The 57,671-nt window shown below is 48.9% G+C and carries 34 protein-coding genes (1 of these 34 running past the window's edge); 29 read left to right on the top strand and 5 right to left on the bottom strand.

Annotated features, from left to right (window positions below; all coding sequences use genetic code 11):
- The 9 genes from ACFORK_RS16195 to ACFORK_RS16155 all read left to right on the top strand — a co-directional run.
- On the top strand, window positions 1–780 hold the 3' portion of the coding sequence (locus tag ACFORK_RS16195) for an NAD-dependent epimerase/dehydratase family protein (protein ID WP_379200695.1). 75 nt of this gene lie to the left of the window's left edge; only the last 780 of its 855 coding nucleotides appear in the window; its start codon lies beyond the left edge, outside the window; the stop codon is at window positions 778–780.
- A gap of 192 nt (window positions 781–972) precedes the next feature.
- Window positions 973–3,264 (top strand): helix-turn-helix domain-containing protein, encoded by a 2,292-nt coding sequence (locus ACFORK_RS16190; RefSeq protein WP_379200692.1) that lies wholly within the window; start codon window positions 973–975, stop codon window positions 3,262–3,264.
- A gap of 326 nt (window positions 3,265–3,590) precedes the next feature.
- Window positions 3,591–4,472: an ABC transporter permease gene (locus tag ACFORK_RS16185; protein WP_379201223.1), complete on the top strand. Its 882-nt coding sequence runs from the start codon at window positions 3,591–3,593 to the stop codon at window positions 4,470–4,472.
- Between the two features lie 15 nt (window positions 4,473–4,487).
- On the top strand, window positions 4,488–5,390 hold the full coding sequence (locus ACFORK_RS16180) for a carbohydrate ABC transporter permease (protein WP_379200690.1): 903 nt from the start codon (window positions 4,488–4,490) through the stop codon (window positions 5,388–5,390).
- A 137-nt stretch (window positions 5,391–5,527) separates the two neighbouring features.
- Window positions 5,528–7,144, top strand: coding sequence for an extracellular solute-binding protein (locus ACFORK_RS16175; RefSeq protein ID WP_379201221.1), 1,617 nt, complete (start codon window positions 5,528–5,530; stop codon window positions 7,142–7,144).
- A gap of 93 nt (window positions 7,145–7,237) precedes the next feature.
- Entirely contained in the window at window positions 7,238–8,371 is a 1,134-nt protein-coding gene (locus tag ACFORK_RS16170) for an SGNH/GDSL hydrolase family protein (protein ID WP_379200688.1), read from the top strand.
- 117 nt (window positions 8,372–8,488) lie between these two features.
- On the top strand, window positions 8,489–10,147 hold the full coding sequence (locus ACFORK_RS16165) for a right-handed parallel beta-helix repeat-containing protein (protein ID WP_379200686.1): 1,659 nt from the start codon (window positions 8,489–8,491) through the stop codon (window positions 10,145–10,147).
- A 48-nt stretch (window positions 10,148–10,195) separates the two neighbouring features.
- On the top strand, window positions 10,196–12,574 hold the full coding sequence (locus tag ACFORK_RS16160) for a glycoside hydrolase family 95 protein (RefSeq protein ID WP_379200683.1): 2,379 nt from the start codon (window positions 10,196–10,198) through the stop codon (window positions 12,572–12,574).
- Between the two features lie 216 nt (window positions 12,575–12,790).
- The gene (locus tag ACFORK_RS16155; RefSeq protein WP_379200681.1) at window positions 12,791–13,591 is read left to right on the top strand and encodes a phosphotransferase; all 801 of its coding nucleotides are present in this window, start codon (window positions 12,791–12,793) and stop codon (window positions 13,589–13,591) included.
- 11 nt (window positions 13,592–13,602) lie between these two features.
- On the opposite strand, the gene ACFORK_RS16150 is transcribed toward ACFORK_RS16155, so the two are convergent.
- Entirely contained in the window at window positions 13,603–13,995 is a 393-nt protein-coding gene (locus tag ACFORK_RS16150; protein WP_379200679.1) for a hypothetical protein, read from the bottom strand.
- Between the two features lie 269 nt (window positions 13,996–14,264).
- Here ACFORK_RS16150 and ACFORK_RS16145 point away from each other — a divergent pair, with 269 nt between their 5' ends.
- Window positions 14,265–16,325, top strand: coding sequence for an alpha-galactosidase (locus tag ACFORK_RS16145; protein WP_379200677.1), 2,061 nt, complete (start codon window positions 14,265–14,267; stop codon window positions 16,323–16,325).
- Window positions 16,326–16,489: 164 nt separating this feature from the next.
- Here the strand turns inward: ACFORK_RS16145 and ACFORK_RS16140 are convergent, their stop codons facing one another.
- Window positions 16,490–17,359: a helix-turn-helix domain-containing protein gene (locus tag ACFORK_RS16140; protein WP_379200675.1), complete on the bottom strand. Its 870-nt coding sequence runs from the start codon at window positions 17,357–17,359 to the stop codon at window positions 16,490–16,492.
- 329 nt (window positions 17,360–17,688) lie between these two features.
- Between ACFORK_RS16140 and ACFORK_RS16135 the strand changes: the two genes are divergently transcribed.
- The 4 genes from ACFORK_RS16135 to ACFORK_RS16120 all read left to right on the top strand — a co-directional run bounded on the left by ACFORK_RS16135 (window position 17,689) and on the right by ACFORK_RS16120 (window position 29,477).
- Window positions 17,689–19,896, top strand: a complete 2,208-nt coding sequence (locus ACFORK_RS16135) for a beta-galactosidase trimerization domain-containing protein (RefSeq protein ID WP_379200673.1) — start codon at window positions 17,689–17,691, stop codon at window positions 19,894–19,896.
- A gap of 15 nt (window positions 19,897–19,911) precedes the next feature.
- On the top strand, window positions 19,912–22,236 hold the full coding sequence (locus tag ACFORK_RS16130; RefSeq protein WP_379200671.1) for a glycoside hydrolase family 95 protein: 2,325 nt from the start codon (window positions 19,912–19,914) through the stop codon (window positions 22,234–22,236).
- Between the two features lie 273 nt (window positions 22,237–22,509).
- Window positions 22,510–24,048, top strand: a complete 1,539-nt coding sequence (locus ACFORK_RS16125) for a response regulator (RefSeq protein WP_379200669.1) — start codon at window positions 22,510–22,512, stop codon at window positions 24,046–24,048.
- Between the two features lie 551 nt (window positions 24,049–24,599).
- On the top strand, window positions 24,600–29,477 hold the full coding sequence (locus tag ACFORK_RS16120) for an S-layer homology domain-containing protein (RefSeq protein WP_379200667.1): 4,878 nt from the start codon (window positions 24,600–24,602) through the stop codon (window positions 29,475–29,477).
- A gap of 845 nt (window positions 29,478–30,322) precedes the next feature.
- Here the strand turns inward: ACFORK_RS16120 and ACFORK_RS16115 are convergent.
- Window positions 30,323–32,086: a cache domain-containing sensor histidine kinase gene (locus tag ACFORK_RS16115; protein WP_379200665.1), complete on the bottom strand. Its 1,764-nt coding sequence runs from the start codon at window positions 32,084–32,086 to the stop codon at window positions 30,323–30,325.
- 226 nt (window positions 32,087–32,312) lie between these two features.
- Between ACFORK_RS16115 and ACFORK_RS16110 the strand changes: the two genes are divergently transcribed.
- The 3 genes from ACFORK_RS16110 (at window position 32,313) to ACFORK_RS16100 (ending at window position 35,938) form a co-directional block, all read left to right on the top strand.
- Window positions 32,313–33,269: an ABC transporter permease gene (locus ACFORK_RS16110; protein WP_379200663.1), complete on the top strand. Its 957-nt coding sequence runs from the start codon at window positions 32,313–32,315 to the stop codon at window positions 33,267–33,269.
- Between the two features lie 25 nt (window positions 33,270–33,294).
- Window positions 33,295–34,185: a carbohydrate ABC transporter permease gene (locus tag ACFORK_RS16105; protein WP_379200661.1), complete on the top strand. Its 891-nt coding sequence runs from the start codon at window positions 33,295–33,297 to the stop codon at window positions 34,183–34,185.
- Window positions 34,186–34,324: 139 nt separating this feature from the next.
- Window positions 34,325–35,938, top strand: coding sequence for an extracellular solute-binding protein (locus ACFORK_RS16100; protein ID WP_379201218.1), 1,614 nt, complete (start codon window positions 34,325–34,327; stop codon window positions 35,936–35,938).
- Between the two features lie 108 nt (window positions 35,939–36,046).
- Here ACFORK_RS16100 and ACFORK_RS16095 read toward each other — a convergent pair whose 3' ends face one another.
- Both ACFORK_RS16095 and ACFORK_RS16090 read right to left on the bottom strand, forming a co-directional pair.
- The gene (locus ACFORK_RS16095; RefSeq protein WP_379200659.1) at window positions 36,047–36,238 is read right to left on the bottom strand and encodes a P-loop NTPase family protein; all 192 of its coding nucleotides are present in this window, start codon (window positions 36,236–36,238) and stop codon (window positions 36,047–36,049) included.
- A 97-nt stretch (window positions 36,239–36,335) separates the two neighbouring features.
- A complete protein-coding gene (locus ACFORK_RS16090; RefSeq protein WP_379200657.1) occupies window positions 36,336–37,229 on the bottom strand; it encodes an AraC family transcriptional regulator in 894 nt (297 codons plus the stop codon).
- 161 nt (window positions 37,230–37,390) lie between these two features.
- On the opposite strand from ACFORK_RS16090, the gene ACFORK_RS16085 reads away from it, so the two are divergent.
- From ACFORK_RS16085 to ACFORK_RS16030, 12 genes are all read left to right on the top strand, one after another.
- Complete coding sequence (locus ACFORK_RS16085; protein ID WP_379200655.1) at window positions 37,391–40,720, top strand: DUF5107 domain-containing protein; 3,330 nt, start codon at window positions 37,391–37,393, stop codon at window positions 40,718–40,720.
- Window positions 40,721–40,857: 137 nt separating this feature from the next.
- Window positions 40,858–41,796, top strand: a complete 939-nt coding sequence (locus ACFORK_RS16080; protein ID WP_379200653.1) for an aldose epimerase family protein — start codon at window positions 40,858–40,860, stop codon at window positions 41,794–41,796.
- A gap of 1,202 nt (window positions 41,797–42,998) precedes the next feature.
- A complete protein-coding gene (locus ACFORK_RS16075; protein ID WP_379200651.1) occupies window positions 42,999–44,789 on the top strand; it encodes a sensor histidine kinase in 1,791 nt (596 codons plus the stop codon).
- The gene (locus ACFORK_RS16070) at window positions 44,782–46,371 is read left to right on the top strand and encodes a response regulator transcription factor (RefSeq protein ID WP_379200649.1); all 1,590 of its coding nucleotides are present in this window, start codon (window positions 44,782–44,784) and stop codon (window positions 46,369–46,371) included. The genes ACFORK_RS16075 and ACFORK_RS16070 overlap by 8 nt, the downstream gene beginning before the upstream one ends.
- A 127-nt stretch (window positions 46,372–46,498) precedes the next feature.
- Entirely contained in the window at window positions 46,499–47,821 is a 1,323-nt protein-coding gene (locus ACFORK_RS16065) for an ABC transporter substrate-binding protein (RefSeq protein ID WP_379200647.1), read from the top strand.
- Between the two features lie 84 nt (window positions 47,822–47,905).
- Window positions 47,906–48,784 (top strand): carbohydrate ABC transporter permease, encoded by an 879-nt coding sequence (locus ACFORK_RS16060; RefSeq protein WP_379200645.1) that lies wholly within the window; start codon window positions 47,906–47,908, stop codon window positions 48,782–48,784.
- Entirely contained in the window at window positions 48,784–49,602 is an 819-nt protein-coding gene (locus tag ACFORK_RS16055) for a carbohydrate ABC transporter permease (protein WP_379200642.1), read from the top strand. Before ACFORK_RS16060 ends, ACFORK_RS16055 begins: the two co-directional genes overlap by 1 nt.
- A 12-nt stretch (window positions 49,603–49,614) precedes the next feature.
- Entirely contained in the window at window positions 49,615–51,744 is a 2,130-nt protein-coding gene (locus ACFORK_RS16050) for an alpha-galactosidase (RefSeq protein ID WP_379200640.1), read from the top strand.
- 623 nt (window positions 51,745–52,367) lie between these two features.
- Complete coding sequence (locus ACFORK_RS16045) at window positions 52,368–53,084, top strand: DsbA family protein (RefSeq protein WP_379200638.1); 717 nt, start codon at window positions 52,368–52,370, stop codon at window positions 53,082–53,084.
- Window positions 53,085–53,590: 506 nt separating this feature from the next.
- Complete coding sequence (locus ACFORK_RS16040) at window positions 53,591–55,225, top strand: type 2 periplasmic-binding domain-containing protein (protein WP_379200636.1); 1,635 nt, start codon at window positions 53,591–53,593, stop codon at window positions 55,223–55,225.
- 137 nt (window positions 55,226–55,362) lie between these two features.
- Entirely contained in the window at window positions 55,363–56,319 is a 957-nt protein-coding gene (locus ACFORK_RS16035; protein ID WP_379200634.1) for an ABC transporter permease, read from the top strand.
- Between the two features lie 10 nt (window positions 56,320–56,329).
- Window positions 56,330–57,211, top strand: coding sequence for a carbohydrate ABC transporter permease (locus tag ACFORK_RS16030; protein ID WP_379200632.1), 882 nt, complete (start codon window positions 56,330–56,332; stop codon window positions 57,209–57,211).
- Window positions 57,212–57,671 lie beyond the last annotated feature (460 nt).

The raw sequence follows: 57,671 nt of genomic DNA, 5'->3' as shown, positions 1-57,671 counted from the left end.
GTTATTTGTCTGTCACGGAAAGCTCCGGAGGGAGCTGCGGCTTATGTACAGGGTTCTTTTGACGTTATGGAGGACCTGAAGGGGCTTGATGCTTATGACATTGAAGCCGTTATTCATCTTGCCGCCGTGACCGGAGGCTGTAGCGAAGAGGAAGGGCTTGCTGTAAATGTATTGGGCACAAGGAGACTCTTCCGGTATCTACTGGATCGCGGCTGCCGGAAGTTTATTACTGCTAGTTCCATTGCCGTGGCAGGAGGGTTGGATGAAGAATTTGTCCCATTGGAGTTGCCTATTCCTGATGAACACCCATGTCTGGCCACCGATGCCTACGGACTTAGCAAGGCTCTGGTAGAGGAACTGACCCGCTATTTTCACCGTGTCCATACCGATGCTGACTTTATCAATTTGCGTCTCGGTGCCGTAGCTGCGGAAGACTGGACTCCGCCTACGCTGGAAGCGGGCTCCCGGCCATCACTTCCGTTCATCACAATGGCCCATGTTTATGCTGATGATGTGGTCGAAGGAATCACTGCGGCACTGCATGCCCCACCTAGGCCAGGAGTGAGGACTTTGAATCTGGTGGGGCCGGATGCGACCAGCAATCCCCCTGTGGCGGAGGTGTTAAGTAATATTTTAGGTAATTCCTATAATTTGGATTATTATCATTTCCCGGGTCATAATTATAAGCAATTATATGCTATGGATCGGTTCAAAGAAGAATTTGGATTTGTGCCTGTTAGGTCAACACGATGCGAGAAAGACGGTAATCAGGAGAATTGAAGCGACGAAAAAAGCAGAGCTCGGGATTGCCGATAAAAAGCAGTGATAGCAACGGGATATCGCTGCTTTTTATACATTTCCGAGTGTATATAGCGTGCCGAAAAGAGGTTGAACACTTGACTATACTGAAAAATGTTTTAATCTATAAACATGACAGCGCTATCAATGCCACATTTAGGAGAGGAGTCCATCATGCTTAAATATTCCAGTGTCTTCCGCAAATTTCTAATCTCCTATGTGGTTATTTTGATTATACCCAGCATTGGCGGCTACATGTCTTATCTAACATCGATTTCGGTGACACGCTCGATCTCTATTGAGAACAGCGTAACCCAGCTTCAGAAGAGCCAAGAGATATTGGAGCGCCGGATGGCGGAAGTCGAGGGCTTTACCAGACAGCTTGCGATAAATCAGGAATTGAATGTTCTGATGAACGAGCGGGATAATGAGACGAATGTCTATGGCATATGGAGAGCGATGCGGAATGTCCTGACCTTTGGGCAGACCAATGATTTTCTGCAGGATTATTTTATTTACCTGGCCAATTACAAGCTGATTTTGACTCCGGGTTCTTCTTACAGACCTGACCATTATTATGAAAATTTCCATTACAACGATTTGTCGCTGGAAGAATGGACAAAGGAAGTGCTGGAGAAAACGCATCGGAGCGAAATCAAGCCACTCAGTTCTTTTGTCAGCAGAAAGATGCAAACTTCAGTGATCACGTACATGCAGTCACTGCCTCTGGATAGTTTCAATGAAGCTTCACCGGCCGTTGCGGTTGTAGTCATTGACGAGAAAGTCATTTCCAGTCTGCTCTCCGGTCTGACTGAGCGTTATGGAGGCTGGGTTCATATCAGCGATGCTAAAGGGCAGACCATTGTCCTGCAGGGGAGCAGTAAACCGGAAATGGTTACAATGGTCTCTGATCCGTCGTTTGACAAGAACGAAGTCAGCCAGTTCTATGGTGATGACTTGGTGATCACGACCCGCTCAGATAAGAATGGCTGGGTATACAGGGCAGGCATTCCCCGGCAGGTTCTGATGGAGAATGCCAACAAAATCAAGGAAATGACGTGGCTGATTACGGGAGGCACGCTGCTGATCGGCCTGATTGTCGGCCTGGTGCTAGCTTATCGCACTAGCGCACCGATTAACCGTCTGCTCAGTGTTATGAAGGAGCAGTTCGGGAAGGACGAAGCAGGTCCGAAGAATGAATTTGACTTTTTGAGCGGAAATATCGCCGATATGATTACCCAGAACAAGTATCTGGAGTCAGAGCTGAACCGCCAGCTTCCGCTGGTCAGGGATGCATTCCTGAAGCGATTGATTGCCGGCGAATTTAAATCACGGGATGAGATTCTTTCCGCTGCCCAGCAGGCGGATATTAACCTGCAACAAGGCAAGGGGTATGCCGGAATTATCCAGATTAACGGATATGCTGGTATGGATAGTGTGGAGATTCTGAATGAGCTGAGTGCTTCTCGTCTGCTCGTGAAGCAGGGCTTGTCTGAGCTTGGCGTGGATGTTCTGATGACGAATATGGGCTCCGATAAAGTCGTCACCCTGTTCTTTTCTATGGATGAAGAATTGGGTGAAGAGAATGAGACTGCTGACATCACCCATACCATGAAGAATCTGGCGCAGTATGTGTTTAATGAATACCGCATTACGATCCAGGCGGGCTTCGGCGAACTGTTCACGTCGGTGACCGAGGTCAGCCTGTCGTTTGATCAGGCCAATCAGGCCTTGGAATACGCTGTCTACATGAATAAAAAAGGAATTATGTGGTACAATGAGGCCCAGACGGAGAACACGACTTATTATTATCCGCTGGATTCGGAGCAGCGGCTGATCAGCACGATCCGGGCCGGAGAGCTTGAGGAAGCCAAGCGGATCGTCCATGCTATTATCGTACAGAATATGGAGCAGCGGGAGCTGTCCATCGAAATGAAGCACCAACTCGTTGGGGAAATGAAGGGCACCTTCCTTAAACTGCTGGATCAAAAAGCTTTTACAGAATACACTTCCATCGAGAATGTCAAACGGCGGGTCATTGATATCGGGTCTTCGGAGCCGCTCGAGACCATCCAGTCTGAATTCAACGAAATTATGGAAGAGCTCTGCGGGCTTATTGCCAACAAGAAGAAAGATACACATATCCAGATCATTAAGCAGATCAAGGAGTATACGGCAGAGATGTACTCTGATTCGGAGCTGACCTTGTACCGGGTTGCTGAGCAAGTGGAGAGACCGGAAAAATATATCTCCCAATTGTTCAAAGAGGTCACAGGTGTTAATTTCTCCGACCACCTTGTTAAAGTCAGAATGGATCAGGCTGTAATTTTGCTAAAAGAGAGTGGATATACCGTTGACGAGATCGCCACACGGGTTGGATATAATAGCTCACATTCCTTCAGACGAGCTTTCAAGCGGTTGATTGGCATATCACCAAGCGCATACAGACAGTGTGCTGATGAATGAATATCTTCAAGATCTAAGGCTGCGTTGTCCGGTTCCGGACAGTGCAGCCTTTTTTCTCCCACTTCAGGCAGGGTACCGGAAAAATGGCCGTTCCTGTGCTATTTTGTGCCCCCGAAAACGGGTTAACTGTACGCTGAAACGCCCAATTGTACCTATTCAGGGGACAGTAAAATCCACTATGATCAGTCGTAGAAAGCGCTCACAAAATACAAAACAGAGGCTGTTGGATAGGGGGAATTGTTCTGGAGAAACAAATCGCTTTAAACCGTAAGTCATTGCCGCAGAGCAAGGGACCGGGCTTTTGGTACAATGCCCGCAAGAGTATTATGAAGCACTGGCAGTTGCATCTGCTGGTCATTCCGCCCTTGCTGTTTTTCCTCATCTTCAAGTATTACCCGATGGTTAACGCTGTTCTTGCCTTTAAGGACTACAACGTTATCAAGGGAATATGGGGAAGTCCTTGGGTTGGACTTAAAAATTTTCGGCTATTCTTTGAGAATCCACAGTTTTGGATCCTGCTGAAGAATACTATTATGCTTAGTGGTTATCAGTTGCTGGCGGGATTCCCGATCCCGATTATTCTTGCCCTCATGATTAATGAGATACGTGGAGGCAAGTTCAAAAAATTCGTTCAGCTAGTGTCGTTTGCACCTTATTTCATCTCAACGGTTGTCATGGTGTCGATCGTTATGCTATTCCTGGCACCACGGCTCGGCTTTGTCAACGTTGCCCTTAACTTCTTCGGACTGGATTCTGTTAACTTCTTGGGTGAACCCGGGATGTTCCGTTCGATCTATGTCTGGTCTGATATTTGGCAGACAGCAGGTTACAGCGCGGTCGTATATTTGGCAGCGCTTGCGGGGATAGACCCTACACTGTATGAAGCGGCGAAAGTTGACGGTGCTTCACGTTTTCAAAAAATTCGTCACGTCGATTTGCCAGGGATTATACCAACCATCGTCATCATCCTGATTCTGAATGTAGGGAATGTAATGGCGATCGGCTTCGAAAAAGTCTACCTGCTGCAGAATCCACTCAACTTGGCCAATTCTGAGATCATTGCAACCTATGTCTATCGGGTTGGTTTGTTGAATGCCAACTACAGCTTCGCTACTGCCGTTGGTCTGTTTAACTCGATCATCAACCTGGTCCTCTTGTTTACAGTGAACGGTTTGGCGAAAAGAATTACCAAGAACAGCATCTGGTAGGAAAGGAGCCCACCTATGGCAGCAACAGTTCAGAAAAAGATTAAAGAATCCGCAGGAGACAGAGCATTTCTATTCACGATCTATCTTGTGCTCGGCCTCGTGGTTATCGCTGTACTTTATCCGTTGATCTTTATAGTCAGCAGTTCGATCAGCAGTCCGGCAGCCGTTACTTCCGGCCGTGTTTGGCTCTGGCCTGTAGATATATCCTTCAAAGGTTTCGAAGTATTATTCAAAACACCTGAAATTATCACCGGTTATGGCAACTCCATTTTCTACACCGCGGCGGGAACGTTGATCAGTGTGACTTTGACGGTTATGATTGCTTACCCACTGTCCCGCAAAGGCTTTTTCGGGCGCAACACGCTGATGATGTTCATCACCTTCACCATGATTTTCAGCGGCGGTCTGATTCCGACCTACTTGGTGGTAAGGGAGATGCATCTAATTGACACACGCTGGGCGCTGCTGATTCCCAATGCCATTTGGGTATGGCAGGTCATTATTGCTCGCTCGTTCTTTCAATCCTCCATTCCTGAGGAGCTTATGGAAGCTAGTGAGATCGACGGCTGCAGTGATATGCGATTCATCTGGAGCGTTGTACTCCCGTTGTCGAAGCCGATTCTCGCTGTACTGGTTCTCATGTATGCAGTGGGCCAGTGGAATGCGTATTTCGATGCGTTGATTTATCTGAAATCAGCAGACCTGTTCCCGCTGCAGCTAGTCCTGCGAAGCATCATTATTCAGAATAACAGCGCCGGCGGGGCCATGGACGTAGGGAAAATGGTGGAGAAACAGCAGCTGTCTGAGCTACTGAAATATTCATTGATTGTGGTCGCCACCTTGCCTGTACTGGTTATCTATCCGTTTGTACAACGTTATTTTGTACAGGGAATGCTGGTTGGTTCTGTTAAGGGCTGATCCTAAGGTTTTATTACATGGAGAGGAGGGATGCCCGCAGTTTTACATTCAAGGGATCTTCGTATCAACTGCTAAACTACAAAAGGGAGTGATGGGATTTGAAGAAGAAAAGCTTGATAACTTTACTAACTCTAGTAATGGCGTTTACGGTTGTAATTAGTGGATGTGCTAGTAAAAATACAGATAACGCATCCAGCAACTCACCATCTAGCAACTCGTCTGGCAAACCGGTTGAAATCAGTGTGTTCTCTGTTCAGGAGTCTGGAATCGACCTACCGACCAACAAATTCTCGAAATTTGTGGAAGACAAGTTCAACTTCAAATTTAAATGGCAGATTAACCCTTCGGACGGTGCCCAGGAAAAACGCCAGATCTCGCTGGCCAGCGGTGACTATCCTGATGCTTACCTGCTTACCCACTATATTGACCAGTTCTCGCAAGCCGATCTGCTGAAATATGGTAAGCAAGGCGTACTCATTCCGCTGAACGATCTGATTAATGAATATGCACCTAACATTAAAGCTGCCATGGAGCAGAATCCTGCTTTGAAAACGTTTAATACAGCGCCTGATGGCAATATCTACGGACTTGTAGCCTACACAGAATGTTTCCACTGTTCCTACCCGAACAAAATGTGGTTGAATACCGAGTGGTTGAAAAAGCTTAACTTGGAAATGCCAAAAACTACAGAAGAGTTCAAGAATGTTCTGAAAGCCTTTAAAACACAAGATCCAAATGGCAATGGTAAAGCGGATGAAGTGCCACTGAGTGGTTCCATTGAGGAGTTTGGTGTACGGGTTGTTCCTTACTTGATGAATGCCTTTGTCTATGATGATGATCGTAACTACCTGCAAATGGTAGATGGAAAAGTTCAATCCTCTGCAATCACACCAGAGTGGAAAGAAGGATTGACTTACATCAAATCTCTGTTTGATGAAGGTCTGATTGATCCGGGCGCATTTACACAAAACGCTGAGGCCTTTAAGAAGATTGGTGAAAATGCTGACGCAGAAATTTTGGGTGCTGGTGCGGGCATGCACCCAGCGATCTTCGTGAACATCGATCCGGGCAATACTCGTTCGGCACATTATAATCCACTGCCGCCGATTACCGGACCTCAAGGGGTTTCCTATGCTACGCATGATGGTGGCGGTGTAGCTCCAGGTGCGAAATTCGTGATCACTAACAAAGCAAGCAAAGAAGCACAAATTGCTCTGATCAAAATGGTGGATTACATGTTTACACCTGAAGGTCAAACGAACGCTGCAGCAGGTATGAAGGGGACTGGCTGGACAGATCCGGAAGAAGGCGATGTAGCGCTGGGTAAAGATGTTAAACCAATGGTCAAAACCATTCCACCGGTTGAAGGTGCTGCACCTTCCAATGCGGGCTGGAGCGGCATGGGTCACTTCTATGAGCCAAAAGAATACCGTGATACCTACGTTCAAGGTACTGACATCTACGATTCAAGCAGCTATGAACGCAGACTGTATGATGCGACTCTGCTATACCAGGGTCATGAGCCTAAAGAATTGTTCCCAATCTGGTCCATCTGGATTGATCCAAATGAGATTGATGAAGCCAGTATGCTACAGACCAACTTGAAGAACTACATCGAGCAAAACCAATTGCAATTCATCACTGGTAACAAGGATCTGAACAAGGACTGGGATGCTTATGTAAAAGGCCTTCAGAACCTGAAGCTTGACCGTTACCTCGAAATTTTACAAAAGGCTTACGATAGTTCTAAATAATAACTATTAAAATCAGAATCAGGTGCTGTACGATAGACCCAGCACCTGATTTCTTTATTTTCAGAGACAGATATTATTGCTGGAGGATGAGTCATGACAGACGAGAAACATTGCAATCATTCATTTGTAGTTTCACGCAGAGGACTACCGGGTACAAGTGCTAGTCTTGCGAAAAAAGCACCAGTGACTATTGCCTTTCTGGGCGGTTCCATTACAGAAGGAGCTGGCGCTTCGGATGCGGATGCCACTAGCTGGAGAGCGTTGACCGGGAAGTATTTGCAGGAACGTTTTGCCGATCAGGAGTTCCACTTCATCAATGCTGGAGTGGGCGGCACGACTTCCACACTGGGGGCGCACCGGTTGCAGGAGCACGTGCTACGGCACGGAAGAATTGATCTATTGTTTGTTGAGTTTAGCGTCAATGATGGCAGTGACCGGGAAGAATCGATCAGAGGTATGGAAGGTATTGTTCGCCAATGTGGGCGGCTGTCGCCGAATACCGATATCTGTTTCCTGTATACGGCAGCGGAGAAGAATCTGTCGGGCAGTCATCCGTTTAACATTGCTGTCCATGAAGAAGTGGCAGCACATTATCATCTTCCGTCTGTCAACTTTGCCGCCAGAGTCTATGAAGAGACACAGGCGGGTCGCATGGAATGGACAGACTTGGCCCCGGATGGGTACCATCCCAATGACGATGGCCATGCCCTTTATGCGGGCTTTTTGCGCGAATATTTAGATATCGCTCTTGCTCCTGACGGCACCGAATTGAAGCTTGAGGATGTAAGAGCGATCTCTCCTCTGGAAGAAAAGAATTACGAATACGGCAACCTGCTCGATTTTCGTGCCGGTGCTCACACGGACGGATTCGAACTCCGCGAGCTGTCGCCGGAAGATCCGCTGATGAACTGGCGTTTCGGAACGGAGCATTTATATACGGATAGTCTGGAAGCGGCGTACACCTTCACCGTCACCGGCCAAAGCGCAGGTCTGTTGCTACTGTATGGACCGGATAGCGGGATATTTGAGTATTCGGTAAACGGCAGCTCTTTTACATCTGTAAATCTGTTCGATGAGTGGTGTCCGCTGGCGCACAGGCCGATCCTGGCAACGTTCCCTCTTCAGGAGCAGCGGAAGGAAATGCAGGTCACGGTTCGGATCACTGGAACGAAGGATGAAGCCAGTAAGGGCACTAGTTTGCGCATTATGAAGATATTAAGTAATTGATTATCTAGGGAAGAGGTATTATACTGCCTCTTATTAAGCGGTTACAAGAATAGAGAGGCGGGAAGACTCATTCATTCTGCAGAACAAGACTTTATTGCAACCCCAACGATTATCCGTTTGACGGATTACGGGGCACAGCCGGATACAGAACTGGACACCCAAGGGGCCATGACCCGTGCGCTCCAGGCAGCAGCCGAGATTTCTGGACCTGTTGTGCTGGACTGCGCCAAAGGAAGCTATCATTTTTACGTAGATGAAGCTATTAGGGCGCCCTATTATATCTCCAATACGACGAGTGAGACTGAAAACCCGGATGTGACGAAGACCATTGGCATTCTGCTGAAAGGTCTGCATAATTTCACATTGGAGGGCAACGGTGCTCTGTTTATTTTCCATGGCAAACAGACCATGATCTTGCTGGACGGCTGCTCAGATGTGGAGATTCGTAACCTGCATACCGATTATTATCGGCCTACCGTAACGGAGATGACTATTGTCAGCAGTGGCCCTGATTACTTCGATACGGAGGTTCATCACGATTCTCGCTATGAGATCAGGGATGGACGGCTGGTCTGGATCGGTGAGGGCTGGAGCTTCACGGAAGGTCCGATGCAGACCTATGATCCGGTTCGTAATACAACTTGGCGGATGGATAACTGGCTGGAACAAGCAACGTCTGTCGAAGAACTGGAGCCAATGAAACTGCGCCTGCACTTTGATTTTCAGCCAGAGGTTGTTCTAGGACATGTCCTGCAGAACCGTGACGGTATTCGCGATCAGGTCGGGGTCTTCATTACGGGAAGCTCCAATGTCTCTTTCACAGATGTTGGATTGCATTTTCTGCATGGACTTGGGATTGTAGGCCAGTTCAGCGAAAATCTCACGTTCCGCCGGATGGACTTATCACCGCGACCGGAAACGAGACGGACCGTCACTGGTTTCGCAGATTTCATCCATATGTCGAGCTGTCGGGGCAAAGTCACCGTGGCGGACGGTTATTTTGCCGGTTCTCATGATGATCCCGTTAATGTTCACGGCACTTATCTGCGAATTGTAGAGCAGCCGGCGGCGAATGTAGTCAAGGTCCGGTTCATGCATCACCAGACCTACGGATTTCTGGCCTTTCATCCTGATGATGAGATTGAATTTGTCCGTTCCGGCTCGTTGACCACCTATGCGAAGGGCAAAGTGGTTGCAGTGGAGTCTCTCAATCCGCGCGAGCTTCTGCTAACCCTGGCCGACCCGGCTCCGGAAGGTATTGGCAGTCACGATGTTATCGAGAATGTAACCTGGACCGCAGAGGTTGAGGTTGTCAATAATCACTTTGCCCGTGTTCCAACCCGGGGCATACTCGTGACGAGCCGCCGCAAAGCGGTGATCGCGAACAATACGTTTGAGCGCATGCATATGAACGCGGTTCTAATCGCGGTGGATGCCGAGTCCTGGTATGAGTCCGGAAAGGTGGAGGATGTAACCATCACCGGCAATCGTTTTGTGGAGTGCGGCAGCGGCGAGCATCCAGTGATCTTCATTTCGCCAGAGAACGTAGACGTTGATGAGAACGCTCCTGTTCACCAGGGGATTATTATAACGGGGAATCGATTCGAGTTGAAGAACACGCTGGCCTTAAGCGCCAAGAGCACATCCGGTCTGATTTTCCAATCCAATGAAATCGTGACCGATAGCGGGAACAGTCTACCCAGCCTTGATGAGGCGATTGTCTTAACCGCCTGCAGCGGAGTGGATATTGCGGATAATACACTCACAGCTGAATAAGATCTGATCGAACATACTGTTAATGATTGATAGTGGAGGAGAGAGCACATGAAACTTCAATATGACAAGCCAGCAAATGTGTGGACCGAAGGACTGCCGATTGGTAACGGACGTCTGGGTGGTATGATTTTCGGTGGTGTGGAGCAAGAGAAAATCAGTCTGAACGAGGATACGCTATGGTCGGGATATCCGAAGGATGGAAATAATCCAGGCGCCAAGGAAGCTTTGCCTAAGGTACGGAAGCTGATAGAAGAAGGCCGCTATGAAGAGGCTGACACGGAGACCCGCAATATGCTGGGGCCATATACCCAATCCTATCTGCCTTTTGGTGATCTGCTGCTCCGATTTGAACACGGCAGTATCTCTCATTCCTATAAGCGGACGCTGGATGTAGAGAATGCAATCCATCGAGTGGAATACAAGATCGGCAATGTCACTTATACCCGTGAAATGTTCGCTTCACATCCAGATCAGGTTCTTGTACTGCGACTGACCACTAGCGCACCTGGTACGCTGAATGTACACGCGACCCTGGATAGTCCGCTGCGGCATAGCCTTCATGCACAGGGCGACAGCTTCGTATTGTCAGGAATAGCACCAGAGCATGTGGACCCTAGCTATTTTGGAAGTGACAATCCTATCCGATACGGTGAACCTGGCCATAGCAAGGGGATGGCCTTTGAGGGCCAACTAACTGTGAAGGCTGAGGATGGTAAGGTAACCGTTGATGGCAGCGGCGTTCATGTGCTGGATGCGACAGCGGCTACGTTCTATTTCAGTGCGGCTACAGGCTTTAATGGATATGACAAGATTCCGGGCCAAGAAGGGAAGGATGCTTCTGCTATTGCTGCATCCCATCTTGCGGGTGCGGTAGACAAACCATACCCGAGCCTGCGTGAAGCACATGTTGCAGATTATCGCTCCCTGTTCGACCGGGTGAAGCTGTCACTTGGCAAATCGCTTGCTGCGGAGGATATGTCTACCGAACAGCGGATTACAACTTATGCAGCCCAAGATCCGGGTCTTGTGGAATTGCTCTTTCACTATGGACGTTATTTGCTGATTGCCAGCTCTCGTCCTGGCACGCAAGCCGCGAATCTCCAGGGCATTTGGAATGCATTCACCCGTCCGCCATGGAGCAGCAACTACACACTGAATATCAACACGGAAATGAACTACTGGCCGGCTGAAATCTGCAACCTTGCAGAATGTCATGAGCCGCTGCTGGAGATGATCGGGAATTTGGCCAAGAACGGCGCCGAGACGGCCCGGGTCAATTACGGAACGCGGGGCTGGACTGCGCATCACAATGCTGATTTGTGGGCACAAACCGCTCCTGTTGGTGACTATGGCGACGGCGATCCAAGCTGGGCTTACTGGCCAATGGGCGGTATCTGGCTGACACAGCATTTGTGGGAGCATTATGCTTTTGGTGGAGATGAAGAGTACCTGCGTAGCACCGCCTATCCCGTGCTGAAGGAAGCAGCCCTCTTCGCGCTGGATTGGCTCATTGAGGATGGCAGCGGACATCTGGTGACTTCGCCCTCGACTTCCCCGGAACACAAATTCCGGACAGCGGAAGGCGTAGCCGCAGTCAGCCCTGGTTCCACAATGGACATCTCGCTGATCTGGGAACTGTTCACCAACTGCATCGAAGCTTCAACGCAGCTAGGCACGGATCAAGCCTTCAGAGAAGAACTGGAAACTGCCCGCGAGCGTCTGCAGCCACTCCAGGTTGGCAAGTACGGTCAATTGCAGGAATGGTCGAAGGACTTCGAGGATGAAGATACATACCACCGGCATACTTCGCATCTGGTCGGGGTGTATCCGGGACGTCAGTTATCGGAAGAGGAGACACCGGAGCTCTTCACTGCTGCGAAGACCTCACTGGAGCGGCGCGGCGATGAGAGCACAGGCTGGAGCCTCGGCTGGAGAGTCGCCTTATGGGGCCGATTCGGGGACGGCAACCGTTCCTTGCGCCTGCTCTCCAACATGCTGCGCCTGGTGAAGGACGGAGAATCGGAGCAGTACAACCACGGTGGTGTATACGCCAACCTGCTTGGCGCACATCCGCCGTTCCAGATTGACGGCAACTTCGCGGCATCTGCCGGAATTGCCGAGATGCTGCTGCAATCGCATCGTCCATACCTGGAGCTGCTTCCAGCGTTGCCGGACGAATGGCAGCAGGGTAGCGTGGAAGGCCTGCGTGCACGTGGCGGCTTTGAAGTGGATATCCACTGGGATAACGGACAACTGACGGAAGCTACGATCGTCTCCCAATTGGGCACGGATTGTGTGATTCGCAGCGCGGCTTCGCTGGTAGTCACCGAAGGCGATAACACAGTTAAAGTCGAGCATTCCACAGCGGGAACTCTTAGCTTCGCTACCGAAGCAGGAAAGACATACAAGCTGACCCTAGTCGGATAGCATTAGACTTATCAGCAAGGAAACGAGACAGCGGCAGGAACCGGAAAGACGGATTCCTGCTGCTGTTTTTTACATATTCTGCGGATAGTTTGGTTTTAATTGTTTTCTATAAACGATGATTTTGTACATTTTGTTATTATTAGGGGAGTAGTTTCCATAACGAACAGTCAAAAATCTGTAATAGATAATGCGCTGAAAAGAGAGGAATGAAACCTAGTGACTCAGGAAGAAGTGTTGCAGGGTGGTAACGTAAATCACATCGTCCGTATGGCGAATACTGTTCGCCGCCCTATAGGTGATTGGAGTCCGAATGTTCATGAACTTCTCCAACATCTGGAGAAACAAGGCTATGAGGGAGCACCAAGATTTCTCGGAATCGATGACTCTGGTCGTGAAGTATTGACATTTATTCCTGGAGAAGTTCCAGGGGACAATTATCCACAACTTGAACCGTACATGTGGTCGGACGAAACACTTGTGGGCTTGGCACGCCTTATGCGTCGTTTCCATGATGCGACTAAATTATTCAGTCCCAATACGGAGAACAGATGGCAGCTTAGTTATGCCGACGATGCTGACCATGAAGTGATCTGTCATAATGACGCGGCGTTGTACAATGTTGTCTTTCAAAAGGAGATTCCTGTGGCACTGATTGATTTTGACATGGCAGGCCCAGGTCCGCGTATGTGGGACATTGCGTACTCCCTTTACACATCGGTTCCGCTTGCGAGTTTCGCCCCTGACCATTCTTCTGGAAGGACAGTAGGGTACCAATATGAATTACATGCCGCAGAGCGTCGTCGGCGAATTCATTTATTTTTTGAATCTTATGGAATGAATGTCCCTAATAATCTGCAACAGTGGATTGTTAGGCGTTTGGTCGTATTGTGTGATACGCTACGAAATGGTGCCGCCGCCGGAAATCCTGCTTTTCAAAAAATGGTTGATGAGGGTCACTTGGCGCACTATGAGAGTGAGATTATTTTTGTAACAGATCATTTCGAAGATTGGATATAGAGGCCGAAATCTCAATGATCTTTATTTATTTTTGCTAAAACATAAGTATCTTTATCTATTTCAATTGCAATGGCCTCTTGAGAAGAAGAGCCTTGTATTGTATATAGCTTTGTTCCAACGGGATAATAATTTGAAAAATTCTCTTTACTTGCAATTGTTTCATCGTCAGAAGAGTTTTCGATCACCCCGAGCAGTTCTTGAACCTCAGTTATAGCTATCTTATCATCAGACCCCATATAAACATGTTTATTAAACCTAATTAGCTTGTCAAACGGCCAACTTTCGGAAGATTCTGTATGGGTATCTTTTGAATTGGTAACGTTAGATTGTTTGGCTGAATTATGAGTACATCCCGTAAGTAGAATTAATAAAAAGATTGATAACAGCACCAGTTTAATTTTCATAACACTTCCACCTTTAAGGATTTAGAATTTTTTTACTCTTTTGTGAATACAGACGGGGGTGATGCGAAAAAGTTGCAAATTCTTGAACGCAGATACTTGGCTACTTCGTACGACAGGACACCAGATTCGAACAGTGTTAAATCGCGATATGGATCGGAAGATCGTTGCATGGTAAACGCTTTATTCTCTCTTTATAATGAGGGCAGACTTGGGTAAGGGCAGTGCTTATTCTACTCAAGGACCAGCATGAAACATTAAGGAGGCATCTTATGCTAACTAGCGATACATCTGTACAAGTGCAAGTAGAACAACAGGACGAAGCTCTGATCCGGGTGACGAACGGTCATGTAAGCCTGGAGATTGATCTCGTAAAAGGTGGAGCTAGCATCGAGAGCAACACCTCACATGTGAAGGGAATCCGTAGCGCATTCCGCTGGCAGGGCCGGGAATACGGTACAGAACACTATGAGAGCCACCAACTGAAGTCACAGGAAGAGGTTGTTCGTGAAGGCTTCGGGAAAGGCATCCATCTGGTGATCTTGCACGAAACATCGTTGCTGCCGCAGTTGGAGCAGCATTTCTATATTTATGAATCTTCATCTTTTGTCCTTGTACAAAGCGCAATTGTAAGTGATGAAGAGCTGAAGACCAACCGTCTCGCCGTTGTGCAGACCAGAGAAGTGATTGTAGGCGGAGCAACAGGACAGCCAGAGGAACTCAGTATCTTGCGTGTACCGTTCGACAATGACAAATGGGTTCGTTATACAGTTGTAAAACCGCCGCTGGATATCGAGAGCTATGAGGCAACGGCTTTGTTCGCGGCAGACAGCCGCCGGGGAATTATTATGGGTTCCATCAGTCACAAAGTGTGGAAAACGGGTATTCGTATTAAAAGTGAAAAGGTCGGCGGGATCGAGGAGCTTGATCTTTACGGCGGTGCTACTAGTGAGCTGACCCGCGATAGCCAAGCGCACGGTTATGTGAAGGGCAAGAGAGTGGAATCCCCGCTCGTATTTATCGGCTTCTACGAAGATTACCGGGAAGGACTCGAAGCCTATGGCCGGGCCAACACCTGGATTGAAGCCCAGCTTCCATGGGAGGGTGGCGTTCCTGTAGGCTGGAATAGCTGGTCGGCGGCGATGACGGAGTTGAATTATGACTTGTACACATCGACCAGTGATTTTTTGAAAAATGAAGTGCAGCCGCTCGGCTTCCAAAGCGAGGACACCGTGTACATCAACTTCGATGCTTTCTGGGATAACTTTACCCCGGAAGAAATGAAGGATGCGCTAGAACGTGTACGTCAGAACGGTCATAGAGCGGGAACGTACTGGACACCATTTGCCTTCTGGGGAAGTCCGGCGCAATTCGGACAGCTTGTTGAAGGGACAGACGGCAAATACACTTATGGAGATATTCTGCTGCGAGACAGTGAGGGTGAGATTTTGCCGGATGTTGACGGCGGACTGGCTATTGACCCTACACACCCCGGCAACCTGCAGAGAATCGATTGGTTCACGAACAAATTCATCTCAGAAGGGTTCGAATACATTAAGTTGGATTTCCTGGTACATGGCGCGCTGGAAGGACAGCATCACAATCCGGAGATCACAACCGGAATCGCGGCTTACCATTACGGTATGACTTACTTGCAGAACAAGCTCTCACCGGAAGTCATTGGCCGGCCGTTCTTCATTAATCTGTCCATCGCTCCGCTGTTCCCTTATGCTTTTGCACACAGCCGCCGCGTATCCTGCGACGTCTTCGGGACATTGCAAGATACCGAGTATCTGTTGAACTCGCTGACACACGGCTGGTGGATGAGCAATACATTGTACCGTTACAATGATCCGGACCATTCCGTGCTATACAAGAGCTTTAACCAGGAGGCTACTGGGTGGCATGAAGGCCGAAGCCGCCTGACCGCATCGGTCATCGCTGGTACAGTGCTATTGATGGGGGATGACTTCCGCAAGGAAGAGGCTGCTGCACGGGCAAAAGAATGGCTGGGCAATAAGGAGATCATGCATGTAGCTCGCTTGGGCCAGACTTTCCGTCCTGTGGAAGGAGACCTTGGCAAGCAGGCTTCCGACTTGTTTGTGCTAGAAGCTACAGAAGAGAATGCTTTCTATCTGGCGGTCTTCAACTTCGATGCTGCACAAGCTGCGCATAAATCCATCTCCCTGGAACGTGCTGGACTAGATGCCACGGCGCGTTATAGCCTTCAAGATCTGTGGGAAGGTTCACAAGGAGAAGTAGCGGGTGTTCTGACGCTGAATCTGGAGCCAGCCGAATCCAAAATATTCAAATTGACGGTAAAGGCAGATTGATAAACAATCACATCTTGCTGGCAAAGAAAACATGTGCCAGGATAGCACGATGATAATGATTTACCAAGACATACAGAACTCCTTAGCGGTTATATAAAAAAACAAACAAAACGCGCTTCCGTTTCTTGCGGATAGCGCGTTTTGTTTGTTGACTGCCCTATGATCTACATTCGAATCCGGCTTCGTGGATTCAGGCGATACTGCGTCGGATTCACACCGTAACTAGCACTGAAGTGCCTTGAGAAGGGATGGATGGAAGGATAGCCCAGCTTCTCGGCGATTGCGGTCACGCTTAGTTCACTTTCCAACAGAAGGCCTGCTGCGCGCCGCATAACCAGGTTGTGATGATAAGTACGCGGCGTTACCCCGGTCTCGCGCTGAAATAGTTCATGGAAATAGGTTCGCTTCAATCCGCACATCCTGGCCCAGTCCTCAATGGATTCACCGCGCTCGGGATGGGCATTCAGGTATTCCAGCAGGCGGACAATACGATAATCGCTTGGCTGATGCAGATGCAGCGCATTGTACCAGCTCAAGATCCAGGCATACATATAGCTGTTCACAGCTTCGAATCGGTAAAATTGTGCATCGTTGTGCGCCTTGGCAATCATCACTAGACTGTCATAGAGCATAGGATGAGCAGCCAGCGAAAACACGCAGGGCAGTTGATCCAGCTCGGAACAGGGTGCTTCGAGCGCTTTCTTTTCAAAGCTGAGGGGTTCTGGTGCATAGATAAATGAATGATTAACGGACACCGGGGAGCGATTGTCCCATAAATCGAAATAGAAATTGTAGGACGAGAGCGGATGAGCAGGCGAGATATGAAAGGCGTGGGGCTGGCCCGGACGCAGGAAAATCAGTGTGCCTCGCTCAATAGGATAATGTCTTCCGTCAATTTCCATCTCGCCGGGGCCATCAATAAAGAGATGAAACGCATAGGAATTGCAGACGCGTAAATTTTCATTACTGCTGCCGTCATACTGATAAGTCATACTCTCACCAACATAGGGCGTGATTGCGGACAGTTTATTCATGCTGTGCCTTCACTTTCTGGTCTCATTGACCTGATCTCTATTGCATCATACAAGTGACCGTACAAATCGTCAAATGAATGAACCCGCGGGCAAAGACAGAGGAGTGCCCCGATGATACTATGAATGCAATGAATCCGTAAGCTTCTATTGATAGGAACTAAAGTGGGAAATAACTGTATGTAAGTCAATAAAGGAGCTTGATAAAGAACAGGGATTTGAAGCTGGGAGATATGATTTCGATGTAGATGTCCCTAAATTTTATTTATGCATAGCGGAGTAATTAACAACATTAGACGCAAAGTACAATCAATAGTACAGAGGTGAAAACAATGAGTAATTGGATAAATACTACCTTCCGCAAGCTGCATCTGGACTATCATCAGCCGGAATGGATGAAAGCTGTAGCTGGCGGGTTTACAGAAGAAGAGGCGCGGCGGCAGGCGGCAATGTTTAAGGAAGCTGGAATTCAGGCGGTTGAATTTTTCGCCTATGACCATTATGGACATACCTTTTACCCTTCGGATATCGCTCCTACGCATCCCGGACTGCGGAACGATTATACGGGTCTGATGTCACGCGCGCTTAAAGATGCTGGCATCCGCCCGATTTTATATTTGAATGCGTTCACAAGTGTACATTTGCAAAAGGATCATCCTGAATGGCTGCGTGTGCTTGAGGATGGCACTTTGACGAGGGGGGCTTGGCTGCAGCATGAAGCCTCGCAGGCCTGTATCTCTTCCGGCTTTCTGGACGAGTATTATCTTCCGCTCCTGAAAGAAGCCGTAGCTCGTCATGAGCCGGATGCTGTCTGGATCGACGGCGGCAGTTGGACCGTGGAATATCCTTGCTACTGTGAGAGCTGCCGTAAATTGTTCCTTGAAGATACGGGCAGAGAGCTGCCACAGGGGTCAATGCCTGAACCCGGTGAAGAATTGAATAGTCCTGAATGGCTGCAATGGCGCCTATGGCGGCGGGGGCAGATCTTTCATTATGTACGCAAGCTCGTCGCCGCTGTGAAGGAGGTTTCACCGGAGACATTGGTGGCGGAGAATAACCTCGGCAAATATTTCTATGGCCTCCCGCTGATGGAGGGCGGCAAGTTTGTACGCTGGCTGACCCCGAAGGAGCTAGGACTAGACTGGTTATCCTGTGATCCGGTCCATTTCGGAGCTAATCATGAGATGATTTTCAGTAAGGAAGGACGTTATCAGGCCACCACGGGGCTGACCTTTGACTATATGAATGAGCGGTTTCACGGCTGGGGCGAGTGGCAAATACGTCCAACCACTGACTGGAAGCTGGAGATGGCTACGATTCTGGCCGTGGGGGCGAGAGGTTTCTTCGCGGATCAGCCTTATCCGGACGGGCGGCTGGAGCCTGCGGTGTACCGGGAGCTGGGGGCCGTTCATGAATTTATGCAGGAACGGGAGCCCTACGCCACAGGCACCCATATCGTGCCGGAAGTGGCAGTGCTGGCCAGCCTGCCATCCCAGCTGCTGGGGCCGGTGGCTGGAGCGGAATGGGGACGCGACAAGTACTGGGGTGCGCTGCCCAAATCGCGAATGGACCGTGTGGACGGCGCATCGCAGTTTCTGGTTGAGATGGGTATTCAGCATCTCATCTATGACGAAGCGACATTAAGGGAACAGCTTGACCGTCAGGCACTGGTTATAGTGCCGGATCAATGTCTCATGGAGGAGGCTACAATTACCGCTCTGGAGACCTATGTAGAGAATGGCGGCAGACTGATTGTCACAGGCAGATCAGGCCTGTGGGATGAGCAGGGGCGCAGACGCCAGGGCGATCTTTTCGCTGGACTGTTGGGTCTGAAGCGTAGTGCGGAGCTTCCCGCCCCGCTGCATTACTGGCAGGCCGGGGATGAACTTGCGGGCAAGCTGGCGTTCGGCCAGATCCGGTTGCAAGCCTGGGGCACCGCGCTCCAAGCTGAGCTTGAGGGAGCAGAAACGTTAGCAGAGCTGCTGGAGCCAGTGGAGGAAGTCTGGGCTGATAGCCGTAAACGGCGTGAGGATTGGCGGCATTATACGACAGTGGGTGCTGCCCCTGCCGGGAACCAAGTGGCAGCTCCAGCGGTGACGCTGCACAGCTATGGACAAGGCAGTGTTATGTACTTGAACGGTGATCTGTTCGCGTTGTATTACCTTGAAGGACATCGTCTGATCAGGGAATGGCTGGATGTTTGTATAGAAGATATTTACCCTAAAGCGACTCGAATGATCCAGGTGCAAAAGCCGCTTCATGTCGAGATGGTCTTAAATGCTCGCCGTACGGATTCCGGTGAGGAGCTCTTGGTGCATTTCCTGAATTATTTCGCGCAGAAGCGCCCAGGTTATGTGATTCATAATGAAGAGATAGTGCCGGTTCAGGGTATTTCCTTTCAGGTAGCAGTGCCTACGAAGCCAACCAGGGTTCTGCTACAGCCGGAGAACACGGAGTTGGCATGGAAATGGGATGGAAGCCGAGCGATCATTGAGTTGCCGGTGCTGGAGCTACACGCGATTGTACAGATCATATTATAGACAGGAGATAAGGATATGAGCGATTTTAAACTATGGTATCTGACCCCTGCAGCGGGTTGGTCTCAAGGTCTGCCACTTGGGAACGGAAGAACAGGGGCCGTTGTCATGGCCGCTTCGCACCGCGAGGTGTGGAGTATGAGCGAAGTCACCTACTGGTCTGGTCAGAGCGATCCAGAGCTTCTTCCTGGTGAGGGGAAAACTGCACTGGAAGAGATGCGTCAGCATTTCTTCGCCGGCGATTATGCAGTTGGCGATTCTCTAGCCAAACAGCACTTGCAGCCGAAAAAGCGGAATTTCGGTACAAACCTCGGTTTATGTGAGGTTGTTATTAAATTTACCGACCAGGAGTCACAATCTGGTGAAGCTGGACTCTTCCAGCGCGAACTGGATTTGAGTAGCGCGGTGGCCGGAGCGGTGGCCAAGGTCAATGGAACCACGCTGCATCGGGAGGTTTTTGCTACCCATGCCGATGATCTCGTGGCCTCACGAATTTGGAGTGACGCCCCAGGCGCGGTCTCCTTCACGCTCCATTTGGAGGGAGGGACAGAGTCGTTCATAACCGTAGCTTCGGACGACACCACGCTGGAATTCAAAGGGCAGGCTACAGAAAAAGTACACAGCAATGGTGCATGTGGCGTCTGGGCTCAGGGTTGTGTCAAGGTGATCATCACCGGCGGTACGATTCAGAGCCGGGACGGCCAATTGACGGTGACCGGGGCGGATGAGGCCCAGATCTACTTTGCCGTCAGCACGGATTATCGCCGGACCGGCGAGGACTGGAAAACGGAAAGTGCGGAGATCTTAAAGCAGGCCGTGAACAAAGGCTATGCCCGGCTCAGAGAGGATCATATCGCCGATTACAGTCAGCAGTATGGCAAGGTGAATATCAAGCTTGGTGTCTCTGACAAGGCTAGTCTCCCAACCGATCAGCGTATTCAATTACTGGCCCAGGGCGGGCAAGAAGATCCGCAACTGTTTGCCTTATTCCTGCAATATGGACGTTACCTAACAATTGCTGGTTCACGGGGAGATTCACCGCTGCCGCTGCATCTTCAGGGCATCTGGAATGATGGCGAAGCCTGCCGGATGGGCTGGAGCTGTGATTATCATATGGATGTTAACACCCAGATGAATTACTATCCGACAGAGGTGACCAATCTGGGGGACAGCCATCTTCCACTGATGCGTTATGTTGAAGATCTGGCTCAGGCGGGGAGATCAACTGCTCGTAATTTATACGGTAGTGAAGGCTGGGTCGCCCACGTATTCTCTAATGTCTGGGGCTTCACGCTTCCGGGCTGGGAGACCTCATGGGGACTCAATGTCACTGGCGGACTATGGCTCGCGACACATCTAATAGAGCATTATGAATTCAGCCAGGATCGGGACTTCCTTGAGTCTCAGGCTTATCCGGTACTCAAAGAGGCAGCTGCTTTCTACCTGGACTACATGATTGTGCATCCTAAGTATGGCTGGCTGGTGACTGGCCCCTCTAACTCGCCGGAGAATTCTTTCTACCCCGGTGATACTAGTGAGGGTGCACAGCAGTTATCCATGGGTTCGACCATGGATCAGATTCTGGTACGCGAGCTTTTCGAATTCTGCCTGAAGTCGGCAACACTATTGGATCGGGACGTAGAACTGCAACGGGAACTGGAGGAAGCTATCGCCATATTACCGCCGCTGCAGATCGGTAAGAAGGGTCAGCTGCAGGAGTGGCTGGAGGACTATGAGGAGGCACAGCCAGAACACCGGCACCTGTCTCATCTATTCGCAATGTATCCTGCAAGTCAAATCACACCAGACCGGACACCAGAGCTCAGTGCGGCAGTAAGAGTGACGCTGGAGAACCGGATGGTTCAGGATGAACTGGAGGATGTGGAATTCACAGCGGCCTTGTTCGGCCTAGGCTTTGCCAGATTGCATGACGGGGAGAAAGCCTACAAGCATATCTCCCATTTGATCGGCGGTTTATGCTTCGATAACCTGTTCACTTACTCCAAATCTGGCATTGCCGGAGCGGAGAGTAACATCTTTGTGATCGACGGAAACTTCGGCGGTACGGCTGTCATTGCGGAAATGCTGCTGCAAAGCCATGCGAATGAGATTCATCTGCTCCCGGCGTTGCCAGAAGCATGGAGTACAGGGGAAGTAAGCGGGCTGCGGGCCAAAGGCAATGCTGAGGTCGACATCATCTGGGAGAACGGTCGGCTGACGGAAGCCGTGGTTCATACTTTCTCGCCAGGAATGGTGACGGTACGCTGGAGCGATCAAAGAACGACTTTTAATGCAGAGATCGGCAGAAGCTATAGGTTTAATACCCAGTTGGAAGTGTTGTAGGACTGCATCCAGATTTGAGGGTCTGACGACATTTCATTACGATGATAATCTGGAATTTTAATAAAAAATCCGAATATTAGTAGACAAAATATAGATGGTGGCGTAGGATTTAACTTCCTGCACCACTATTTTTTTATGTGTGAAATGTACGGTGAAACACTCCAATTTAACAATTTATGCTTGAAAATAACTTTCTTTTATTTGTACCATGGTTGGTGTGGAGGAAAAGAATATAATAGAGACAGAGCAGACAACAAGGAGGAGGGGACTTCAATGTACAGTATTTTTCTCGTGGATGATGAAGAACTTGGACTCGAGATGATGAGGGATTATATTCGCTGGGAAGAAATGGGTATTTACGTCGTCGGAACAGCAAACAATGGCCGAGAGGCTCTGGAGAAAATCGAGGCCACACAGCCGGATATTGTGCTTACGGATGTTCAAATGCCAATTATGAACGGAATTGATCTGGCTAGAAATATACATGAGTGCTATGACGGAATGCAGGTGATGTTCCTGACTGGGCATGATGAATTTCATTATGTAAAATCGGCCCTTAACGTAGGTGCTGTCGGATATTTATTGAAACCGCTTGATTTAAATGAGATTGTAAGCGTTATCGAAAAAGTGAAGCAGCGCTGCGAGGAAGCCCGGATGAGGAAGCGCTCTATGGAGGCCGCCAAATCTAATATTTTCAAGGAGCTTTCCTATGAAAAAAACGCCGAACGCACCGCCGAATTGGCATCCAGCTTTAGCAAACTAACCCGCCTGCCGGAGAGTAATCGCTATGCGCTGGCGTTGTTTAGTATCGACCCCAAAGAGGCTGAGGGGCAGCAGAGTCTAGAAGACTGCATGGGTCGACTGGTGTCTTTTCTGGATCACTTTTTTAAGGCGAAGAATCTGGAGGTTGTCTTTGTTCCCTACAAGGAAGGGGAGATAGGCGTGTATATGGAAGCGTCCGAGCAACCGGGTCATTATGCATGGGAGGACTTGGGCGAAGCCATTCGAGGTACGCTGGAGTTCACGGTGACAGCTGCTGTCGGCGGCCAGGATGCCGAATTAATTGGAGTCTATCATCTCTATGAGGGGATGCGTGTTGTTTTAAATGAGCGATTCTATGAAGGTACGGGTACGATTATTCATGCCAATGCCGTTAGTAACCAGTTCTACACCGAACATGTACCGCCTTTTGCCAGAAAAGAGTGGTTTGATGCCATAAATCGGCTGGAATTCGAGCAGGCTGCACAGAATCTGCACCGGCATATCGAAGGAATGGCTACGCTACGAATCAAGAAAAAAATTATCTGCGATTGGTCCATTGATCTCTTGGATGAGCTGCTGGAGCAGCTGCATGAACCTGTTCCCGAGGGCTTCAAGCGGGCAGAATTATACCATTCCATCTATAATGCGCTGACTCTGAATGAGATTGAGGATCTGATTCTGGGGACTGCCGAGAATGCTGTGAGCTTATTAGGCGAGCGCTTTATGGACAAAAATGCAAAGTTGATCCACAAGGTCCGGACCATGATTGATCAGAATTATGATCAGCCGCTTACCATCAATAGCCTGTCTGATCAGGTTTATTTGTCGCCGAACTATTTGCGCTCCATTTTTAAAGATAAGACCGGTATGACGATTCACGATTATTTGACCCGAATTCGGCTAGATAAGGCCAAAGAATTGCTGGCAGACGGCTCACTCAAAATTCAGGATATCGCCCAGAGAGTAGGTTATGAAAGTACATCCTATTTTATTTCTCTATTCCTGAAGAACCAGGGAGTTACACCGAACGAATACAGGAAAAATATTTGATTATGCCAGTACGGAAGTGCCTGTCCCCTAGAGAATGGTGAATGAAAGACGCTTTCCTCTATGAATAGTAAGATTACGATATAGATAATTCTCTGCCCGCTTTTTACAATTAGGCATGTATTCAAAATTAAGTGCAAGAGACGGGCTGAAACCATCAAGGCCAATCAAAGGGAATCTTTCAGTTATTATAATTCGACAGCGCTTACAGGGGTGGCAGACAAAGACAGAAAGGAGAAGAAGCATTCGATAGCTTTTTGCGAAAGCGATTACAGAAATGCGTGTAGCTGCACAATGATACAGCAGATGATCTATCTCCCTGTGACCAGCTGGACAGATGTCCGTTGGTAAGCAATCAGTCAGGGGGCTGCTACGTCTAGTTGTGGAAGCGATATCATTTTTGAGTTAACGGCATTTTCCGGCGCTTGGATTCCTTTGAATCACTTGATTTGAGCAACATGGCCCGAGTATTAAAGTGAGCAACAGAAGAATTGGCAACGAGAAAGCACTAACTATACAACACCAAACGGAGGGATGTTATGCTTGGGCAGGTAATGAAAAAAGGATTTTTGTTCCTCATCATGATCTGCCTGGTGATTACTGGTAGCGGCCAGTTCGCCAGGACGGTATATGCCGATGATACAAACACCTATGAGGCTGAGGCAGAAGGAAATACACTGACCGGTAACGCTTCTATTTCGAATCTTACTTCAGCTTCCGGCGGCAAGAAGGTCGGGGGTATCTATCAAGGCAGTTCCTTGCAGTTCAATAATGTAGTAGTGAGCGAGACCGGAAATTATAAAATTACTGTGCACTATATTTCTGGCGATTCGCGTCCATTCAATATCAGCGCGAATGGCGGCGACAAGCAGTTCGAAGAACCGCCCAAGACACAGAACTGGGAGACAGTGGGTACCTACGATGTGACACTTCCTTTGAACGCGGGAGTCAATACAATCTTGATCGATGATAACAACTGGTATTCTCCAGACATCGACAAAATCGTAATTCGTGGACTCGACAATAGCAATCCAGGAGAAGGTCATGAAGTCGACTGGAAGAAGAATCTACGCGGTGTAGTCATTGAGGCAGAGGCGCCTGAGAACATTATTACAGGCAATGCCAAGGTGGAAGACAGCAGTGTCAGCTCTAGTGGTAAAAAAGTAACGGGTCTATACAAGAATAGTTCTTTGACATTCACAAATGTTAATGCACCGGCAGAAGGAACTTACTTGATCCGCATTTCATATATTTCCGGCGACCAACGCCCTGTGTATATGCAGGTGAATAATGGACCGGATGAGCTGGTTGATCTGCCTAAGACGGCAAGTTGGAACACGCTAGGCACTTATGATGTAGAAGTGATCCTGCATGCGGGTACCAATACGATCACTTTCTCAGACCATGACTGGTATTCTCCGGATATGGATAAGATCGAAGTGATTCCTTATACGATCAGCTATGAAGCAGAATCATCTGTCAATGAATTGACCGGCGAAGCCCGCGTCGTCGACAGCCTCAATGCTTCTGGCGGCAAAAAGGTAGGTTACCTGAATGGTGGCAGCTCTCTGATCTTCAAAAAGATTATGGCTCCTATGACCGGTGATTACAAAATCACTGTAGCCTACATTTCTGGTGACCCACGCAGCTTCTATGTCAGCGCCAATGGGGGCGCGGAGCAATACTACGAGCTGCCGAAGACGGCAGACTGGGAAACGGTTGGCACCTATGATATTACACTCCCGCTAAATGAGGGTGAGAATACGATCACTTTCTCGGACGGCAACTGGTACGCACCGGATCTGGATCGCATTATCGTAGAACCAGCGATGGGCTCAGAGCCAGGGAATCCGGGTGAAGAAGTGGGTGACCTGGGAACACCGGGCGATACGCATAGCTACGGGGCAATCACGGTTACCGATTATACTTACGGCCTGCTGGTATCGAACGGACATTATCAAGTGTCCTATAATACCAAGACCGGATATGCCGGTTACAACTGGGCTGATGGACAGAAACTGACAGGGATCTACAGCAGTATTAAGCTCGGTGGTGATCTTGTAGAGACTAAAAGCTATGAGAATCATGCAAGCGCCGGAGCACCGGTGGAGATTCAGGACGGCTTCGGCAAAGGGGTCGAGCTAACATTCGTTCATACCTCTGCCGGTAAGCCAACACTGAAACAAGTTTACAAATTCTATGAAGACAGAACATATTTCTTGACCCGTCTGGATGCAGCCAGTGATACGGCGATGAAGAGCAATTATATGTCACCGATTACAGTAAAACGTACAGGTGGTGTAGACATTGGCGCCAGCACGGATAACCGTGTGCTGACCGTGCCTTTTGACAACGATGCCTGGATTCGTTACAAATCTCAAACGATGAATCGGGCAGATACTAGCTATGAGATGACAGCTATTTTTAACAATTCGACACGTAACGGGCTTATCATCGGTTCCGTGACGCATGACACCTGGAAGACAGGCATTGACTGGAAAGGCTCTTCCAACCGACTCAACGAGTTGGCAGTCTATGGGGGTGCAGCAAGTGATGTTACCCGCGACACCCAACCACACGGCAGCCTGACAGGCATGGAGCTATCCTCACCGCTGGTTATGGTAGGTGGATTCAGCGATTACCGCACTGGGCTTGAAGAATACGGGAAAGCCAACGCAATCATCACGCCTCCGCTGGAGCTGAATCCGGAATTGCCGCAAGGTGTACCAGTGGGCTGGAACAGTTGGGGAGCTTATGAGCACACTCTTTCGTACCAGGACGTAGTGGATGTCTCCAACTATTTCAAAGAGAACCTGAAGGACTTCAACAATAACGGTAATGTATTCATCAATATGGACTCCTATTGGGATAATCTGAGTGATCAGCAGCTTGAAAACGTTGTCTCTGTCATTAAAGGCAATGGGCAGCATGCAGGTATTTATTGGGGGCCGTTTGTATACTGGGGCGACAATATGAGTCAGACGGTAGATGGGACCAATGGTCAGTATACGTATGGCGACATCGTCCTCAGGGATGCTGAGGGTAACCCACTGCCGACTCTGGACGGGGCTTATGCCCTCGATGTGACACATCCAGGTACCAAACTGCGCATGAATTATTTCCTGGATAAATTCAAGGATCTTGGCTTCACTTTTATCAAATTGGATTTCCTGACGCATGGCTCGCTGGAAGGTCAACACTATGACCCGAACGTGACAACAGGGATTCAGGCTTATAATCAAGGAATGGCTTATGTCGAAGACCGTCTGGATGGGTCCATGTTCATCAGCGAATCTATCGCTCCGATCTTCCCGAGCCAATATGCGCACAGCAGACGGATTTCCTGTGACACCTACGGTAGCATTAATGAGACCGAATACATGTTGAATTCATTGACCTACGGTTTCTGGCAAAATGGAACGATCTATCCGTACACAGACCCGGATCATTTGGCACTCAGCCGTGCTTCCAGCTTGACCGAAGCCCGCAGCCGCGTGAACTCTGGCGTCATCGCCGGAACGGTGATGCTGGATAGTGATGATGTGAACAATCCTAAAGCGCAGGAATACATGACTGCCCTTTACAACAACACAGACGTACTTGAAGTGGCCTTGAAAGGAAAAGCCTTCAAACCATTGGAAGGTAATACGAACGCTAATGCTGCAGATACATTTGTACTGAAGGATGGCAACGATTATTACCTGGCGGTATTCAACTATAGTGCTAATGCTTCGGCCAACAAAACCGTTGATTTTGCCCGTGCTGGATTGGATGCTTCGGAATCCTATACGATGCAAGACTTGTGGACGGGAGAGACTTCGTCCGTAACTGGTTCCTTGGCATTGACTTTGGAAAAAGCAGAATCGAAACTGGTTAAATTGACAGCAAGTCCGAAGCCGGTAACAGGCGTTACTCTGGATAAAACGGAGCTTACACTGACCGTTGGCGACGCCGGCAAGCTGGTTGCAACAGTGAACCCGGAAGTGGCGACCAACAAATCGGTAACCTGGACTTCAAGCGATGCCACAGTAGCTAGTGTAGAGAATGGTAAGGTAACCGCTGTAGCAGCTGGCAAGGCGACGATTACTGTGAAGACGGTTGATGGTGGCTTTAAGGCAACGGCTGAGATTACAGTCAAAGCTGCCACCACGGAAAATCCGGGCAATCCAGGAAACCCAGAGAACCCGGGAAATCCCGATGTGCCTGCCAATCCCGGGGATAACGGCAACAATGGCAATAACAGTAACAACGGAAACAACAGTAATAGCGGAAATAATGGCAATACCAGCAGCAGCGTCCCAGGTGTTATTGTAGATACAACCAATGTCGCTAAACCGCTTAGCATCACAGCAGATATGCTGAAAGTAGACAGTACAGGTAATAAAGCAGTTGTGGACATCAAGGGAGATACACAGGAAATACAGCTGTCCCCTGCGGCGATTCTTCAACTCGGCAATCACACGCTGGAAGTAAAATCCGGCAAGCTCTCGCTCCAAGTGCCTGCAGATTTGATCCACGAGCTGCAGAACAAGCTGCCTGCTGAGCAGCGGGCAGACAGCACGATCTCCCTGAAGATGGTGCCGCTTGGCAGTAAAGCCAATGAGGTGGTTGCCGCTGCTGCGGGAACTATTCATGGTGATGTAGCACTCAAGGGTGATATTTATGAATTTAGTCTGTCGATTACTTCAAAAACAGGCACAACACAAACACTCTCTACGTTTGATCAACCGATTACGCTGAGTCTAACTGCAGCCGACGGGTTTAACGCTTCGCGTGGAGGCATCTATTATATTGCTGATAATGGCAAGCTTGAGTATATCCAAGCTGATTACGCTGATGGTGTACTGACGGCCAAGATTAGCCATTTCAGCAAATATGCTGTTCTGGAGCTGAACCGGACCTTCACCGATGTTCCAGCCAGTCATTGGGCAAGCTCTGTCATCAAGGAGCTAGCAGCTAAGCTGCTTGTTCAAGGCACTAGCGGTGACAAGTTTGAACCGGGACGTGCGGTTACGCGTGCCGAGTTCACATCCATGCTGGTTCATACCCTGGGACTGAATGAAACGGGCGAAGCAAGCTTTGCTGACGTTGCACCGACCGCCTGGTATGCGGAGCCGATCTCCATCGCGTACAAGGCTGGCATCGTAAGTGGAAGAAGTGCAGATAAATTTGAGCCAAGTGCAGTGATCACCCGTGAAGAAATCACGGTGATGACCATGAAGGCATATGAACTGAAGCATGGCAAAGCACCTGTTGCTTCTGATGCAGCGTTCACAGATTTGGACCTGGTTTCCTCCTGGGCAACGGCTTCTGTGAATGAAGCCGCCAGTCTTGGGCTGATTAAAGGCCAAAGCCCAGAAAAATTCGCACCTAAAGGAATAGCATCCCGCGCGGAAGCGGCTCATGTTATCTATAACTTGATTGCGAAGTAAGAAATGAAAAGGACTGTGGGGTAAAGAATTATGGGGTAAAGGACTGGAAGGATGAAGGGGTGGGGGCTGAAGACTTGAAGATTTGAAAGCCTGAAATCCTGAAATTCGTCACAGAGTAGTTTATTCTTCAATGAAGATCGTAATCCAATACTAAGATGTGAAAAAGCAGCAAGTCTCCGTTTGGAGACCTGCTGCTTTTTGTTTCGGGTCAATCGCACATCAAGGGCCAACTTACGCAAGGGGTGTAACGGACTGTACAGCCGCTATTTGCGATATAACTGGGTTTTGGACATGTAACGGACTCCAGTGCCGCTATTTACTCCAAAACCTCGCATTTTGATCAGACAGCCAGCCTATAAGGTCATCTGAGTCCGTTAGCATCCTTAGCAACCCAGCATATGAACAATAAGGTCACTGGAGTCCGTTAGCCTAGCAACCCAGCATATGGACAATAAGGTCACTGGAGTCCGTTAGCATCCTAGCAATCGAGCATATTGACAATAAAGTCACTGAAGTCCGTTACTCGACGGGGTAGCAACGGATTTTGGTGTGGATTCAATATTGAAGTGACTTTTCTGCACAAGCTGCGAAGAGGAAGGAACTACTCGCAGAAAAAGTGCAGCGTTCGCTTTTGTGTCCAGATTTCACCGCTAAAGAGAACAGAAAAAATATGGGCACAACAGCGATTGGAACAACGGTCCGTTCGTGGAGCGCCCACCTAAGCGACTGAGTACATCCTACTCAAAGCAGCTACTCAAAGCAACTACTCGAAGCAGCTACTCAAAGCAACACTCTGAACAACACTCGAAGCAACTACGCAAAGCAACCAGCACTCAGCGCCTCCCCTACAACATCACCTTTTGCGGCAGGGTGATCTGGACTGTGGTCCCTATGCCCAGTCGGCTATACACTTTAACACCGTAACGCTCACCGAATTTCAGTTTGATTCTTCGATCCACGTTCGAAATGCCGTAGCCCCGACCGGGCTTGTCCTCCAGCAGTGTTTGCAGCTTCTCCGGCCTCATGCCCATGCCGTCATCGATAACTGACAGGACAATATCGTTGTCTTCGATGATCCCTTTGATGTGAATATTCAGCGGGCTCTCCTGATTCCATACGGCATGAATGACCGCATTTTCTATGAAAGGCTGCAAAGTCAGCTTCACAGTAGAGTAAGGCAGGATGGCTTCATCGATCGTGTAGGTAATATTCAGCTGGCCTTTGAAGCGAATCAACTGAATGGCGTTGTAGCTTTGCGTCAGCCTAATTTCCTCATTAATCGTTAGGATGCTTTTCCCTTTATTAAGAGAGATACGGTAGAACTTGGCCAAATTCAGGACCATATCCTGAATCCGTTGGTCTTGATGCTTGATAGCTAGGGAAGAGATGGAGCCCAGGGTATTGTACAGGAAATGAGGATTAATCTGGGCTTGCAGCAGATCCAGCTCCGCTTCCTTGCCCAACAGCTCTTTCTGATACACCTCGGTAATGAGGCTTTTCAGGCGGTTCGTCATTTGTCGGAAGGCAAAATGCAGCTGACCAATCTCATCATTGCCGAGATGCTCTTCCTTGGCCGTATTGAAATCGCCCCGCTCAATGCGCCGGATCATGCGTATTAACGTACGGATACGTTTGCTGAACAGCGAAGCAGTGATAAAAATAAGCAAAAGAGCCACACCAATAAAGGCTAGAGAGATTTTGATAATGATTTGTGACAGTGACCGGGCATCCTTGATGATGCTGTCATACGGGAAGATGGACACCGTCTTCCAACCGTTTTTGAGCGTATTGTATACGGCAAAAGCCTTTTCCCCGTTGTACGTAGTATCGAATCTGCCTGATGACATTTCATCAAACTTATGGTTCAGTAACTCAGGCAGACTTGTGTTCAATAATTGTTTATCGCCCGAAGACAGGATAATACCGTCATTGTTGATAATAAAAATGTCTTTCCCGCCTCCGCCGGCCTCTTTCTCCATTAAGGAGTAAATGACCGATTCGGAAATACTGAAGACCAGAATGCCGTACGGATATTGGTTGCGGTTATTATTCAGCTGCCTGGCCAGTGTGAACATGGCGGGACTATTCTGGGTTTGCGGCGAGGACAAATGAACAATGTTCCCGTAGGTATGCTGCAGCTGCTTGAATAATTCTGTCCTTTTAACCTCCAGTGTAACTGGTTTGATATAGTAATTGTCTTTGGGCAGCGACGGATTATCCGAATATATGAATACGCTATCAAAATCAGGGTAGGCAGCCATCACCGTGTCAATTCGATTGGCAATGTATTTGTAGACATCCAGGTATGAAGGGTCATCCTGATATTCGCTTGTGAGATAGTTAGCCAGTCTATTATCCAAATATATAGAAGCTGAAATATGTTCATAGCTATCCATCTTGTTCTCCAGATTCTTGGTGATCTGGGCGGTTGAATTCATCATGTTGATATAGATTTGATCCGTGAGTTTGGACTTTGTCAGCTCAAATGAGATATAGGCCAATAGCATCATTGGAACAATGGTGACCACAACGAACACCAGGAACAACTTGGAACGAAAGCTTAGATTCAGGAAAGGCATATAGAAGTATTTTTTATAAAACTTACGCATCGAAGAAGCCCTTTCTCTTAGGAGTATTTGGCGTTTACCAAGTTTATCATAGCAGACTGAATATCGGAATCCAACAATAGTTTGCTGCAAAACATCTTTAAAAAGCGCTATCATTCGGAGGATTGAAGTATAGAAAGGAACCTGTAGCGGCCTTAAGATAAGGAGGAGAGAAGTTAAGCCAAGAGATGGCTAGGCATACTGTATAAAGAGAAAGGGAGGGTGTTTGATGTATAAAGCAAGCGCTATCAAAACAGTCAGGGGCAACAGTCTGTGGAACAGACTAAAAGAACAAAAGTGGTTATTTGTACTTATGTTCCCTGCCTTTATTGCGACATTGCTGTTTTCTTACGGTCCTATGTTTGGATTGTATATGGCCTTTACGAATTATCAGCCAGGTGGAGGATCGTTTTTACATCAATTCTTCGGTGCCGAATTTGTCGGCTTAAAGTGGTTTGAATATTTCTTTAGTACAGGAGATTTCTATCGGGTAATGCGTAATACGCTTGCGACAAGCTTGCTGACGCTGTTATTCGGATTTCCTGCTCCAATCATACTAGCATTGATGCTGAATGAAGCCAAACAAGGATTCTTCAAGCGCTTTACACAGACGGTTTCATATCTGCCGCATTTTATCTCCTGGGTTATCGCAGCGAACATTGTAATTACACTGCTGGCTTCGGACGGAATGCTTAACAACTTCCTGGTTATGCTGGGAGTGGTCAAAGAACCGGTGGCCTTCCTACAGAATGGACCTTTGTTCTGGTGGATTATCGCCTTATCTAATATGTGGAAAGAAATGGGTTTCAGCGCGATTATGTACCTTGCAGCGATTTCGGCTATTAACCCGGAGCTTTACGAAGCAGCAAGAGTGGATGGAGCCAGCCGCTTCCGTCAAATGTGGCATATTACACTGCCAGCCCTGCGCCCAACCATCGTAATTCTGGGAATACTCGCAGTCGGCGGTATTCTGAACGCGGGCTTCGAACAGCAATACCTGCTGCAAAATAATACAGTTCTTGAATATTCGGAAGTTATCGATATTTATGCTTATAAATACGGATTACAGAACAGCATGTTCTCTTACGGGGCTGCCGTGGGGATGTTTAAATCAGTCGTCGCCTTTATTCTTGTAGTGATTGTGAATAACATTTCCAGAAAAGTGAACGACCAGGCGTTGTTCTAAATAAAACAGGAGAGGAGCGCTTGTGATGATTTCAAGTAGATTCGGAGACCATATTTTTAAATTCATCGTGTATTTCGTTCTCACAATTGTATTGCTGGTTACATTCCTGCCTTTTTGGAACATTCTCGTTCTTTCATTAAATAGTGCGGAAGATACGGTAAGAGGAGGCGTCTACCTGTGGCCAAGAGCGTGGACGCTGGATAGCTACAATCAGATTTTGAAAGACAGTGAGATCATGAACGGTCTTTGGGTAACGGTAAAACGTACCGTGATCGGTGCACCGCTGTCAGTCCTCGTCATTACGATGCTAGCGTATCCGCTAAGCCGCCGGAATTTGGTAGGACGCAAAGGCTGGAACCTTTACTTCGTCTTTACGATGTACTTTGCCGGTGGTCTGATTCCTTATTATATGGTTCTGAAAGCGCTGAATATGATTGATACGTTCTCTGTATTCATTCTCCCAAGCTTGATGAACGTCTTCTATATGATCATTGTCCGGACCTTTATGGAAGGGTTGCCCTATGAGATTGAAGAGTCGGCAAAGGTAGACGGAGCGAATGATTTGACAATTTTCTTCCGGATTGTTCTGCCGCTGACAACGCCTGTACTTGCAACCGTCGGATTGTTCCAGGCAATTTCACATTGGAATTCCTGGTTTGACTCCTATGCGTTCACCTATAGCTCAGATCTGAAAACCTTGCAAGCCGTACTCGTCAAAATATTGAGTCAGTTCCAGACCGGAAGTATGGTGTCACAGACGCAGATGCTAGCCAACTCGGCCAAGCGGAATGCCGTCTCAAGCGATACGATCCGGATGGCAGCGACTATGGTTGCGACTTTGCCTATCGTGCTTGTATATCCATTCCTGCAAAAGTATTTTGTTAAAGGCATGACTTTGGGTGCTGTTAAAAGTTAATATGGTTAAATAAAACCGAACGCCAGCTGGAGACAACTTCTCCGGTTGGCGACCCTGAAGGGGGGTGAGGTGACAGACCTGCTTGGTTGCTTGAACGACATGTAAAGTAACTTATTCAATGGGAGGAATTAGGGTGTCAATGATAAAGAGAAACAAATGGATGAGCGTAGGTATGACGGCTGCACTAGCTGCTGGTTTATTGGCGGGATGTGGTTCTAACGACGGTAAAGACAATACAAACCAAACGGCAGGAGACAATAAAAAACAAGAGCCGATCACACTAACCTGGTTTGATTCTAATACAAAGGGAGAGCCCTTTACAGATGCTGTTGCCCAGGAAATCACTAAAAAGACTGGCATCTCGCTCTCCATACAACAGCCTACGGGAAACCCGACAGAGAAGCTGAGCTTGATGCTTGCCAGCGGTGACTATCCGGACGTAGTGGTAATGAGCCGTGGGGACGCTTCACTCGATAAGTACATTACAAGCGGAGCATTCGTACCACTTGATGAATTGATTGAAAAATATGGTTCTGACGTGAAAGAAATGTATGGCGACACGTTGACTAAAACACGCTATAAAGACGGCCAAAACTATTATTTGGCGAACTGGTATGGACTGGATAGTGATCCTGTCTTCGGTATGTTGATGAGAAAAAATCTGCTTGCAGAACTGGCTCCAGATAAGGCAGATGGTTCTACACCACTTACAACTGATGATTTGGAAGCGCTTTTGAAGAATTTTAAAGAGAAACACAAGACTATCGATGGAAAAGAATCCGTTCCTATGACGATGAACGGTGAGAATATGGGTGCCAATCTTGGTACGTTCAAAGGTATGTGGGGCATGAAGACCTACTACGATAACAACGGAAAATTGCAGTATGATGTGAAGGATCCGAAGTATCGTGAGATGCTGCTCTATGTGAACCGTTTGTATAGAGAAGGTCTGATCGAGAAAGAATTTGCTATTAGTAAAACGCAAACATGGGTTCAAAAGCTTGCTACTGGCGCAGTATTCTCCTCACCAGGCGCTTACTGGGATCCAGGTAATGGTAATGCAGCTTTGAAGAAGGATGGCGGCGTAGATAACCAGCTCTTCCCTTACAAGGTTGTCGCACCTGGTACAGACCCTGCCCAAACGACATTTGGACCTAGAAGCTCGCTTGGATGGGATGCTATTGCCATCACGAAGAATAACAAACACCCAGAAGAAACAATGAAACTGTTCAACTTCCTGGCAAGTGATGAAGGTCAGCATTTGCTGCTGTGGGGTCAAGAAGGAACCAATTACACTATGGTTGATGGCAAGAGACAACCGGACCCTGCATTCTTGCAAAGCTTCAAAGACAACTGGGATGATACAGTGAAGAAGAGCGGCGTTCGCAAATGGCTGTGGTTCATCAAGAATGGTCTGGATCCGAACGGACAGCCTTACGATATGCCGGTTAAATTCCAACGCAATGAAGTAGATGAAATGGCGATCAAGAACCTTGGGGATTCCGTTTGGGATACAGCGGAATATGATAACCTGACTCCTGATGGCGGTACACCTGAAGCACTGACAGCTCAGAAGGTCAAAGATATTATGGAACAAAGTACTACCCGAGTAATCATTGCTCCTACTGAAGCTGAAGCCAATGCGACATTCGACAAGATGCTTGACGATATGAAAAAGGCCGGCGATGAGAAGGTAGAAGAAATTATCAACCAGAAGTATGAAGAACGTATGAAGCTGTGGGGCGGAAAATAATTAGCCCAGATGAAGGCCAGGTCTCTTGCTGAGTTACTTTGAGAAGGAGAGCCTGTTCCTGAATTGATAGATAACCCGTAAGACGAACCTCTGCCTGAGGCGACGTGCTTACGGGTTATTTTTTTGCGGATAACTGTTATTTTCTAAAAAATGTTTAATCACTTTTGGTGATTTCAAGACGATAGCAGTCTTTTCTTTGGCTAATTGTTGAAGTCTTATTAAAATTCCAAACTCAAAGGAGAATCTCTCCTCGCAACCTTCTCCCATATCTGGTCTTCTCTTAGGGAAAGAAGTAGACATAACATGCATTTCATTGGTCCTTAGAATAATAGTTAGGTTTGTGGCTGGCTTGATACTATGTGATGATCAATACTAGTGTGCAGTTAAGCACAGCCCTTTACCCTTTATGCGTGCTGCGGTACTGGGAAGGAGATAGCCCCATAATCTTCTTGAACAGTCGTGAAAAATAGTAGGGGTCCTGAAAGCCCAGCCGATGGCTGATCTCTTTAATACTGTGATCGGTAAGGTCGAGGTGTTGGCAGGCCAGTTGTACCTTGAGACGCAGATAATAATCGATGGGAGAATACCCGGTCGCTTTTTTGAACATATGTGTGAAATGGGGAATGGAAAGCTTGCTTTCCGCTGCCAGCTCCTTGAGCGATAAATGTTCCTCCAGATGCTCAGTCATAAACTTCACGGAGCGCTCAATATCATGCTTGTGGCGTTGCTGCTGGCTGGAGAGCGGCTGAAGCTGCGAGAACTTCAGGATAGCTGCCAGATGGCAGGCAAGCTGTGAGACATAGATGATATGGTGCAGGGTGTAGCCTTTTTGCAGCAGCTCATAGCATTCATCGAACAGCTCTACGATCTTCAGCGATTTATCGACCGGGATCGGAATCGGCTCACATGCCCCGTCACTCCCGGAGAAGAAGTCGGCGGCGTTCTCTCCTTTCATGTGCCACCAGTAAATGCTCCATGGATGCTCGGTGGAAGAGGCATATTCATGCTCTATTCCCGCAGGGATGATGACGGCAGAACCCTTTTGCAGAAGCTGTGTCTTCTGACCCTGTACTCGGTACCAGCCTTCGCCGTTGACACAGTAGATGATGATATAAGCGGCGCTGCCTTCCGGACGTTCCCGGTAGTGATGCTGTGCCAGCGGAAAGTAGCCGATATCGGTTAGATGCAGTGGACGGATAAGAGGGTGCTGAGCATAATCTTTAATAATATGATCCGGCAGGACGATTAGTTTCTGGGCATTGAAGCCTTCTTCAATTCGTATATTTTTCATGTATATACTATGCTCGTGTGCAATTGCTTTGTCAAATGTATCAATCGACCGTAATCATCATATAGTCCATCATACACATGAGATAGTCAATGGTGTCTACACCTGTTTACTCGTAAGATAAGGATAGCAAGCGAATCCCTTACAAGAGAGGATGGACACCCGTGTCAACAATTCAAGAAGTGAAGATTTGGGAGAAAAGTGTCAAGATTCCTACCTATGAAGTCGGCCAGCCGGATAAGAATCCGATGTTCCTGGAAAAGCGGGTCTATCAAGGAAGTTCCGGACGCGTATATCCGCTTCCTGTCATTGATAAAATTTACGATGAGAAGGTCATGAAATCTTACCAGATGGTTTTTCTGGAAAATGAGTTCGTGCAGATCCAGATTATGCCGCAGATCGGCGGACGGATCTACCGGGCGATCGACAAAACCAATGACTATGATTTTGTCTATTATAACCAGGTTATCAAGCCTGCACTGGTCGGCCTGACCGGGCCATGGATCTCCGGTGGTATTGAGTTCAACTGGCCGCAGCATCACCGTCCAAACACCTTTGGTCCGGTGGAATACCGGCTGGAGCAGGGCGAAGATGGAAGCGCTACAGTTTGGGTCAGCGAGATTGACCGGATGAGCGGCACGAAAGTAACTGCAGGTTTTACCTTGCATCCTGGCAAGGCTTATATAGAAATTACAGCGCAGATGTACAACCGGACTCCGGAACCACAAACCTTCCTGTGGTGGGCAAATCCGGCGGTTGCCGTCAATGACCATACACAGTCTGTGTTCCCGCCAGACGTGACCGCAGTTTTTGACCACGGCAAACGCGATGTGTCGCGCTTCCCGATTGCGACTGGCACCTATTATAAGAAGGACTATTCCGAAGGTGTCGATATTTCTCGCTACAAGAATATCCCGGTACCGACCTCTTATATGGCTTACAAGTCGGACTTTAACTTCGTGGGCGGCTACGACCATGGAGTGCAGGCTGGACTATTGCATGTGGCGAACCACCACGTCTCGCCGGGTAAGAAGCAGTGGACTTGGGGTAATGGCGAATTCGGCCAGGCCTGGGACCGCAATCTGACCGATGAAGACGGCCCGTACATTGAATTGATGACAGGCGTGTTCACGGACAACCAGCCGGACTTCACATGGCTCCAGCCGTATGAAGAGAAATCCTTTAAGCAGTATTTTATGCCATATAAAGATATCGGCGTGGTCAAGAATGCTTCGATTGAAGCCGCTGTCAATCTGGAGGTGGATGAGGCAGAGCGCACAGCAACAGTGCTTGCCTATGCTACCTCGGTCTTCGAGGGTGCCGTGATTGAGCTGAAGGGCCGGAAACGTACCTATGTCTCCGATGTAGTGACACTCTCCCCGACCTCAACCTACAAGTCGGTGATCTCGCTGGACGACGGCGACCTTCCGCATGATCTTACGGTTACGGTGCGAGATGCTTCAGGAAGCTTGCTAATTGCCTACCGTCCGGCGAAGCCTTCCATTGAGCAGGTACCGGATGCGGCTAAGCCATTGCCGAAGCCGCATGAGCTGCTGACGAATGAACAACTGTATCTGGCGGGCCTGCACCTTGAGCAATATCGCCACGCGACTTTCGAGCCAGAGTCGTACTACCTCGAAGGGCTGAAGCGCGACCCGGATGATATCCGAATCAACACGGCATACGGCACGCTGCTGCTGCGCCGCGGACGTTATACCGAGGCAGAGGGACACTTCCGTACCGCAGTGAAGGCACTGACTTGGCGCAACCCGAACCCTTATGATAGCGAAGCCTATTATCAGCTCGGGATGGCCTTGAAATTGCAGAACCGGAGCGAGGAAGCCTTCGCTGCGTTCTACAAAGCTGTATGGTCCGCCGCTTGGCAGGACAGCGGATATTTCTCGCTGGCTGGCATCGCTAGCGGCCAGGGGCAATACGGTGAAGCGCTGGAGCTGGTGGAGCGTTCGCTCATCCGCAACAGCCGCAACTACAAGGCGCGCCATCTGAAGGCGGCGCTGCTACGCAGGCTGGGTAAGCCTGCGAAGGGTCTGGCCTTTGCGGAAGAGACGCTGACGCTCGATCCCGCCGACTTTGGAGCCGCCAACGAACGGTGGGCGGCACTGCTAGCGCTGGGCGAAGCCGCTCAGGCAGAAGCTGCGCTGGCTGAACTGGAGCGCTTCATGCGCGGCGATGTTCACAACACGCTGCAGCTGGCTGCCGATTATATCGGCTCCGGCTTGTATGAAGAGGCCGTGCAGGTTATGGCACGGATCGCACCGGATGCCAGCACATCGGCTTATCCGATGCTGCACTACACGCTGGCCTATGCCTACGAACAGCTTGGATCGTCCGAGCTTGCGGCAGCACATCGCCTGGCCGGCAGCCAGGCGCCTGCCGATTACTGCTTCCCGAACAGCCTGCTCGATCTGGCTGTACTGGAGAGCGCTATCGCAGCAGACTCTGCCGATGGCATGGCGAACTACTATCTGGGCAACTGGTTATATGACAAGAAGCGCCATGCGGACGCCATCGCCCGCTGGGAGGCGGCTGCGTCGCTTCAGGGCGATTTTCCAACAGTACACCGCAATCTAGCCCTGGCCTATTTCAACAAATGCAATGATCCACAGGCTGCCCTTCAGTCGCTTGAACGTGCTTTTGAATTGAACACGGCTGATGCACGCGTCTTCTATGAGCTGGATCAGCTTTACAAGAAGCTGGGTCGCCCTGCTGATTGGCGTTATGCCAAGCTAGAGGCTCATCCAGACCTCGTTAGCAAGCGTGATGATCTGTATGTGGAATTCGTAGCCTTGCTCAATGCTCTTGGGCGCCACGAAGAGGCCATTCAGGCATTGGAAACACGCCATTTCCACCCTTGGGAGGGCGGAGAAGGCAAGGTGACCGGACAGTATGTGTTCGGCCATGTGGAGCTAGGTAAGAAGAAATTGCAAGAAGGAAACTTCGAAGAAGCGGCGTCCTTACTGCTTAAGGCACGGGTCTATCCTGAGAACCTCGGGGAAGGCAAGCTGGACGGAGCGCAGGAGAATAATATCCTGTACTACCTGGGTAACGCGTACGAGGGTCTGAATAACAAAGAGCAGGCCGAATTCTACTGGAGCGCCGCTTCACAAGGTCTTGAGGAGCCTGCCGGAGCGATGTATTACAACGATCAGCCGCCAGATATGATTTTCTATCAAGGGCTGGCTTGGCAGAAGCTCCAGGTGGAGAAGGAAAGCAAACGTCGTTTCAACAAGCTGGTGGATTACGCAGAAAAGCATCTGTTCGACGAAGTGGAATTCGACTACTTTGCCGTATCACTCCCGGATTTCCTTGTCTTCGAGGATGATCTGAACAGACGGAATGAAATTCACTGCCGCTACATGCTGGGTCTCGGATTACTAGGCTTGGGACGTACAGAAGAAGCCAAGATCCGGTTCCAAGAGGTGCTGGCGCTAGAAGTCAATCATCAGGGAGCTCTGATCCATCTTAACCTGTGATAGTGGCACATAACGAACACTGACAGAATACTGTCAGGTGAATATTGGAAGAGGACTAATAGAGAAATACCAAGGGATGATCATTGACAGGACCTTCTGCGATGATCATCCCTTGGTAGTCTAGAGGGAGGGACAGCATGACACATTGGCGGGAAAGCAAAATCGAAGGCCATGACGTCTGGATTGGCGAATCAGCACTGCTCTCGGTTTGTATAGTGCCGGGGCTGGGGGCCAAAGCGGTGTCGCTACGGAACACCCGGACCGGACGGGAATGGCTATGGCGGAGTGGAAAAGCACTTGGGAATGAGGGATATGGTTCCCCCTTCCCGAATGGGGATGAGAGCGGCTGGGATGAGATGTTTCCCTGCATCGATCCCTGTGAGTATCCGCTGGAGCCTTGGCAAGGCAGGACCATCCCGGATCATGGGGAGGTCTGGTCTCTTCCGTGGGAAGCACATGGCACAGGAACCGGCCTGCACTGTCAGGTCAAAGGGGAACAGTTTCCATACCTGCTGGAGAAGACGTATTCCTTCACAGCGGATGGCACACTGCGGATAGACTATGCCGTCACGAACACATCCGCTGCACCGTTCACTTTCCTCTGGGCGGCCCATCCGCTGCTGGAGGTACATGCGGGCATGAAGCTGCATGTGCCGAATGGTCTCGATGAGATCGAGATTTCCTATTCGGCAGAGGAAAGGCTCGGCGTCTTCGGGGACAGACAGCCTTGGCCTCTGGCCCCTAGCTCTGACGGAACCGTCGATTTGAGTGTGACGGAGCCTAATGGGGGACGATTTGCCGAGAAATATTATTTCACCGGCAAGGCAGAGAGAGGATTCGCAGCGGTTAGCGATCCTGCGACCGGAGAGTCCATCACGTTCAGCTACCCTGCTGAACAGGTTCCTTACCTGGCCGTATGGGCCAATTACGGCGGATTTGGTGGCAATTATCAGCTTGCGCTGGAACCGGCCACCGGACGGATGGATCATCTCGGAGAGGCCGTGCGGCGGAACGAAGTGGCCATTGTTGCTGGCGGCGAAGTGTACCGCTGGCACCTTGAGGTGAGCCTTGTTTAAACTGGGAAATTTAATATAATAGGACAGAATAAAAGAAAAAAACAAATAGCGAGAAGAAATGAAGGGGAAGGTTTGGAACTGTAGGAGCGGAAACGTTCGCCTAAAGCTTTTCTATGGAAAGTTAGCATCGGAAGCGTATGCCTAAAAGCTTTCCATAGGAAAGTTAGCATCGGAAGCGTATGCCTAAAAGCTTTCCATAAGAAAGTTAGCATCGGAAGCGTATGCCTAAAAGCTTTCCATAGGAAAGTTAGCATCGGAAGCGTATGCCTAAAAGCTTTCTGTAGAAAAGCTAGCATCGGAAGCGTATGCCTAAAAGCTTTCTGTAGAAAAGCTAGCATCGGAAGCGTCCGCCTGAAAGCTTTCTGTAGGAAAGCTAGCATCCGAACATAGACTGTCAGCAGCAAGACGATAATCCATGGCTGTTCAAATCCAGTGCTGTCACTAGAGGCGATAAATTCCCGTTCACCAGTCGCCTTAACAGTGAACGAGAGGGCCAACTTCCCAACTAAGAGCATTTTTGTACCTTATTTTTCTTTAATATGGACGAATAAGGTAAATAAGTGCATTATTGCACCTTAATTTCCGAAAAAAACACGCTGGACGGGTATTCTGGAAGAATTAAGGTACGAAAATGCACTTAATCTCCATTAACCCTTAGATGTAGAGGATTTAAGGTACAAAAATGCCGTTAATTACACTTTGCTCCTTTTTAAATAAGCTCTCTTTTTTCTCGGCAATGTTTGTTTTTAATGCGTTCTATATAGCGAGAAGCAATGAAAGGGAAGGTTTGGAACTGTAGGAGCGGAAGCGCATGCCTGAAAGCTTTCCATAGGAAAAGCTAGCATGGGAGCGCATGCCTGGAAGCTTTCCTTAGGAGAAGCTGGCATCGGGAGCGCATGCCTGGAAGCTTTCCATAGGAGAAGCTCGCACCCGTAAGCATAAACTTACTGGGTTTCAACCGCTAGAAGCGGTTTATAAAGAAGAAATCTGGGGACAACAGCGGCCGAAAGTCCAAACATTTACCGTAGTGACGATCGCGCCTTACGTTCGGATCTGACGTTCCGATCTTACGTTCGGATCTACGTTCCGATCTTACGTTCAGCTCTGAAGTTCGGATCTTATATTCCGATCTAAAGTTCGTCTTATATAATAGGAAAGAATAGAAGAAAAAGCTCAATTTATACAGCAGGAGGAACACAGGGATGATCAGATGGCTGTTTATGAACCGGAGCATCCGGACCAAAATCGTATGGAGCAATATGGTGATTTCCCTCGTCCCCCTGCTGATTTTGTCCTATCTGTTCTACCAGACAAGCACCAGTTCGCTGGAGCAGGCGATGATTCGCAGCTCTGACCAGAATGCTGAATATGTGTCGGATAATCTGGATCAGTATTTTCGTAATCTATCGACCTCGGCACTCCAGGTTTACGGCTTCAAGCGGGTCATTGACCTGATGGAGAATGGAACGAACTATAGTGATGCTAACATTATGGACATCAGGGAGTCGCTGGCGGGATACTATCGACTTGTGGTCAGCAATAATGCTGATATTATCAAGATTACCGTGCTTGGAAGTGATAACACCGTTCAGGACAGCTGGTCCAGAGCCGATAGCTACAATGTCATTGCCCTGAACGATCAGGTTCCCCATTATCGGGAGATTCCTGATCTGCCTTTTCAGCACTCCCTGATGTTCACTTATACGGATCCTGTGATTGAGCAGGATCTTTTTGTGTATGCGATGACCATATACGATCCGTTCTATAAGAAGAAGTTCGGCTCCTTGCTCTTTTATGTGAAGGGCAAAGACTTCTATAAGAAAATGGAAAAGTATAATCGCGCGCCGAATGTGATCGTTTTGCAGAATGAGCGTGGAGAGACCTTTTACCGAACCAGTGATGCTTATGCCGGGGAGGTCAAGCCCTACATCCGTCCGGAGCGGATGATCGACAGCCATGCACACCAGCTGCATTTTTCGCAAAACCGTGAATTGCTGACCAGCACTTCCTACCTGGATCATGCCAACGTCGGGCTGAGCATCCTTTATCCTAGTACAGAGCTGGCCGATAACCGTAGGAACACGCTGCGAATTACTATCATTGTACTTGTACTGGTCATGCTCGTCATTGCAGGTTTCTCTCTGCTGGCACAGCAGTTCATCACGAGACCGATTCAATATCTCGGCAAAGCGATGCGCGCCGTCCGGAGAGGGAAATTCAACACCACACTGAAGCCCAATCGCTGGCATGATGATTTGTCAGAGCTGATGGCGAACTTTAACTTCATGACAGAGAAGATTCAGGAACTGATCGAGAAGGAGTATAAAATGCAGCTGCGGAACAAGGAAGCCCAGTTTCTGGCGCTGCAAATGCAGATTAATCCGCATTTTCTGTATAACACATTGCAGACGATCGGTGGCAAAGCGGTGCTGATCGGGGATTATGAGATTCATGAGATGTGCCGTGCCCTTGGGGATATGTTCCGCTACAGCTTCTATGAAGGCAATATGGAATCGACATTGGGTCAAGAACTGGCACACCTGAACAACTATTTGTACATCCAGCAGCTGCGATTCGAGGAATCGCTAAAGACGGAGTTTGAGGTGCAGTCGGAACTGATGGATTGCTCGATGATTCGTTTTATGCTCCAGCCGATCATGGAGAATACCACCATGCATGCCTTGGGCCAAGAGGATCATCATCGACTGTTGATCAGTGTGACTGCGGTGCGGGAGGGGGAGGATGTGCTGATTGTCATCCGCGATAACGGGACGGGTATGACGGAAGAGAAGCTGGCTGAGCTGCAAGCTGCACTTGCCAATCCTGTTACGGAAGTGTTCTCGGGTGTATCCATTGGACTGAGGAATGTCCATGAGCGGATTCGGATATTCTATGGCCCCCCTTACGGTCTTACGGTGGATAGCAGGCTAGGTGAGGGAACGACGGTGAAGATCACGATTCCATATAGAAAAGCGGGGGCTAAGCATGTATAAAGTGATGGTCGTAGACGATGAACTATGGGGCCGCAGGGCGATCAGCAAGATGATCAGCGAACTGAATCTGGATGCCCGGGTCATCGCAGAAGCTAGACATGGGGAAGAGGCACTTAAGCTGATCGGTGTCAGTAAGCCGCATATTGTGGTTACCGACATGAACATGCCAGTTATGGATGGACTGCAATTTCTGGAGCATCTTCATGAGCATCACAGTGATATCCGGGTGATTGTGATCAGCGGGTATTCCCAGTTCGAGTACTTGCGGGCGGCTATTCGTTATCAGGCCTGTGAGTATTTGCTCAAGCCGGTGTCTCTCGGCGATCTGCGCAGCGCGATGATCAAGGCGGCGGAACTTAGCCGCACATACAGGAGTCTTCAGCAGCAGAAAAAAGAAGCCGTGGATTTGCTCAAGCTGAAGCGGAGCGCTTTTCTGCAAAATGTCACCGGAGAAAGGATCACCAATCCATCAGACATCCTTAAGCATCAGGAGGAATTGCAGATTCCTCTTGGGATGGAGCATTCCCGGCTGGTAGTGATGATGTTCCGGCAGTTTCAGGAGACAGCCCGTACCCGATTTCACGGCAATGCCGATCTGCTGATGTTCAGCATTGAGAACATTTTGCATGAGCTACTCCAGGATGAACTGGCACTGGTCTACAAATCAGATGATCGATTGCGGATTTGTCTAGTACTGAAGGAATCGCTATCGGACGAGGCGCAGGGGCCTACCTGGTTATCGGAGTTCCACAGGGCTGTTCACCGGATGCTGAAGCTGGAGGTTTGTGCCGGACTTAGTCCGTCTTTCAGTGAGCTGGCGGAGTTACCGCATATGTTCCGTGCTGCGAATAAAGCCATCGGGGGAGCCCGGTTGCATGATTCCGGGTGCAGCCTGTACCTGGCAGAGGATCACGCCGAGGTCCAGAACGTCGGTCTTCTAACTTCCTTTGATTTGCAGGCTCTCCGGCAAGCGGTGGCCTCTGGTAATGTGAAGGAGGTCCGGGAGCTACTGCAGATTTATTTGACAAAGGTGGCTGGAAACGGAGTTATCACGGTTAGTGAGGTTCAGCAGGAGCTGGTGCGGATCATGGATGTGGCGGTCTCGGAGCTGAAGTTAATGGCATCGGCTCGTCCTACGGTTTTTGATCCCCAGTACATCACAGGTATTATGGATAGCACAGAGGTCACCTTGCTGCTGGGACGCTGGCTGGAGGCGATTGAGGAATACAGTACGGACCGTAACGAATCCGAATCGATCCAGATGATTCAGAGCATCGCGGATTTTTTGGATGCCCATTACTTTGAAGATATTAGTCTGATTGATGTTGCAACAAGGTTTCACATGGACCCGAGCTATCTAAGCAAGCTGTTCAAGACGGTGACCGCGGAGAATTTTATCGAATATCTGACCCGTAGACGGATGGAGAAGGCGTGTGAGCTGCTGCGTGCTTCTGACCGGAAGATCAGCGATATCTCTGAGCTAGTGGGTTACGAGAATCAGCGTTATTTTAGCCAAGTGTTCAAAAAAAGCACAGGACAGACACCCTCGGAATATCGGGACAGCCATCTCCAGCAGAACTGATTACAAAAAATTGAACATTCGTTGCACCATTTATTTTATTACGATTGCTCCCGGAAGCAGGTAGGATAAAAGCAGGACATAAAAGAGCTAGCGTCCAACGCTTGAACTAGATGAAGGGGGAATTACGTTGAAAAAATGGATGTCCATCAGTCTTGGTGTCATGCTGCTGAGTACCTTGCTATCCGCTTGTGGTGGAGGAAATAACACGCCGTCTGCTGGCGGGAATGCCGAAGGCGCTCCTAGCAGTGGGGGCAATAAGTCGTCTGAACAACCGGTGACAATTAAGTTTATGCACTTCAAGAGCGATTTTACCGATCAAATTGCCAAGATTGTAGAGCAGTTCGAGAGCGAAAATCCTAATATCAAGGTCGAAATACAGCCAGTCAAATACGATGATTACTATACCCTGCTTAAAACCAAGCTGGCAGGCGGTGACGTCATTGACGTCTTTACGCTAAATGCTGGTTTCAATACGCAGCTCTTTGCGGATGGCGGTTATCTGACAGATCTTACGGGCCAGCCTTTTTTGAACAACTTTGATGAAAGCGTAGTCAAAGGCCAGGCGACAGGTGGCAAGAATTACGTGATGCCGCTGAACGCGAACCCGATTGCAGTGTTCTATAACAAAAAAATCTTCAAGGATCTGGGCCTTGAGGTTCCGAGAACCTATGATGCTCTGATCGCAGCCGCTGAGAAGATCAAAGCAGAGGGTAAAACTCCGTTCGCCCTCGGCTGGAAAGACGGATGGACGATGACCATGTGGAATACCCGCGATCTGCCGAGCAACAGTGCCTTGGTAGAAGGTCAGCCAGACTTCTTCGAGAAGATAGAGAAAGGTCAGGCGAAGTTCGCGGACAATCCTGCGGTAAAAACAACAATAGAGCATGCCGCGAAGCTGTTTGAGCTCGGTAACAAGGATCAACTTGGTGTGGATTATAACGGCGCTGTCGATCTTTTTGCCAAAGGAAATGTCGGTATGATGTATATGGGCACTTGGCCACTCCCGGATATCGAGAAAAAGAATCCTGATCTGTACAACAATGACTTGGGCTACTTCCCGTATCCCTTCAGCAACGATGAGAGTCTGAACAAGTTGGACTTTAACGCAGACGCGTCACTGGCTATCGGCAGCAAGACCGAGCACAAGGAAGCTGCGCTTAAATTCCTGGAATTCATGTCCAGCAAAGAGGGCGGGGATGCCTGGGTAGAGAACATCAAATCCTTAAGCTATGTTAAGGGAACTTCTACCGATATTGCCCCGGCCATCAAGGATTTGCAATCGTACTTCGATAATGGTCAGACCTATGATTCCCAGCTTTATTTGGCGAAGACGACGATTGACTGGCGGGCTCCATTCGATCAGAATCTGCAAAATCTGTTCTTTAAGAAAGTCACACCGGATCAGATTATTTCCAATATGGACGACTGGTTGAGCAAGAACCATAAATAGCGCTCAGTAGACAAAGAAACGTGGGGGAAGGCACAGAGACATGTGCTGTGCTTTCCGCCTGCGTGAAGAAAGGATATGAGACTTATGGGGAATCTCCAGCGGGCCATTCGGAAAGAGATGTGGTACCTTCTTTTTATTGTGCCGGGCATTTGTCTGTTTATTATGGCGGTTGTCATTCCGCTGATTATGGGAGCGCGATACTCCTTCACGAACTGGGATGGCGTGTCCAATAAGTTCGCTTTTATCGGCTGGGCTAATTATGTAAAAGCGTATCAGGACCCCGGCTTCTGGGCGGCCCTTGGCAATACAGCCAAATACGCGCTCATACTGACGCTGCTTGTGAATGTGTTCTCTCTGTTGCTTGCGCTGGTGCTGGATGCTTTTCTGCCGCTGCGCAATGTATTTCGGACGATCTTTTTTCTGCCGAGTGTGATTTCGATCGTTCTGTCGGGGTTTATCTGGAGCTATAACTACAGCACGGGGATTCCCCAACTGCTGAGCCACTTCGGACTGGATGTCACAAGTCCACTCGGCAATCCTGATTATGCCTTGTTCGGGTTGATTCTTGTGGCGCTGTGGCAGGGGATTGGCTCGCCGATGATCATCTATATTGCCGGTCTGCAAGGCATCCCACAGGAACTCAGCGAAAGCGCCAAGATTGACGGTGCAGGGGTGTGGAAGTCCTTCCGTCATATCACCTTCCCTTTGCTTGCTCCTTCAGTTACCATTAATTTGCTTCTGGTGCTAACCGGGTCGCTGAAGGTATTTGATCTGGTCTTTGTAACTACGAACGGGGGTCCCGGCTTCGCCACTGAGGTCGTGTCCACATATATCTACAGAACGTCCTTCTCTTCCTTCCAGGGCGGATACGGGATGGCGTTGTCCATGATGTTCTTCCTGATCTTGGTGATCGTTACGGTTGTGCAAATGTCCATTTCCCGCAGACGGGAGGTGGAGATGTAATGAAAAAGACGCGAATTGCGGTCTTTGTACTAGTTTTGGTATTGGCGTTGATTTTTTTGTTTCCTTTATATATTGCGGTATTGATGTCGGTCAAAACGGCCAAGCAAACCTTTGATTCTTTTTATGCTCTGCCGTCCAGCCTTGACTTTTCTAATTATCTACACGCTTGGCAAACTTCGAAATTCCCGGTGGCGATTAGCAACAGTCTTATCATCACGGGCTTATCTGTGGTGCTGATTGTGCTGGTATCTGCCTTAGCTGGTTATTCGATCGCAAGAAGGAATAAGCCTCTTTATAACATCATATTTCTGCTGTTTCTCTCGGGAATGATGATTCCGTTTCAGGTGACGATGCTACCCTTGTATAAGCTTGGAAAAACCTTGAACATGCTCAATACGCATTGGGGTATTATCCTGATCTACGGTGGCTTTGGGATCCAGATGGGTGTGCTGTTCTATACAGCTTTTATCAAGCAAATCTCGCGGGAAATCGAAGAAGCGGCGACCATTGACGGCTGCTCTACGCCGGGAATCTTCTTTCGGGTGATCCTTCCCTTGTTAAAGCCGGTGACGGCAACGGTAGTTGTGTTGAACGCTTTGTACATCTGGAATGATTTCCTGCTGCCTTTGCTTTATTTGCAGGATAATCAATATCGGACCATTCCGCTACAGCAGTATTTCTTCTTCGGTCAATACAGCAGTGATCTGAACCTGGCGTTCGCTTATGCCGTTATGGGGATGATCCCGGTCATCGTCTTCTTCCTGCTGATGCAGAAATTTATCATTAAGGGGATCGCTGCGGGTGCAGTTAAAGGATAACCTGATAAGTGAATGGAGTGTTTTACGTTGGCGATTCAGTATTTGGAACAGGAACGAATTTTTGAAATCCGGATGAAGCAATCCTCTTATATCTTGGGCATTAATGAAAAAGGTAATGTACAGCACCTGTACTGGGGCGAGCCAGTAGAGGCCCGGGACTGCGTGGGCCTGCTTGCCCTGCGCACCCACAGCTCCTTCGACGCCGATTTGAACGGCGAAATGGAGGAGTACGGTGGCTGGGGAGGCACCAGCTATACCGAGCCTTGCCTGAAAGTGAAATTCGGCGATAGTGTCCGTGACCTGAAGCTGCAATACAGTGGGCATGAGATTGTCAGCGACAATGAACTGGTGATCATTCTGACCGATGCCTATTATTCGTTGCGGGTGGAGGTCTGCTATAAGGCAGTTGTTCAACATGATCTGGTCGAAAGAGTTGTGAAGGTCAAGAATGAAGAAGATCTGCCTGTAAGTATTAACCAGGTCATGGCTGCGGCGTGGTCGATCCCAGTATTGCCTGCTTACCGGATGACCCATGTCACAGGCCGCTGGTCCGGAGAATACCAGCTCCGTTCCCAGCCGCTAACCGAGGGCAAGAAGGTACTGGAATCCAGAAGAGGATTCACTGGACCGCATGCCAATCCGTGGTTCGCGATTGATGGTGGCCAAGCGAACGAGACCCAAGGCAAGGTCTGGTTCGGCGCCTTGGGTTGGAGCGGCAACTGGAAGATTGTCGCAGAGAAGTCCAGCTTCGGTCGACTGCGTATCGTCGGCGGGATCAATGATTTTGACAGCTCGTTCCTACTGGCGCCGGGAGAGAGCTACACCTCGCCGGTCTTTACAGGGGGGTTCGTTGCGAACGGATTCGGACAAATGAGCCGTAATCTGCATCGCTACCAAAGCGAATGCATTCTTCCTGGGTCGCGGATCAGAAGGGTGCTTTACAACTCTTGGGAAGCGACGGAGTTCGCTGTAACTGCCGAAGGCCAAACGGTACTGGCCCGGCAGGCGGCCCGAATGGGCACAGAGCTGTTCGTCGTGGATGACGGCTGGTTCGGTGGCCGGAACAGTGACCGGGCAGGTCTCGGAGATTGGACTGTGAACCCGGAGAAGTTCCCGCTTGGCCTACAGGACCTAATTGATGAAGTGAAAGGGCTGGGTATGGATTTCGGACTATGGGTAGAGCCGGAATCCGTCAACCCGGACAGCGATCTTTACCGACAGCATCCGGATTGGGTCTATCAGTTCCCGAACCGTGAAGGGACATTGCTCCGCAATCAGCTGCTATTGAATCTGGGCATGCCGGAGGTTAAAGCTTTCGTGCTTGATTTTATGACCGAGCTGCTGAGCAGCTACGACATTTCCTTCATTAAATGGGATATGAACCGCACGATCACAGAGCCAGGGGTGCTGCCGCTGAAAGAGCATGAGGGCCAATCCGTATGGATCAAGCATGTGGATCACCTGTATGAGATTTGGGCTGAGCTGAGACGCCGCTTCCCACAGGTGGAATTCGAGACCTGCGCTGGTGGTGGTGCACGGATCGACCATGGCATTCTGCGCTTCGCTGACCAAGCCTGGATCAGCGACAATACAGATGCCCGCGACCGCTTGACCATCCAGGAGGGCTTCACTTATGCCTATAGCCCATCCGTCATGATGTGCTGGGTGACCGAATCACCGCATGGCATGAACGGCAGAAATCTGCCGCTCTCGTTCCGCTTCCACAGTGCTATGATGGGCGGCCTTGGCATCGGAGCTAATATCGGCAACTGGTCCGATGAGGAAATTTCAGAAGCCGGGCGGTATGTGCAGCTGTATAAAGACATTCGCCATATCATCACAGAGGGAAGTCTGTACCGGCTATCCTCATTCCGTGAAGGCGATATTGCAGCCAGCCAGTACATCAGCCATGACGGACAGGAGAGCGTGGTCTTCGCCTTCCAGCAGGCCCAGTATTTCGGTTCCGCGGAGAAAAGACTGCCCCTGCAAGGGCTTGACCCGAACGCCGTATATCTCGTACAAGATGAGAAGGGCGAAGCCGGTATGACATGGCATGGCTCCAGCCTGATGAACCTTGGACTGCCGCTGACCTTGCAAGGCGATTATGCCAGTCAGTTGTTCCGCTTGACGCGCCAGTCGTAACGGATAGATATTTGGTAAAAGCATGGACAGCTCAGCTGGCAAAATCGTTGCCGTCAGCAGTTTCGAAAAAAGAAGCGTCTCCCGATTCTTGATCGGGGGACGCTTCTTTGCGTTATAGTGGTCGGTTTCCTGACCGGATTAACAGTTGCTATATTACAAGTTGTGATCTAGTCCATCCACTGGCTGAGAGATAACTGATTACATCTGAATGCTGGATTTCTGTAGATTGCGGGAGGTCCAATAGCTGTTCGATTGTCGGGTGAATTGAAGGGCAGGAGAAGTGTACCTAGGTTTCTCAATTGTACCTTTCGGCCAAGGAGGGAACACGGTAAGATCGAAACATAGAAAGCGCTAACAATACAAAGCGCAATTGTTCAGTCGGCAGGGGAGGGGTAGAGTTGTTACATAAAGCGCAGCAGTTGATTCCGGAAAGCGAACTGTGGACATGAGGTAGACCAATTTTTTTTGAAAAGAACATACTGCTGCTTATCCTATCGTACTTATGTATCGCAAATCGCAAATCTATCCGTAACTATTGTAACGAACTAAACCCAGCCTGTTATCCCAATACATAACGCCAGCTTGGGTAGATAATCTATCAACCGTGAAGGAATGAATAAAAGATGGCCAAGAATGCAAAGACAAAATCGGGATTTCCTTATGTTTTTACAGTAATTGCAATTAGCGTGCTTATTCTTGCCGGAGCGCTAATATTTCTGAAAGGCTCGGGCACAAGCTCCGATCTGAAGGGGCTGCCTAACTACACGGAAATCAAAGGGGATTATGACGCAAAAGGTCTGAAATATGAGAAGCAGCCCCATCTGGGCAGCCCGGACGCCAAGGTCAAAGTCATTGAATTTGCGGACTTTAAGTGCCCGGCGTGTAAAAAGTGGAAGCAGATGTATTTTGAACGTTTTCAACAAGAGTTTATCGAGACCGGCAAGGTGGAGTTTTTCTTCATAAACTATGCTTTTATTGATCGTGATTCCATTATGGCCGCCAGTGCAGGGGAAGCCATTGCTGCCCAGAACAACGATAAATTTTGGGAGTTCATGAGCAAGCTTTATGACCACCAGGGCGATGAGACCCAGATTTGGGCAACCCCCAAGTTTTTGAAGGATTTCGTTAAGGAGAACATCAGCGGTATCGATTATGACCGGTTTGCCAAGGACCTGGATGATCATACGTATATGCTTCCGGTAAAAGAAGACTTCAAAACAGGAGCGAACTACGGCGTGAATGGAACTCCACAGTTTATGGTGAATGGCAAGCTGTTGCAGGGTGCTTCCTATGAGCAACTGGCAGCGGCTATTGAAGCGGAGCTTGCCGGGGCACGTTAAAAGAATAAGATTCATCACAAAGTTGGAATTAAGGATATAAGGGCATTATTGTGGTTTATCTTGGGGAAAACAAATTGCAGAGTATGATTTAGAAGAATTAATGTACAAAAATGCTCTTAATTGAATCATGCCCTTAGGTACAGCCGATTTAAGGTGCAAAAACGCAGTTATTTAGACTTCATAAGCGTATGGTGTAATTTTACTCTCACCTAAATTCAGCGGTTGACCTGCGAACAGCAAAGCGAAGGGATTATAGGGATTCTGAAGAAACAGAGAGCCCTTTGATCCATAGTTTCTGCACTTCAATGGTCGGCCGCTGTTTTTGTTTTAATCAAAATCCACGCCATCCCCGATTTTGCCCATTCTATTTCTCAAATCATCCATCCCCCTGGCTCAAAATCACCATCCAAATTCAGTTTTTGACCATATCGCCAGCCCTCCATATTCATTATTCTGTGGAAGAGATGCATCTCACCACCATAACCTAAAGTAGCGGAGGTCATGTAATGAAAAAATGGTTATCTTCTGTGCTGGTTCTCATGATGCTGGGGACGTCGCTGGCCGCGTGTTCTTCCAAAGAAGAGACGGCAACGAACAGCAAAAACACAGAGTCAACGAATGATACGGAAACAAGCAGTAAAGCAGTGACCTATCCCATCAAGACAGACAAGAAGCTCACCTATTGGGGAGAAATCAACGGCAACTTAATCGGGGTTGCAGCGACGCATGAAGATGTTCCTTTTTTTAGAGATTGGCAAAAGCAAACCGGAGTACCGCTTAAGTTTACCGCCCCGCCGACCGGACAGGTGAAGGAAGCACTGAACGTGATGCTGGCTTCCGGTGATTTGCCGGATATGATTGAATACAACTTTTTGGGCGACTTTCCAGGGGGGCCTGAGAAAGCGATTAATGATGGATACATTCTGAAGCTGAACGATCTTATTGACAAGCACGCCCCGAATCTGAAGAAATACTTACAGGACAATCCTGATGTGGACAAAATGGTGAAGACCGACAGCGGTAGCTATTATGCCTTCCCGTTTGTGCGGGGTGACGATTTCCTGCGGGTGTTCCAGGGACCCATTATCCGTCAGGACTGGCTGGATGAACTAGGTCTTCCGGTACCGGAAACTATCGACGACTGGACCAAGACACTAACGGCGTTCAAGGAGAAAAAAGGCGCCAAGGCTCCTTTTGCAGTCGTAAGCAAACCGCGTTTCTTCAATGAATCTGGTAACGGTGCTTTTCTGGGTGCCTTCGGCGTGACGCGTGGCTTCTATCAGGAGGATGGCAAGATTAAGTTTGGTCCTTCTGAAAGCGGATTCAAAGAATACCTGAAGCTGTTCCGTCAGTGGTATGCCGATGGCCTGATCGATAAGAATATAGCAACCGCTGATTCCAAGGCATTGGACGGCAACATGGCCTCCGGCGCAACCGGCGCATCTGTAGGTAACGCAGGCGGAGGGATTGGCAAATGGCAGCCGCTCGTGGAGGGCAATGACCCGAAAGCCGTGCTGGTCGCTGCACCATACCCGGTTTTGAACAAGGGAGAAACTCCGAAGTTCGGTCAAAAGCATCAAGCGTACGCTTCTGAAGGAACGGTCGCTATCTCGACTTCTGCTAAGGACCCTGTCCTGGCTGTAGAAATGCTGGATTACGGCTATAGCGAGGAAGGCCGACTGTTCTTTAACTTCGGGACAGAAGGCGTCAGCTATAACATGGAAGACGGTTATCCGAAATATACCGACCTGCTGATGAAAAATCCTGACAAGCTGGCTCCGGCACAAGCCATTTCGATGTATGCCCGCGGCAGCTATAACGGTCCATTCATTCAGGACAAACGGTATGCTGAGCAATTTTTTGCCCTGCAGACCCAGCGTGATGCAGTAGGCATTTGGAAGAACACAGATGCAGCCAAGTACAGCCTGCCACCGATCACACCGACACCAGAGGAAAGCTCCGAATACGCAACGATTATGAATGATATCAACACGCTGGTGGATGAGATGACGCTGAAGATTATTTTGGGTCAAGAGCCGATTGATAAGTACGAAAGCTATGTGGACAAAATGAATTCGCTGCATCTGGACCGCGCTATTGCTATTCAGCAGGCCGCACTGGATCGTTACAAAGCACGTTAAGGGAGGAAGACAGGACCAGAGGAGTAACGAAGTAGCGGAGAAGGCAAGGAGACGGGATGGCAGGAAGACAAGGAGACAAGGAGAGCAAGAGGGCACCCGCCCTCTCTCTCAATTTGGATTTGAGGTGAGACAACCCTATGGCAAAAACACAGACCGTACCGGGCAGCAAAACCATCCAGCCTGCGAAGGGCACCAGCCGCTTTGCCCGGGATTTTAAACTCAACAAATATCTGTATCTTATGATGATCCCTGTGATCGCCTATTATCTGATCTTCCACTATGCCCCGATGTACGGGGCGCTCATCGCCTTCAAGGAATATTCCCCTATGAAGGGGATTCTGGGCAGCGACTGGGTCGGACTAAAGCATTTTCAAGATTTTTTCAACAGCTATTATTTCTGGCGGATATTGAAAAATACAATCGTCATCAGCCTGTATTCGCTGATCTTTGAGTTTCCCGCACCCATCATCCTGGCGCTTCTGATCAACGAGGTGCGCAGCAAATCCTTCAAGCGGGTAGCGCAGACGATTACCTATATGCCTTATTTTATTTCACTTGTGGTCATTTGCGGGATTATTACCGACTTCACGAATGCAGATGGCATTATCAACACTTTGTTCACTTATTTTGGCTATGACGGCCAGGCCATGCTGCAAAAGCCGGAGCTGTTCCGTCCCATCTATATCCTGTCAGAGATCTGGCAGCGGATCGGCTGGGAGTCGATTATTTATATTGCAGCGCTAATGAGCATCGATGTGGAGCAATACGAAGCGGCCCGTATGGACGGTGCCAGCCGGCTGAAGCAGATGTTTTACATCACATTGCCAGGGATTTTACCTACCATCTCTATCATGCTTATTCTGCGAATGGGGAACCTGCTCAATGTCGGCTTCGAAAAAATCATTCTGCTCTACAACCCGATCACATACGAGACAGCCGATGTTATATCATCCTTTGTCTACCGGAAGGGTCTACTTGAATTCGGCTGGAGCTACAGCTCTGCCGTAGGTTTGTTTAATTCAGTAATCAATCTGGCGCTGCTGGTTACTGCGAATTATGTAAGTCGCAAAGTGAACAAAAACAGCTTGTGGTGAGGTGAAACCCATGAAGGAAGAAAGCTCTGTTTTCGATAAAATTTTTTATGCCGGCATCTATGTGTTTCTGACATTTCTTGTTGTGGTCACACTGTACCCGTTGCTGTATGTGCTGTTCGCTTCCTTTAGCGACTCCGGTCAGCTGATGGTACATAAGGGTATTCTGTGGCGGCCGCTCGGTATTAATTTTGATGCTTATAAAAGCGTGCTGGCCAACTCCGGCATCCTGACCGGGTACCGCAATACGATGTTCATCGTGGTAGCCGGCCTTGCCGTTAACCTCGTGATGACAGCGTTGGGCGCCTATGTGCTCTCCCGCAAAAACGTGCTGTGGAATAATGCCTTCATGGTGCTGATTATTTTTACGATGTTTTTTAATGGCGGACTGATTCCATTGTATCTTGTCGTCAAAGGGGTGGGGCTGCTAGATTCGCTGTGGTCGACCATCATTCCTTTTGCGATCAGCACGTTCAATTTGATCATTATGCGTACAGCCTTTATGGGCATTCCGGACAGTTTGGAGGAGTCGGCGAAAATCGACGGGGCGAACCATTTCACCATACTGTTCCGGATTATCATTCCTCTCTCCATGCCGGTCATCGCTGTGATGATTCTGTATTATGCGGTAGATAAATGGAATGGCTGGTTCTATGCCTCTGTATTTATCAAGAGCCGGGAGCTGTATCCGCTGCAGCTGGTACTTCGCGAGATTCTGATCGCCAACTCCACAGACAGCATGTCCGCCGGAGCCAGCGCCGGAGATCGTCAGCAGATCGGTGAGACGATCAAATACGCGACAATTATGGTAGCTACGATCCCGATTCTGTGTGTATATCCGTTCGTGCAGCGCTTTTTCGTCAAGGGTGTCATGGTAGGTTCGTTGAAAGGGTGAGCGGAGGCGGGGAGTTGGCGATAGTAAAGTGGGATAGGCAAGTAAGGGTAGGCAAGGTAAGGAAAGAGCGGAGAGGAAGGTAGGGAAGTAGCTTCGAAGCTCCGAAGCTACTCGAACAGCGCCCAAGTTACTCAAGGTGTTCCGAAGCTACTTGATCAGCGCCTAAACTACTCGATCTTCGCCTGAGTTACTCAAGTTGCTCTGAAGCTACTTGATCAGCGTCCAAGTTACTCAAGCTGCTCTGAAGCTACGATCAGTGCCCAAGTTACTCAAGCTGCTCCTAGGCTACTCCGATGTAAATAAAGGCATTTTTGTACCTTAATTGTGTTGAAATGGATGATTTGAGCAAAATAAGTGCATTTTTGGACCTCTGTCAAGAAAGTGGACAGTCACGCAACGGATTTTTTAGTAAATTGCTGTGCAAAGCGAGCGGGAGAGAGATACCCTAGCGCACCGTGCA

Source organism: Paenibacillus sp. GCM10012306 (assembly GCF_042649265.1).
Lineage (GTDB): Bacteria > Bacillota > Bacilli > Paenibacillales > Paenibacillaceae > Paenibacillus_AQ.
Note: the sequence above shows the minus strand (reverse complement) of the source record. Positions and strands in the feature narration are given on the sequence as shown.

Excerpts from the sequence above, each read along its gene's own strand:
- ACFORK_RS16175 (WP_379201221.1), top strand. The coding sequence starts at position 5,528 with ATGGCGTTTACGGTTGTAATTAGTGGATGTGCTAGTAAAAATACAGAT.
- ACFORK_RS16125 (WP_379200669.1), top strand. The coding sequence starts at position 22,510 with ATGTACAGTATTTTTCTCGTGGATGATGAAGAACTTGGACTCGAGATG.
- ACFORK_RS16180 (WP_379200690.1), top strand. The coding sequence starts at position 4,488 with ATGGCAGCAACAGTTCAGAAAAAGATTAAAGAATCCGCAGGAGACAGA.
- ACFORK_RS16110 (WP_379200663.1), top strand. The coding sequence starts at position 32,313 with ATGTATAAAGCAAGCGCTATCAAAACAGTCAGGGGCAACAGTCTGTGG.
- ACFORK_RS16105 (WP_379200661.1), top strand. The coding sequence starts at position 33,295 with ATGATTTCAAGTAGATTCGGAGACCATATTTTTAAATTCATCGTGTAT.
- ACFORK_RS16150 (WP_379200679.1), bottom strand. The coding sequence starts at position 13,995 with ATGAAAATTAAACTGGTGCTGTTATCAATCTTTTTATTAATTCTACTT.
- ACFORK_RS16100 (WP_379201218.1), top strand. The coding sequence starts at position 34,325 with ATGATAAAGAGAAACAAATGGATGAGCGTAGGTATGACGGCTGCACTA.
- ACFORK_RS16190 (WP_379200692.1), top strand. The coding sequence starts at position 973 with ATGCTTAAATATTCCAGTGTCTTCCGCAAATTTCTAATCTCCTATGTG.
- ACFORK_RS16145 (WP_379200677.1), top strand. The coding sequence starts at position 14,265 with ATGCTAACTAGCGATACATCTGTACAAGTGCAAGTAGAACAACAGGAC.
- ACFORK_RS16095 (WP_379200659.1), bottom strand. The coding sequence starts at position 36,238 with ATGTCTACTTCTTTCCCTAAGAGAAGACCAGATATGGGAGAAGGTTGC.
- ACFORK_RS16060 (WP_379200645.1), top strand. The coding sequence starts at position 47,906 with ATGGGGAATCTCCAGCGGGCCATTCGGAAAGAGATGTGGTACCTTCTT.
- ACFORK_RS16140 (WP_379200675.1), bottom strand. The coding sequence starts at position 17,359 with ATGAATAAACTGTCCGCAATCACGCCCTATGTTGGTGAGAGTATGACT.
- ACFORK_RS16130 (WP_379200671.1), top strand. The coding sequence starts at position 19,912 with ATGAGCGATTTTAAACTATGGTATCTGACCCCTGCAGCGGGTTGGTCT.
- ACFORK_RS16170 (WP_379200688.1), top strand. The coding sequence starts at position 7,238 with ATGACAGACGAGAAACATTGCAATCATTCATTTGTAGTTTCACGCAGA.
- ACFORK_RS16080 (WP_379200653.1), top strand. The coding sequence starts at position 40,858 with ATGACACATTGGCGGGAAAGCAAAATCGAAGGCCATGACGTCTGGATT.
- ACFORK_RS16030 (WP_379200632.1), top strand. The coding sequence starts at position 56,330 with ATGAAGGAAGAAAGCTCTGTTTTCGATAAAATTTTTTATGCCGGCATC.
- ACFORK_RS16185 (WP_379201223.1), top strand. The coding sequence starts at position 3,591 with ATGAAGCACTGGCAGTTGCATCTGCTGGTCATTCCGCCCTTGCTGTTT.
- ACFORK_RS16120 (WP_379200667.1), top strand. The coding sequence starts at position 24,600 with ATGAAAAAAGGATTTTTGTTCCTCATCATGATCTGCCTGGTGATTACT.
- ACFORK_RS16115 (WP_379200665.1), bottom strand. The coding sequence starts at position 32,086 with ATGCGTAAGTTTTATAAAAAATACTTCTATATGCCTTTCCTGAATCTA.
- ACFORK_RS16055 (WP_379200642.1), top strand. The coding sequence starts at position 48,784 with ATGAAAAAGACGCGAATTGCGGTCTTTGTACTAGTTTTGGTATTGGCG.
- ACFORK_RS16040 (WP_379200636.1), top strand. The coding sequence starts at position 53,591 with ATGAAAAAATGGTTATCTTCTGTGCTGGTTCTCATGATGCTGGGGACG.
- ACFORK_RS16050 (WP_379200640.1), top strand. The coding sequence starts at position 49,615 with ATGGAGTGTTTTACGTTGGCGATTCAGTATTTGGAACAGGAACGAATT.
- ACFORK_RS16135 (WP_379200673.1), top strand. The coding sequence starts at position 17,689 with ATGAGTAATTGGATAAATACTACCTTCCGCAAGCTGCATCTGGACTAT.
- ACFORK_RS16090 (WP_379200657.1), bottom strand. The coding sequence starts at position 37,229 with ATGAAAAATATACGAATTGAAGAAGGCTTCAATGCCCAGAAACTAATC.
- ACFORK_RS16160 (WP_379200683.1), top strand. The coding sequence starts at position 10,196 with ATGAAACTTCAATATGACAAGCCAGCAAATGTGTGGACCGAAGGACTG.
- ACFORK_RS16035 (WP_379200634.1), top strand. The coding sequence starts at position 55,363 with ATGGCAAAAACACAGACCGTACCGGGCAGCAAAACCATCCAGCCTGCG.
- ACFORK_RS16075 (WP_379200651.1), top strand. The coding sequence starts at position 42,999 with ATGATCAGATGGCTGTTTATGAACCGGAGCATCCGGACCAAAATCGTA.
- ACFORK_RS16070 (WP_379200649.1), top strand. The coding sequence starts at position 44,782 with ATGTATAAAGTGATGGTCGTAGACGATGAACTATGGGGCCGCAGGGCG.
- ACFORK_RS16045 (WP_379200638.1), top strand. The coding sequence starts at position 52,368 with ATGGCCAAGAATGCAAAGACAAAATCGGGATTTCCTTATGTTTTTACA.